The 57,671-nt window shown below is 43.2% G+C and carries 52 protein-coding genes, 3 tRNA genes and 1 riboswitch (2 of these 56 cut by a window edge); of the genes, 26 read left to right on the plus strand and 29 right to left on the minus strand.

The annotated features are described in order from the left end of the window. Both J6578_RS03360 and J6578_RS03365 read right to left on the minus strand, forming a co-directional pair. Positions 1–1,259, minus strand: partial view of a PilT/PilU family type 4a pilus ATPase gene (locus J6578_RS03360; RefSeq protein ID WP_287952245.1) — the 5' portion only. It extends 223 nt beyond the left edge of the window; only the first 1,259 of its 1,482 coding nucleotides appear in the window; its start codon is at positions 1,257–1,259; its stop codon lies beyond the left edge, outside the window. Between the two features lie 35 nt (positions 1,260–1,294). Further along, complete coding sequence (locus J6578_RS03365) at positions 1,295–2,338, minus strand: type IV pilus twitching motility protein PilT (protein ID WP_093092685.1); 1,044 nt, start codon at positions 2,336–2,338, stop codon at positions 1,295–1,297. A 158-nt stretch (positions 2,339–2,496) separates the two neighbouring features. On the opposite strand from J6578_RS03365, the gene J6578_RS03370 reads away from it, so the two are divergent. Continuing rightward, entirely contained in the window at positions 2,497–3,213 is a 717-nt protein-coding gene (locus J6578_RS03370) for a YggS family pyridoxal phosphate-dependent enzyme (RefSeq protein WP_287953897.1), read from the plus strand. A 94-nt stretch (positions 3,214–3,307) separates the two neighbouring features. Here J6578_RS03370 and pdxY read toward each other — a convergent pair whose 3' ends face one another. The 3 genes from pdxY to J6578_RS03385 all read right to left on the minus strand — a co-directional run bounded on the left by pdxY (position 3,308) and on the right by J6578_RS03385 (position 6,680). Then, positions 3,308–4,174, minus strand: coding sequence for a pyridoxal kinase PdxY (gene pdxY / locus J6578_RS03375; protein WP_239428138.1), 867 nt, complete (start codon positions 4,172–4,174; stop codon positions 3,308–3,310). A gap of 422 nt (positions 4,175–4,596) precedes the next feature. Then, positions 4,597–4,797, minus strand: a complete 201-nt coding sequence (locus J6578_RS03380) for a hypothetical protein (protein WP_093092681.1) — start codon at positions 4,795–4,797, stop codon at positions 4,597–4,599. A 188-nt stretch (positions 4,798–4,985) separates the two neighbouring features. After that, positions 4,986–6,680 (minus strand): vWA domain-containing protein, encoded by a 1,695-nt coding sequence (locus tag J6578_RS03385; RefSeq protein WP_287953898.1) that lies wholly within the window; start codon positions 6,678–6,680, stop codon positions 4,986–4,988. A 296-nt stretch (positions 6,681–6,976) separates the two neighbouring features. Between J6578_RS03385 and proC the strand changes: the two genes are divergently transcribed. The 4 genes from proC to J6578_RS03405 all read left to right on the plus strand — a co-directional run bounded on the left by proC (position 6,977) and on the right by J6578_RS03405 (position 9,779). Beyond that, positions 6,977–7,771, plus strand: coding sequence for a pyrroline-5-carboxylate reductase (proC, locus tag J6578_RS03390; protein ID WP_287953899.1), 795 nt, complete (start codon positions 6,977–6,979; stop codon positions 7,769–7,771). Between the two features lie 8 nt (positions 7,772–7,779). Beyond that, complete coding sequence (locus J6578_RS03395; protein WP_037406863.1) at positions 7,780–8,343, plus strand: YggT family protein; 564 nt, start codon at positions 7,780–7,782, stop codon at positions 8,341–8,343. Positions 8,344–8,505: 162 nt separating this feature from the next. Beyond that, positions 8,506–8,922: an RNA polymerase-binding protein DksA gene (gene dksA, locus J6578_RS03400; protein ID WP_037407116.1), complete on the plus strand. Its 417-nt coding sequence runs from the start codon at positions 8,506–8,508 to the stop codon at positions 8,920–8,922. Between the two features lie 563 nt (positions 8,923–9,485). Then, positions 9,486–9,779 carry a TM2 domain-containing protein gene (locus J6578_RS03405; protein ID WP_239363792.1) on the plus strand — a complete coding sequence of 98 codons (294 nt, stop codon included), beginning with the start codon at positions 9,486–9,488 and terminating at the stop codon, positions 9,777–9,779. Between the two features lie 99 nt (positions 9,780–9,878). On the opposite strand, the gene rnhB is transcribed toward J6578_RS03405, so the two are convergent. The 5 genes from rnhB to J6578_RS03430 all read right to left on the minus strand — a co-directional run bounded on the left by rnhB (position 9,879) and on the right by J6578_RS03430 (position 12,076). Continuing rightward, positions 9,879–10,478, minus strand: a complete 600-nt coding sequence (gene rnhB, locus J6578_RS03410; protein ID WP_239363790.1) for a ribonuclease HII — start codon at positions 10,476–10,478, stop codon at positions 9,879–9,881. Positions 10,479–10,480: 2 nt separating this feature from the next. Then, entirely contained in the window at positions 10,481–11,653 is a 1,173-nt protein-coding gene (gene lpxB, locus J6578_RS03415; protein ID WP_287953900.1) for a lipid-A-disaccharide synthase, read from the minus strand. A gap of 134 nt (positions 11,654–11,787) precedes the next feature. Then, a tRNA-His gene (locus J6578_RS03420) sits at positions 11,788–11,863 on the minus strand. Between the two features lie 20 nt (positions 11,864–11,883). Further along, positions 11,884–11,960: transfer RNA gene (locus tag J6578_RS03425), tRNA-Arg, on the minus strand. 38 nt (positions 11,961–11,998) lie between these two features. Then, positions 11,999–12,076, minus strand: a tRNA-Pro gene (locus J6578_RS03430). A 219-nt stretch (positions 12,077–12,295) separates the two neighbouring features. On the opposite strand from J6578_RS03430, the gene folD reads away from it, so the two are divergent. The 16 genes from folD to murA all read left to right on the plus strand — a co-directional run bounded on the left by folD (position 12,296) and on the right by murA (position 28,746). Then, positions 12,296–13,159 carry a bifunctional methylenetetrahydrofolate dehydrogenase/methenyltetrahydrofolate cyclohydrolase FolD gene (folD, locus tag J6578_RS03435; protein WP_100150851.1) on the plus strand — a complete coding sequence of 288 codons (864 nt, stop codon included), beginning with the start codon at positions 12,296–12,298 and terminating at the stop codon, positions 13,157–13,159. A 246-nt stretch (positions 13,160–13,405) separates the two neighbouring features. After that, positions 13,406–13,984: a hypothetical protein gene (locus J6578_RS03440; protein WP_100121060.1), complete on the plus strand. Its 579-nt coding sequence runs from the start codon at positions 13,406–13,408 to the stop codon at positions 13,982–13,984. Positions 13,985–14,109: 125 nt separating this feature from the next. After that, the gene (gene gap / locus J6578_RS03445) at positions 14,110–15,138 is read left to right on the plus strand and encodes a type I glyceraldehyde-3-phosphate dehydrogenase (protein WP_239352219.1); all 1,029 of its coding nucleotides are present in this window, start codon (positions 14,110–14,112) and stop codon (positions 15,136–15,138) included. A gap of 213 nt (positions 15,139–15,351) precedes the next feature. Beyond that, positions 15,352–17,118 carry a M61 family metallopeptidase gene (locus J6578_RS03450; protein ID WP_287953901.1) on the plus strand — a complete coding sequence of 589 codons (1,767 nt, stop codon included), beginning with the start codon at positions 15,352–15,354 and terminating at the stop codon, positions 17,116–17,118. A gap of 47 nt (positions 17,119–17,165) precedes the next feature. Next, a complete protein-coding gene (locus tag J6578_RS03455) occupies positions 17,166–18,137 on the plus strand; it encodes a hypothetical protein (RefSeq protein ID WP_287953902.1) in 972 nt (323 codons plus the stop codon). Next, on the plus strand, positions 18,134–19,831 hold the full coding sequence (recJ, locus tag J6578_RS03460) for a single-stranded-DNA-specific exonuclease RecJ (RefSeq protein ID WP_287953903.1): 1,698 nt from the start codon (positions 18,134–18,136) through the stop codon (positions 19,829–19,831). Before J6578_RS03455 ends, recJ begins: the two co-directional genes overlap by 4 nt. A gap of 206 nt (positions 19,832–20,037) precedes the next feature. Then, positions 20,038–21,717: a type IV-A pilus assembly ATPase PilB gene (pilB, locus tag J6578_RS03465; RefSeq protein WP_239363778.1), complete on the plus strand. Its 1,680-nt coding sequence runs from the start codon at positions 20,038–20,040 to the stop codon at positions 21,715–21,717. A gap of 48 nt (positions 21,718–21,765) precedes the next feature. Beyond that, complete coding sequence (locus tag J6578_RS03470; RefSeq protein ID WP_239363775.1) at positions 21,766–22,998, plus strand: type II secretion system F family protein; 1,233 nt, start codon at positions 21,766–21,768, stop codon at positions 22,996–22,998. A 6-nt stretch (positions 22,999–23,004) separates the two neighbouring features. Further along, entirely contained in the window at positions 23,005–23,856 is an 852-nt protein-coding gene (locus tag J6578_RS03475) for a prepilin peptidase (protein ID WP_037406839.1), read from the plus strand. Beyond that, positions 23,853–24,467, plus strand: coding sequence for a dephospho-CoA kinase (gene coaE, locus J6578_RS03480; RefSeq protein ID WP_239363772.1), 615 nt, complete (start codon positions 23,853–23,855; stop codon positions 24,465–24,467). The genes J6578_RS03475 and coaE overlap by 4 nt, the downstream gene beginning before the upstream one ends. After that, positions 24,464–25,225 (plus strand): cell division protein ZapD, encoded by a 762-nt coding sequence (gene zapD, locus J6578_RS03485; RefSeq protein WP_093092648.1) that lies wholly within the window; start codon positions 24,464–24,466, stop codon positions 25,223–25,225. Before coaE ends, zapD begins: the two co-directional genes overlap by 4 nt. Further along, positions 25,225–25,422 (plus strand): DNA gyrase inhibitor YacG, encoded by a 198-nt coding sequence (yacG, locus tag J6578_RS03490; protein WP_239352202.1) that lies wholly within the window; start codon positions 25,225–25,227, stop codon positions 25,420–25,422. Before zapD ends, yacG begins: the two co-directional genes overlap by 1 nt. 48 nt (positions 25,423–25,470) lie before the next feature. Beyond that, positions 25,471–26,388, plus strand: coding sequence for an ABC transporter ATP-binding protein (locus tag J6578_RS03495; RefSeq protein ID WP_287953904.1), 918 nt, complete (start codon positions 25,471–25,473; stop codon positions 26,386–26,388). Next, a complete protein-coding gene (locus J6578_RS03500) occupies positions 26,385–27,146 on the plus strand; it encodes an ABC transporter permease (protein WP_093092642.1) in 762 nt (253 codons plus the stop codon). The genes J6578_RS03495 and J6578_RS03500 overlap by 4 nt, the downstream gene beginning before the upstream one ends. Before the next feature lie 56 nt (positions 27,147–27,202). Next, positions 27,203–27,451 carry a BolA family protein gene (locus J6578_RS03505; protein WP_100150862.1) on the plus strand — a complete coding sequence of 83 codons (249 nt, stop codon included), beginning with the start codon at positions 27,203–27,205 and terminating at the stop codon, positions 27,449–27,451. 38 nt (positions 27,452–27,489) lie between these two features. Beyond that, positions 27,490–28,746, plus strand: coding sequence for a UDP-N-acetylglucosamine 1-carboxyvinyltransferase (gene murA, locus J6578_RS03510; protein ID WP_093092640.1), 1,257 nt, complete (start codon positions 27,490–27,492; stop codon positions 28,744–28,746). Between the two features lie 274 nt (positions 28,747–29,020). Here murA and J6578_RS03515 read toward each other — a convergent pair whose 3' ends face one another. From J6578_RS03515 to cysT, 3 genes are read right to left on the minus strand one after another with little or no spacing between them, the layout of a single operon-like run. Beyond that, the gene (locus J6578_RS03515; protein WP_287953905.1) at positions 29,021–30,103 is read right to left on the minus strand and encodes a sulfate/molybdate ABC transporter ATP-binding protein; all 1,083 of its coding nucleotides are present in this window, start codon (positions 30,101–30,103) and stop codon (positions 29,021–29,023) included. Between the two features lie 29 nt (positions 30,104–30,132). Next, entirely contained in the window at positions 30,133–31,005 is an 873-nt protein-coding gene (cysW, locus tag J6578_RS03520; RefSeq protein ID WP_100139513.1) for a sulfate ABC transporter permease subunit CysW, read from the minus strand. Continuing rightward, on the minus strand, positions 31,005–31,841 hold the full coding sequence (gene cysT, locus J6578_RS03525) for a sulfate ABC transporter permease subunit CysT (RefSeq protein ID WP_100121118.1): 837 nt from the start codon (positions 31,839–31,841) through the stop codon (positions 31,005–31,007). Before cysT ends, cysW begins: the two co-directional genes overlap by 1 nt. Before the next feature lie 327 nt (positions 31,842–32,168). Between cysT and ppc the strand changes: the two genes are divergently transcribed. Together ppc and grpE are read left to right on the plus strand one after the other, a co-directional pair. Next, on the plus strand, positions 32,169–34,871 hold the full coding sequence (ppc, locus tag J6578_RS03530; protein ID WP_287953906.1) for a phosphoenolpyruvate carboxylase: 2,703 nt from the start codon (positions 32,169–32,171) through the stop codon (positions 34,869–34,871). Positions 34,872–35,140: 269 nt separating this feature from the next. Next, on the plus strand, positions 35,141–35,689 hold the full coding sequence (grpE, locus tag J6578_RS03535) for a nucleotide exchange factor GrpE (RefSeq protein ID WP_093092632.1): 549 nt from the start codon (positions 35,141–35,143) through the stop codon (positions 35,687–35,689). A 148-nt stretch (positions 35,690–35,837) separates the two neighbouring features. Here grpE and J6578_RS03540 read toward each other — a convergent pair whose 3' ends face one another. The 3 genes from J6578_RS03540 to J6578_RS03550 form a co-directional block, all read right to left on the minus strand. After that, positions 35,838–36,227 (minus strand): cupin domain-containing protein, encoded by a 390-nt coding sequence (locus J6578_RS03540; RefSeq protein WP_239364035.1) that lies wholly within the window; start codon positions 36,225–36,227, stop codon positions 35,838–35,840. 26 nt (positions 36,228–36,253) lie between these two features. Then, a complete protein-coding gene (locus J6578_RS03545; protein WP_093092628.1) occupies positions 36,254–36,541 on the minus strand; it encodes a MafI family immunity protein in 288 nt (95 codons plus the stop codon). A 165-nt stretch (positions 36,542–36,706) separates the two neighbouring features. Continuing rightward, the gene (locus J6578_RS03550; RefSeq protein ID WP_287953907.1) at positions 36,707–37,252 is read right to left on the minus strand and encodes a hypothetical protein; all 546 of its coding nucleotides are present in this window, start codon (positions 37,250–37,252) and stop codon (positions 36,707–36,709) included. Positions 37,253–37,512: 260 nt separating this feature from the next. On the opposite strand from J6578_RS03550, the gene J6578_RS03555 reads away from it, so the two are divergent. Next, positions 37,513–38,409, plus strand: coding sequence for a pepsin/retropepsin-like aspartic protease family protein (locus tag J6578_RS03555; RefSeq protein WP_287953908.1), 897 nt, complete (start codon positions 37,513–37,515; stop codon positions 38,407–38,409). A gap of 115 nt (positions 38,410–38,524) precedes the next feature. Here the strand turns inward: J6578_RS03555 and J6578_RS03560 are convergent, their stop codons facing one another. From J6578_RS03560 to J6578_RS03605, 10 genes are all read right to left on the minus strand, one after another. Further along, positions 38,525–39,835: a type II restriction enzyme gene (locus J6578_RS03560; RefSeq protein WP_093092622.1), complete on the minus strand. Its 1,311-nt coding sequence runs from the start codon at positions 39,833–39,835 to the stop codon at positions 38,525–38,527. Continuing rightward, a complete protein-coding gene (locus J6578_RS03565; RefSeq protein WP_239423031.1) occupies positions 39,828–40,670 on the minus strand; it encodes a DNA adenine methylase in 843 nt (280 codons plus the stop codon). The genes J6578_RS03560 and J6578_RS03565 overlap by 8 nt, the downstream gene beginning before the upstream one ends. A gap of 237 nt (positions 40,671–40,907) precedes the next feature. Then, entirely contained in the window at positions 40,908–41,687 is a 780-nt protein-coding gene (locus J6578_RS03570; protein ID WP_287953909.1) for an amino acid ABC transporter ATP-binding protein, read from the minus strand. Next, on the minus strand, positions 41,668–42,312 hold the full coding sequence (locus tag J6578_RS03575; protein WP_037406818.1) for an amino acid ABC transporter permease: 645 nt from the start codon (positions 42,310–42,312) through the stop codon (positions 41,668–41,670). Before J6578_RS03575 ends, J6578_RS03570 begins: the two co-directional genes overlap by 20 nt. A gap of 79 nt (positions 42,313–42,391) precedes the next feature. Continuing rightward, on the minus strand, positions 42,392–43,183 hold the full coding sequence (locus J6578_RS03580) for an amino acid ABC transporter substrate-binding protein (protein WP_218966013.1): 792 nt from the start codon (positions 43,181–43,183) through the stop codon (positions 42,392–42,394). Between the two features lie 411 nt (positions 43,184–43,594). Next, positions 43,595–44,365, minus strand: coding sequence for an ABC transporter ATP-binding protein (locus tag J6578_RS03585; protein WP_239428157.1), 771 nt, complete (start codon positions 44,363–44,365; stop codon positions 43,595–43,597). A gap of 9 nt (positions 44,366–44,374) precedes the next feature. Beyond that, a complete protein-coding gene (locus J6578_RS03590) occupies positions 44,375–45,355 on the minus strand; it encodes a FecCD family ABC transporter permease (RefSeq protein ID WP_287953964.1) in 981 nt (326 codons plus the stop codon). Between the two features lie 23 nt (positions 45,356–45,378). Then, positions 45,379–46,167 (minus strand): heme/hemin ABC transporter substrate-binding protein, encoded by a 789-nt coding sequence (locus J6578_RS03595; RefSeq protein ID WP_287953910.1) that lies wholly within the window; start codon positions 46,165–46,167, stop codon positions 45,379–45,381. A gap of 101 nt (positions 46,168–46,268) precedes the next feature. Next, positions 46,269–47,309 (minus strand): ChuX/HutX family heme-like substrate-binding protein, encoded by a 1,041-nt coding sequence (locus J6578_RS03600; protein ID WP_287953911.1) that lies wholly within the window; start codon positions 47,307–47,309, stop codon positions 46,269–46,271. Positions 47,310–47,350: 41 nt separating this feature from the next. Next, positions 47,351–49,552: a TonB-dependent receptor domain-containing protein gene (locus J6578_RS03605; RefSeq protein ID WP_287953912.1), complete on the minus strand. Its 2,202-nt coding sequence runs from the start codon at positions 49,550–49,552 to the stop codon at positions 47,351–47,353. A gap of 914 nt (positions 49,553–50,466) precedes the next feature. Between J6578_RS03605 and J6578_RS03610 the strand changes: the two genes are divergently transcribed. Further along, positions 50,467–52,395: a M48 family metalloprotease gene (locus J6578_RS03610; protein ID WP_287953913.1), complete on the plus strand. Its 1,929-nt coding sequence runs from the start codon at positions 50,467–50,469 to the stop codon at positions 52,393–52,395. A gap of 351 nt (positions 52,396–52,746) precedes the next feature. Here J6578_RS03610 and J6578_RS03615 read toward each other — a convergent pair whose 3' ends face one another. Beyond that, positions 52,747–54,975 carry a S8 family peptidase gene (locus J6578_RS03615; RefSeq protein ID WP_287953914.1) on the minus strand — a complete coding sequence of 743 codons (2,229 nt, stop codon included), beginning with the start codon at positions 54,973–54,975 and terminating at the stop codon, positions 52,747–52,749. Then, a complete protein-coding gene (locus J6578_RS03620; RefSeq protein ID WP_287953915.1) occupies positions 54,975–56,030 on the minus strand; it encodes an ATP-binding protein in 1,056 nt (351 codons plus the stop codon). The genes J6578_RS03615 and J6578_RS03620 overlap by 1 nt, the downstream gene beginning before the upstream one ends. Positions 56,031–56,441: 411 nt before the next feature. Then, positions 56,442–56,531: riboswitch (TPP riboswitch) on the plus strand. A 59-nt stretch (positions 56,532–56,590) separates the two neighbouring features. Between J6578_RS03620 and tenA the strand changes: the two genes are divergently transcribed. Continuing rightward, positions 56,591–57,253, plus strand: a complete 663-nt coding sequence (tenA, locus tag J6578_RS03625; RefSeq protein ID WP_287950642.1) for a thiaminase II — start codon at positions 56,591–56,593, stop codon at positions 57,251–57,253. Between the two features lie 323 nt (positions 57,254–57,576). Here tenA and J6578_RS03630 read toward each other — a convergent pair whose 3' ends face one another. Further along, positions 57,577–57,671, minus strand: the 3' end of a protein-coding gene (locus J6578_RS03630; protein WP_037491028.1) for a SlyX family protein. The gene runs 133 nt beyond the window's last position; only the last 95 of its 228 coding nucleotides appear in the window; its start codon lies beyond the right edge, outside the window; its stop codon occupies positions 57,577–57,579.

Below are 57,671 nucleotides of genomic sequence, written 5' to 3' on the forward strand. Positions count from 1 at the left end.
TGGCCTTTGTAGATATAGTCCTGAACTGTGGCTGTATTAATTAACAGGTCAATCACGGCGCGACGGCCTTTTCCATCCTTTTTCACGGCCAGACGCTGGCCGATGATACATACCATATTTAGTGCCAGATCCATCAACACCTGTCTATGCTGGTCTTCGGGATAGAAATTCATAATTCGCTCAATGGCCTGATTGGCACTACTGGCATGCAGGGTAAAGAAACAGAGGTGACCGGTTTGCGCCAGTTTCAACGCGTACTCCATACTTTCATCACTGCGCACCTCTCCCACACATACAACATCAGGAGCCTCACGCAAGGCGCTTTGCATGGCATTGTCCCAACTCAGAGTATCCACACCTATTTCACGGTGAGTAATAATGCTTTTCTTGGGTTTGTGAACATATTCAATCGGATCTTCAATGGTCAGAATATGGCCGGCAGAATGAGCATTGCGATGGTTGAGCATGGCAGCCATAGTGGTAGATTTGCCGCTACCGGTAGGACCGGCCAGAATAATCAGACCACGTTTTCTCATTACCAGTTCATCCAGCACTGGTGGCAGAAAAAGGCTTTGGGTAGTTGGAATATCGGTGGTAATCCGGCGTAACACCAAGCCAACCCGACTTTGCTCATGATAGGCATTAACCCTGAAACGCACGCCATTTTTGGCAATTATGGAGTAGTTTAGGTCTAGTTCTGCCATAAATCGCTGACGTTGAGCCATTGTCATGGTTGACATGGCAATTTTAGCAGTTTCTTCGGCGGTTAAAGGCTTGGTTGGTGCCGGCGTAATTTTGCCATCAATTTTCCAAGATGGCGGAAAGCCGGGGCTGATAAAAATATCTGCTGCATTCAGACGCACAGCTTCAGCAGCCATTTTTTCCAAAACCGGATGAATATGGATGGTTTCCCGCTCATGAGCAATAGGAGACTGTGTACTGGCAGGAGCACCTGTTCTGATATCTGTCATATGAGATTCGGTCATCGTGTTTCTGTCTTTTTCTGGTTTATTGATTTCAGGGGTATACAAAGCAGGTTTCGATTTCTTTTCAGCAGCTGATACTGTTGTTGCGGTTTCTGATGTGGCCAGTGACACCGGTTGCTCCGCTGCAACAGTGGAAACAACTGGTGTCGTTTCTGCGCCGGAAGTCAAGGTAGCCGTCGCTGTGTCTGCGGCAGGATGTTGATAATGGTTAACCATATCCGCAAGTAAATCAGATAAACCGGACTCTTTGGTGGAGTCTTTCTGCATCCCCATAACAAAACACTTTCCTGAGTAAAAACGATAGATAATTATCCTACCAACTGGTCTGGATTCGAAGCCTTGGAACGAGCAACATCCAAACTGATGCGACCCTCACGCAATAGTTGCTGCAAACACTGATCCAGTGTCTGCATTCCGAATTTCTGCCCGGTCTGCAAAGTAGAATTAATCTGGGCGATTTTATTCTCACGGATCAGATTACGCACTGCCGGCGTACTAGTCATAATTTCATGGGCTGCCACACGACCATTGCCATCCTTGGTTTTCAGTAGAGTCTGAGAAATTACTGCCTGCAAGCTTTCTGACAACATGGAGCGAACCATTTCTTTTTCACCAGCCGGGAATACGTCCACAATACGGTCAATTGTTTTGGCCGCTCCGGTGGTATGCAAAGTACCAAATACAAGGTGGCCGGTTTCAGCAGCAGTTAAAGCCAAGCCAATGGTTTCCGGGTCACGCATTTCCCCTACTAGAATCACATCCGGGTCTTCACGCAGGGCTGAACGCAGGGCATTGGCAAAACTATGTGTATGCTGATGCAATTCGCGTTGATTAATCAATGATTTTTTACTTTGGTGTACAAACTCAATCGGGTCTTCAATTGTTAGAATATGGCCGGCATCATTATTGTTGATAAAATCAATCATTGCGGCCAGTGTGGTTGATTTACCGGAACCGGTAGGACCGGTTACCAGCACCAGTCCACGCGGCTTTTCTGCTATTTTCTGAAAAATCGCTGGCGCCTTGAGCTCCTCAAGGGTAAGAACTTTACTGGGAATGGTACGCATAACGGCTGCTGGGCCACGCTCGGTATTAAAAGCATTGACACGAAACCGCGACACATTGGGCAATTCGAATGAAAAGTCAGTCTCGAGATTTTGCTGATAGTCCTTGCGCTGGTAATCGTTCATAATAGAAGCAATCATTTTGCCTACTTCTTCTGCACTCTGTTCAGGCAGATTAATACGGCGAATATCCCCATTAACGCGTATCATGGGAGGCAGACCAGCACTCAGATGCAAGTCGGAAGCTTTATTTTTAACGCCAAAGGCCAATAAATCTGTTAGCTGCATATTTACTCCGTTATGCTTGCCCGCGTCATGCGGGCAGAAATATTATTCTTATTCTAATCAAGTTGGCGTCTCTTTAAAATGAAAATATTTGTCACTCTGATAAAATTTTTACAAAGACAGCCTGATTAAATCAAAAAAACTGAAAATTTTCACTCAATATGAACAATGCAGATTTTTTAATTAGACACTGGCAGCAGGTACTGGCAGACATTACCAGTGTGCGTCAGCAAATTGCGGCATCCCAACCTGTACAGCTAATCGCGGTCAGTAAAACCTTTCCGGTCAATGATATCGCTACTCTGTATCAGGCCGGCCAGCGTGATTTTGGTGAAAACTACATTCAGGAATTCAGCGAAAAAACCAGTTTCCTGGCCGATTTGGATATTGTCTGGCACATGATTGGTCATATCCAGTCAAATAAAAGCCGTATTGTGGCAGAACGGGCACAATGGGTACATACCATTGACCGTGAAAAAATTGCCCGACGCCTGCATGAACAGCGCCCAGAACATTTAACACCGTTAAATGTGTGCATCGAAGTTAATATTGCTGCAGAAGCCAATAAGCATGGTATCAGCACAGACAGCGCCGAGTTACTGGCACTGGCCACAACCATCAGTACTTTGCCGCGGCTGAAACTGCGTGGCTTGATGTGCGTGGCTAAAGCAAACAGCACAGACATTGAGCTAAGACAACAGTTTAATCAGATGCAAACTTTATTACAACAGCTACGTGAGGGCGGATTTGCGGTTGATGTGCTGTCTATGGGAATGAGTGCAGATTTAAATACTGCTATTGCCTGTGGCGCTACTCATGTACGGGTAGGAAGTGCCATTTTTGGCCAGCGCAATTATGCAGAAACAGGAAATAATTAATTAAAAACACTTAATGAGAAAAAATTATGCCGGTAAAAATTTCTTACCGGCAATACAATTGCAATAGCGAACATTGGTAAAGCGTACCAATAAATCAGGCTATTTTTTCAGCTTTAAACTGATGGGTAGGCTGAGCAATTTCATTCTGTGCAGCAACCACCTGCAACTCATACTGCTGGCGTTTTAAAGTTTCCAGCATTACACCATACACTGCTGCGGTAGTATGCTCAAACGCTTCAAGTAAGGATTTACCAGACAGATAATCGGCCAGAAAAATCCCGCTCGTCATATCTCCCACTCCCACAGGTTGGCGTTCGCCAAAATCGACCAGCGGCCGGTGAATATGCCAAGCTGATTCATGAGTAACCAGCAACATTTCAAAGCGATCAGACTGATAACCGGCGCGACTCAAATGTTTCACCAGCACCGCTTTCAGCCCTTTATTACATAAAGCGCGACAGGCAGCAACTGCCTCCTCTACATTATTAATGCGCTGTCTGTGGTTTAATTCTTCCAGCTCATACAGATTTGGAGCGATCATATCGCTCAGTGGCAATGCAGTGTCACACAAAAATTCAGCCACGCCTTCAGCAACAATACAACCTTTTTCAGGATGCCCCATAACCGGATCACAAAAATATATTGCTGAGGGATTAGCCTGTTTCACTTTTCTGACAATATCAATAATGGCATTGCCCTGCTCAGCAGAACCCATATAGCCACTCAGTACTGCATCACAATTCTTAAGCTCATCAATGGCAGCGATACCATCAACAATATCCAGCAGATGCGCAGCCGGCATAACTGTACCTTTCCATTGCCGGTATTGGGTATGATTGGAGAACTGTACCGTATTCAATGGCCAGACATTGACACCTAAACGGCGAATAGGAAACACAGTAGCACTGTTACCGGCATGACCAAAAACCACATGAGACTGAATTGATAGTATATTTTTCATAATAATGCCATTTTATAACCCAATAAATCAGGTTGTCATCTTTAAAAATAATTAGCTAACTAACCAAACATGCCAAATGAAACTGATTATACGCAGATTATACTGGCTGAGATAAATCATTACCTGTAAATAGTCTAAACCGGAATCTTGCTTTTCACACTAATGGCAACACAATTCGTCCATCTCTATCTCATACACTATGCAGATGGTACTTTATAAGTTATTTTTATAAGTACACCTGAGCAGCACTTATCCGGCAAATCATTGTATATATTATGGCTGTAAATCTAAATAAGGTTTCATGAGATAAGCTGTGCATGCATTTTCAGATCGGGGAATTCTTTTCAGTATTTAAATATACTGGTTACAGTACCATGTACCAATTCTGAGATACGTGTTTATTTTTTTCTGAGTGTACGCTGTCATGGCATATAATTAATCCATATCGCTTTATGGTCGGAGCCATACCAGTGATAGCTCCCCGTCACCACTATTTTATCTGGTTGCCGTACCAGTGCATGGTCAATCGACAGCAAAGCAGGTAGCCAGGTCGGCCGCGCTCGCGGGCTGGTCAGATGCACATCAGCTGCCTGAATAAAATCCCGAAAAACCTGAGAAGACAAAGGTTATTTAAAGGAAATTCAAAACAAAAAAGCCAACTTTAAAGATGGCTTTTGGTCTGATTTCAGCTAATCCAATGATTCCCGTTCACTTTTATAGGTAAATAAGCATAACCATTGCAAAATGATGTTATTGCTGTATGCAACCTGATGGTTGCAGTATAGTTTGGATATTTACTTTGAAATATACTCTATTTCTTCTTATCTTCCAGAGTCGCTGTTTTTTTGACTAATTGTACAAATTTACTGCGATAGCCTTGCGGATCTTTACCTTTGGCATGGTTCGCCCAGCTGATTATCTGCTGGTAAGATGTTTGAGACAATTCAGGGTTATGACGTAACTTTTGCCCATATGCAGCCACCGCAGCTATAAAACGCGTTTCTATTCCGGCTTGTTCAAAAGAGCTAACCAGCGCTTTCTTTTTTATAGGTAGAGAAACCAGTTTGCTTTTTTTATCCTGTGGTGCTTTCCAGCGTAATTTAAAGAAAGCGATTTCGTCACTCTTTGAGGTAATCGGTACAGTTGTTTTATTTACCTGATAACGCAATGGATCAATACTTGGTCTACCATTTGCTAGTGTTAGCTCATACAGGACAGTCACTTTTTTACCGGCACCAATATCGCCAGCATCTACCTTGTCGTTATTGAAGTCTTCCTGTTTTAACTGCCGTTTTTCATAGCCGATCTGACGATACTCCAGTACTTGCTGTGGATTGAATTCTATTTGCGCTTTGGCATCTTTAGCCACAGTTACTAAGGTGGCGCTCATTTCCTGCTGCAACACTTTTTGTGCTTCTTTCAGGGTATCAATATAGCTGTAATTTCCATTACCTGCATCAGCAATCTGTACCATCATGGCATCGTTTAAATTATCATCACCAAAACCTAATGTGGACAAGGTTATCCCTTTTTCTTTTTCTGCGGTCACAAATGCTTTTAACTCTTCAGTGCTATTAATACCAACATTAAAATCACCATCAGTAGCCAATAATATCCGATTAATCCCGCCATTTATTTGGCTACTTTCTGCCAGTTTATAAGCCAGTTTGAGTCCTTCTCCGCCAGCAGTGCTGCCTCTGGCCTCAAGTTTATCAATAACAGCCAGAATTTTGGCTTTATTGTGGCCTGATGTCGGTTCTAAAGCAACGCCGGCTTCGCCTGCATAGGTGACAATGGAAACTTTATCGACTGGGCGCAGTCTGTTTACCAATAATTTTAATGATTGTTTCAATAAATCCAATCTGTCTGGACCATACATAGAGCCAGATGTATCTATCAGAAACACCAGATTTGATGGTGGCAATTGATCCATCCTGACATCATTTGCTTTTATATTTAACCTTAATAAAACTTTATCTGTATTCCATGGGCTGGGTGCCAATTCATAAGTTGCAGCAAACGGGGAGTCGGATAGTGGTATTAATTTTTCATTGGAGGCTTCTGGAAAATAATTAATAAACTCTTCTACTCGTACTGCATCCGGATGCGGCATTCTTCCTGCAGATATAAATCGTCTGCTATTTGCATAGCTGGCAGTATCCATATCCAGACTGAAAGTACTAACCGGCTCAGCAACCACCTGTTTTATCGGATTATCTGAATAATTTTTGTATTGTGCAGTATCTGGCTGAATACTACTATATATATAATTAGTAGCCTCATACCCAGCCTTCATAGTCACTAATCCACCAAAACTCTTACCTCCTTTAAATCCTTTTCTGGAACCATAATCTGCGATTGAAGCTGGAGCTTGTGCATTTTCTATCGTTATGTTTTGCGGTTGACGCTCTGAGGGCAACGTATTGCAAGCATCTAATATACCTGCTATTAATATCATGAGAATACTGTGGCCAGTTATGCGGGCTATTGATTTTATGGTTAACATAAATATCCTTAATTATCTTTTATTTATTAAAATAAAACCTATTATTAACACAACATTTGTATTTATTCCAGTAAATTTAGTTATTTACAGTAGAGTTAAGATAATTGATTCAATCAACTTCAACTAATATCAATCGACGCTAGCAGCGACACTTGATGAGCTGGCGTCATGGTTTATTTCGTATGTCTGTCATCAACAAATAATAGTTATTGTAAAATTAATATTGATTCAGTTTATCTGACTGGTAGCGGTATGATTGATTGAACTGTTCAATTTTAATAAAAAAGGAAAATTATATGAGCGTTTATTTTCTGGGCGGAGGCAATATGACATCTGCCATTGTCGCCGGCATGAGCAAGCAAGGTGGCTATGATATAGTAGTCATTGACCGTAATCAGGAGAAGCGCGAGCATTTGAGTCGTTGTTATCAGGTACACAGCAGTGACAAACTACCTGAACTGTCTGCGACTGATGTCTTGGTGCTGGCGGTTAAGCCCCAGGATATGCAGCAAGCTACCACCGGTATTAAAATCAATGGGGCATTGGTACTAAGCATTGCCGCTGGATTAACTGTAGATATTCTGCGCCAGTTTCTGAATAATCATCAGCGTATTATCCGGATTATGCCCAATACTCCGTGCCAGATTGGTCTGGGTATTTCCGGTTTATTCGCACCGGCAAATATAGAGGCAGCAGACAAGGCTGTCGCTGAAAATATTATGCGCACTACGGGTGATGTGGTATGGCTGGAAGAAGAAAGTGGCATTAATCGGATTGCCGGTATCAGTGGCAGTGGCCCGGCCTATGTTTTCTATTTTCTTAATGCGCTCCAACAGGCTGCCATACAACAGGGTTTCAGCACAGATGAAGCATATCAGTTAAGTTTGGGCACATTCAAAGGTGCGGTATCGCTGGCAGAACAGTCTGGTACTGAGTTTGTACAGCTACAAAAAAATGTGACTTCTAAAGGTGGTACCACATTTGCAGCTACCTCAGTCTTTGATCAACAGCAGCTGACTCAGGTAGTGATTGATGGTGTGGCTGCCAGCGTGGCGCGGGCAGAAGAAATGCAAAAACAACTGGTTCCTTAAGGTATTGTGTGATTAGTAAAACATTATTTTTATTAGCCAGTGCTCTGGCCATCATATGCTGGGCACGGGTTTTATTACAATGGGGTAAATTACCTTTTCTGCATCCCTTAGCCCAGTTTTGTGTGCGCAGTACCAACTGGCTGATACGTCCTTTGCGTAGAATCATACCACCACTGGGACAATGGGATGTTGCCTGTATTCTGGCTACTATCATCATTTATTATCTGACTACTGTACTCAATCTGTTTATTGCCTTTACATGGATACAGCCGGATGCACGTGTTATTAGCGCCAGTTTGTTATTCTGTATCTTGTTCTCCCTGAAAGCACTGTGCTATGCACTGTTTATCGGGCTGGTAATACAGATGTTTTTAAGTCTGAGCAAACCTTATTCTGTATTACTGCTTACCTTGCAACGCATTTACAAGCCACTAACCCGCCCGTTTGCCTTTCTGCAAGTAGGTAAATATGATTTTTCTGCGACAGTTATTCTGCTCGTGTTATGGCTTTGTCTGCAATGGTGGTTACCACAGCTGAGTAGCAAAATCTCATACTGGCTGATTAGCGGATAATGTTGTCGAATGCAAAATTACGAATAGAATATAAAAACATGCTATCATGCCCGAACTTTTTTAACAGCATGACAGCAAGCATCTGTTGTGTTTAAAAACAGATTAAGCTGTCAATTCCTGAGCTAATTGCTTAATCGAGCTATGCAAAAGAAAGACTGTAAAATGGCTAAACTCACAGAACAAGATATCCAAGCCTGGAATGGCCCTGAAGAGGAGTATATGAATGAAGAACATCAAACTTTCTTCCGTGATTTGCTGTTGAAACTTCAGGATGAACTGATTCACAATGCAAACAACACCGCCGGTCATTTGCAGGAACAGGCAACTACACCAGACCCGGCAGACCGCGCTACACTGGAAGAAGAATATGCACTGGAGCTGCGTACCCGTGATCGGGAACGTAAGCTGTTGAGCAAGATTCAGGCTTCTTTGCGCCAGTTGGATGAAGGTGATTATGGCTTTTGTCAGGACACAGGCGAACCTATCGGTCTGAAACGGTTGCTGGCACGCCCTACTGCTACTCTGTCAGTTGAAGCACAAGAGCGGCGAGAACGGATTAAAAAGCAGTTTGTTGACTGATCTGAATAGATAACAGCCAAAACGCTTTCTGAATAGAAAGCGTTTTTTATTTTATAGTACTAAAATAGTGTCAATACTACTTGTATGTCTGTACGTTTTATATCATAAAAAATATTGCATGTATTAGTTATAAGTAATTTCCATTTCATCAATGATTATTAAAAACTTAATAATATATTTGTATGGTGAATTTTATTGAGCTTATCCACATAAATATAAATCATTAAGAAATTTACCTAGGTGAACACACAAAATATAATTTTAATTTCATTAATCGTTGATATACTAATTGGTTAATGCATTTAATATAACTTCAGTATCTTTTACCCTTGGCCATAAGTAATAATCCTGAGATTATTTGCTGTCTTTTGGCCTGATGATGAAATTTGCGTTATCAAAACACAAAAAATTATTTTGTTTCTTGATAATTTTAAAATTTCTGATAATATTTTCCGGCTTATATAAATGCCGCATACGCAAAAATATTAATAAATATTTGACTGTGCTCAACAATATGAGCTGGTACGTAAGTACGTTGCTTAAATAATTAAATGGGAGACGTAATGATTTATTGTCATGGTTGTGGTAAAGAAATACACGAAACAGCAAAAAGCTGTCCTCATTGCGGTGCAGTAGTAAAAAATAATGCTTGTACAAAAAGTCGTATTGTTGCCGCCTTACTTGCTTTTTTTCTTGGCGGTTTAGGGATACATAAATTTTACTTAAATCGAAATCTACAAGGCTTATTGTACCTAGTTTTCTGTTGGACATGTATTCCAAGTTTTATTGCATTTATTGAATTCATTGTTTATTTATGCACATCTGATGAGAAATTTGCAGAAAAATACAGTAGTTAGAACATAACTATCCAAATAGGAAATTATTTAGTAGCAAATAATTTTTACTGTCAGCTTGTGAATTTAGAAAAGCTGTTTTAAATTCACAGGTTGATAATATCAAATAAATTTTTTTCCCTGTGCAAGTAATGCTTTTACTGGTGCAAAATCCTGACGATGCTGCGGTAATACGCCAAATTGCTGTAGAGCAGCCAGATGTGCAGCTGTACCATAACCTTTATGCTGGGCGAAACCATACTGGGGATAGCGCTGATCCAGTGCATACATTTCCGCATCCCGTGCTGTTTTAGCCAGAATGGAAGCAGCAGAAATAGCAGCTATTTTAAGATCACCTTTGACTACGGCCTCTGCCGGCAAAGACAAATCAGCTGGTATACGATTACCATCTATCCAGACTTTAGTCGGCTTGATAGGCAAGCCCGCTACTGCCCGAGTCATGGCACGCATGGTTGCAAACAGAATATTATATTGATGAATTTCGGCTACATCCGCTGCCGCCACAGACCAGGCCGTTGCCTGCTGCTTAATCAATAACGCCAGTGCATCACGTTTCTTTTCAGATAGCTTTTTTGAATCAGTGAGACCGGGTAAATCATAATCTGCCGGCAAAATAACTGCTGCTGCATAGACACTGCCCACTAAAGGCCCGCGCCCAGCTTCGTCTACACCGGCATGACTGGATAATATAGCAAAATCCATGTTTATATCTGCCCTGTTGCATGTTGCAAGACCGCCTGTGCAGCCAGTTCATCCGTATTTAAACGTAACTGCTGATGCAATGTTGAAAAATCGGCCTGCAAGTTTTGTACTTCCTGTGGCGATTCATACCAGTGAATCACTGCTTGCGCCAATTTTTGCGCTGTAGCGTTACCCTGTAGCAATTCGGGCACCACACCTCTGTCTAATAGGATATTTGGCAGACCGACATGCGGAACCTTAATTTTATGTTTGACATAAATATAAGTTAAGGGCGAAATTTTATAACTGATTACCATCGGACACTGACATAAAGCCACTTCCAATGTCGCCGTACCACTGGTAACCAGAGCCACATCAGCTGCCTGACACGCCATTTCCGCATGGGCAGACATTAAGCGCACTGGCAATTTTTGCCAGACTGGCTGAGCCAGTATTGTCTGCATCCGCTGCCGTGTTGCTGCTGTTGCCAGTGGCAGCAAAAACTGTGCCTGCGGATAACGCTGATGAATAATTTCTGCGGCTTGTAGAAACAGCGGCGCCATAAAGTCGATTTCACTTACGCGGCTGCCGGGCATTAAAACAAATACCGGTACTCGTTCTGGCAATTTCAGTTGCCGCCGCTTCGCCTCTCGGTCGACAACCAATGGCAAAGTCTGGGCAAGGGGATGACCAACGAAGCGGGCACGACCACCAGCCTGCTGATATAGTTCAGGCTCCATCGGAAACAGACACAATACTTCGTCTACCTGTTTAACAATTTTTTTTACCCGCTTGCGTCGCCATGCCCATACAGATGGGCTAACATAATGTACGGTGGCAATACCGGCATGTTTTAAGCTTTCTGCAACACCTAGATTAAAATCCGGCGCATCAATGCCTACAAATACCTGTGGACGGATTTTTTTCAGCGCTTGAATCAAACCGCGACGAATGGCAACAATTTCCGGTAATTTTTTTACGACTTCAACAAAACCGCGTACTGCCAGTTTTTCCTGATCATACAGGCTCTGTATTCCCGCAGCCTGCATACGTGGTCCGCCAATACCAACAAACTGTACATGAGGATAATGCGCACGAATGGCATTCATCAGATGAGCACCCAGTAAATCGCCGGATGCTTCTCCGGCACACAAGGCTATGGTTAATAGGGGCAATTCAGTTGCAGTTTTATTCATAGCGGGATAGCAGTTTTATAAGCAACTATTATGATAAGGTGTAAAAGTTAGCAAGTGTAGCAAGCGATACCGGATTATAAAAGGATGATGCACAAAAACTAAAAGCCCAAGCATATGGCTCGGGCTTTTTATAGTGGGGTGGCTGATGGGGCTCGAACCCACGACAACTGGAATCACAATCCAGGGCTCTACCAACTGAGCTACAGCCACCATAAAAACTTTTACAAATTTGGTGCGCCCGACAGGAATCGAACCTGTAACCCCCGGCTTAGAAGGCCGGTGCTCTATCCGGTTGAGCTACGGGCGCGTACTCTCAAATCTATCCGGACAAGGATTCAGTCGATATGGTCGGGGTGGTGGGATTCGAACTCACGACCCTCTGCTCCCAAAGCAGATGCGCTAACCAGGCTGCGCTACACCCCGACGAGAGAGGCGAACTATACAGCTCTAAAACACCATCGTCAAGAGGTAAAGCAGATTTTTTTGCCATATTTTTGAATTATTGCCAATTTATGTTGGTGGCAGTAGATAAAAGCAGATGAAACAGCCGCAAAAAAATGCGACAATACTATTTTTCTGAATATTTAGTTACTGGCTGCTGGCTAGCAGCATAATTTTTCCTTTCTATTCTGGAATATTCTGATGACGGCACAACTCATTGATGGTAAAAAAATTTCCCAACAAATTCTACAAAATCTGGCTGTGCGCGTACAACAGCGGTTAGACAACCAGCTACGCCGTCCCTGCCTGGCCGTGGTGCTGGTAGGCGAAGATCCGGCTAGTGCAGTATATGTACGCAATAAAAAGCGCGCCTGTGAAACCATCGGATTTGAATCACGCAGCTACGAGCTGCCAGTGCAGACCAGTGAAGCTGAGTTACTGGCACTGATTGACGAGATGAATGCCGACAGCGGCGTTGACGGTATTCTGGTGCAATTACCTCTACCGGCACACATTGATGGACAGCAGGTACTGGAGCGGATTGTGCCACACAAAGATGTTGATGGTTTTCATCCGTATAATCTAGGCCGTTTGGCTGTCAAAATGCCGTTAATGCGCCCATGTACGCCTAAAGGGGTGATGACATTACTGGACGCTTATCAGGTTGAAATAACCGGAAAAAAAGCCGTCGTGGTTGGGGCTTCAAATATTGTCGGCCGGCCGCAGGCATTAGAATTGCTACTGGCTCGGGCAACGGTAACAGTTTGCCATAGTGCTACTCAGAATCTGGCGCAGGAAGTTGCTGCCGCCGATATTGTGGTAGTAGGTGTTGGTATTCCTGAATTTGTTAAAGGTGAATGGATTAAACCCGGTGCTGTGGTCATAGACGTGGGAATTAACCGGCTGGAAAACGGGCAGTTATGCGGTGATGTAGAGTTTGCCGTAGCCAAAGAGCGTGCGGCAATGATTACGCCGGTACCGGGCGGAGTTGGACCCATGACTATTGCTACCTTAATGGAAAATACACTGCAAGCCGCAGAAATTCACGATACACAGCAGCTCTGATACTATCTCAACACAAAATGAGACAATAATGCTGTGTATTGAACTGCAGGCAGAAACCCTATATCGGCGTTTAACCCGTATATTGTTATGTTGCAGTTGAATAAGGTAGCAATACTGAATCACAGATTACTCTGCAAGCACCGGCAAAACTCCGGAACGCTGTATCACCAAGCGTCACAGGAGAGCTGGCAGTATTAGTGAAGTAGCTGTCTTGGTTTTTTAACAATCTATTGTGGTATTAATTTAATGTATCAATTTTTTCTGGACGCATGGGCTGCCCTGCGCCTGCGCTTTTATCCAAAAACGCATTATCATTACTCTTTGTTGATCATAGTACCGGTTTTGCTGGCACTGGGTCTGATCAATATGGCTAATATGTCCCAGCTTTTGGGACAACAGACTGGCATAACTGTTTTTATTCTGGCATTAACGGTGTTGCGCTGGGGTATCCTGAGCAAGACAATGCAGGTCATTTTAGGCTACTACAACAAGCAGCCGGGGCAATGGTACGGTTATGTACTGGTTACTGAGGCATTGATACTGCCAACGATAGCGATGCTGTACTGGCCACAGGCATTAGCCATGCCGGGATCTTTGTGGCTGATATGGACAATGGTGGTGCAGGCGTTTGGCTTTGTACGCATCAGCCAGCAAAATATTTTCAAAGTAGCTTTGGCTTATATTATCTATTTTATCGTTACCAGTCTGGCAGGAGGTATGCTGCTGTTCATATTCAGCACTATGGGCTGGCTGGATATAAACAGCATGGCGCAGGCTTTTCAGCAGATGCTGACCATACCCGCTGCTGAAACCGGAATACGTTAAAGCAGATGTAGAACCAAGCTGATTCCGCTATAATAATACATGGTGTTTTTTGTGTAATTTAAAACATTTAGCGCTTTTACCCAAAATTCACCTGACCGGTTTTGTTGATTTGAAAAGGAATAAGCATGACGTTAAAAGTTGCCATTAATGGTTATGGCCGTATTGGCCGTCAGGTATTGCGTGCAATTTATGACTATAACCTGCGCAACCAGTTTGAAATTGTCGCGGTAAATGCCAGCGGTTCACTGGAAACCAGTGCTCATCTGACAAAGTTCGATACCGTTCATGGCCGTTTTGCCGCAGATGTTTCATGCGATGAAGATGCTTTAATCATTAACGGCGATCGTATCCGCTTTTTCGCTACCCGCAATCCGGCAGAACTGCCTTGGGGTGAATTAGGTGTTGATCTGGTACTGGAATGTACCGGTGCATTTACCAGCAAAGAAAAAGCCAGTGTTCATTTACACAGTGGTGCGAAAAAGGTTCTGATTTCTGCGCCTGGCGGCGCCGATGTGGATGCTACGGTGGTATATGGTGTGAATCATCAGGTATTGACACCGGAAATGACTGTGATATCTAACGGCTCCTGCACAACCAACTGTCTGGCACCAGTCGCAAAAGCAATTAATGATGGACTGGGTATGGTAAAAGGTCTGATGACTACCATTCATGCGTTTACCAATGATCAGGTGCTGACGGATGTGCGCCATAAAGATTTGCGCCGCGCCCGCAGTGCAGTGGAAAACCTGATTCCAACCAAAACCGGTGCAGCTAAGGCGGTGGGACTGGTATTGCCAGAATTACAGGGAAAATTTGATGGTTTTTCGGTACGCGTACCTACAATCAATGTTTCACTGGTTGATCTGACCTTTGAAGCAGCGCGCGATACAAGCGTAGAAGAAGTGAATGCAATTGTTAAAGCCGCCAGTGAAGGCAGTATGCAGCATATCCTAGGCTACAATACTTTGCCTCTGGTTTCTACCGATTTCAATCATATGCCTCAGGCATCGATTTTTGATAGTACTTTAACCAAAGTCACCAATGGCAATATGGTAAAAGTGCTGGCATGGTATGACAATGAGTGGGGCTTTAGCTGCCAGATGCTCAATACCGCCCGTGCCATGTTTGGTATGGAAGTTACGCCGTTAGCCTAAGCTTGCTGCCAGCATGTACAGGCTGTCTGAATCCATCGGGCTATTCAGGCAGCCTGTACACATTCCGGCTAACCGGAATAAGATAAAACTATTAAGCCTCAGCCAGCCAAACAAACGACAATCATCGCGGATCTGGCTATACAAGCCAATAACTTTAATGCTCTAACAGATAAAACGCTGATCCGTCCTGCCCGCTTCATTAAGGCACAAATTATGCTTAATTATCATTTGCAATCTCACTCTCTAACCCAGCATTTGTGGCACGTACGTCTTCGTTTTACACAGCTTGATAATCAGGATTTCAGCCTGAGTTTACCCAACTGGTTACCCGGCAGTTATATGATTCGTGATTTTGCCCGCCACATTGTTACGTTATCTGCCAGTTGCAACAATACACCAGTAGCAGCCGAACAAGTCAATAAAAATACTTGGGTTTGCAACGGACAGGCTGGTAATTGGGAAATCAGCTATCTGGTTTACGCTTTTGATACTTCGGTGCGTGGCGCATTTTTAAGTACTGAACGAGGCTTCTTTGATGGTGCCTGCCTGTTTTTACGCCATAACCAGCGCCAGCAGGAAGTGTGCCAGTTAAGTATTACCGGCTTGCCGGAAAACTGGGACATCGCCACCACCATGCCAGCAACATCAAAGACACAAGTTTATCAGGCCAGTAATTATCGTGCCCTGATTGATTATCCGGTAGAAATGGGCCATCTGCTGCGCCTGCCATTTACAGCCGGTGGTATTGAACACGAAATTATCATCAGCGGACACTTCTCGCCGTTTGACCAGCAACGTCTGATAGATGATGTGGCCAGAATATGTGCCTGTGAAATAGCCATGTTTGCCGCACCGGCACCATTTGAGCGATACAGCTTTTTATTATTTGTCGGAAACGGCATTTATGGCGGACTGGAGCACAGATCATCTTCGGCACTCATGGCAGACCGGCATGATCTGCCACAAACAGATGGCAAAAACAGCGATGCCTATATCACTTTATTGGGATTATTCAGTCATGAATATTTTCATGCATGGAATGTGAAATCTATTATTCCATCCGCCTTTGCCAGCAGTGAGCTGAATACCGAAGCATATACCCGTCTGCTATGGGCATTTGAGGGTATTACCTCTTATTATGATGACTGGTTTCTGGTACGCAGTGGCGTGATTACTCCGGTTCAATATCTGCAACTGCTAGCCAAAACCATAACTCGGGTACAACAAGGTGCAGGCCGGCTGAAACAAAGTCTGGCCGATTCCAGTTTCACTGCGTGGACCAAATACTATAAACAGAATGAAAACAGTGCCAATGCTATTGTCAGCTATTACCAGAAAGGTGCACTGGCAGCCATGTGTCTGGATCACTATATACGCCAGCAAACCGGACAACAGAAAAATCTGGACGATATTATGCGTGCTCTGTATCACGACTGGCGTGAGCGAGGCATGGGTCTGGCCGAAAATGAATGGCTAGAAATCGCTCAACAGGCCACTGGTATAGATTTAACCGAGGTTTATCAGCAATATATTATGACTACCGCTGATTTACCTCTGGCTGAACAGTTGCAACAAGCTGGGGTACAGTTACACTGGGCGGCCTTGCCACGCCAGCATGGTGGTGCTTATGTTGAACATATCCCCGCCAGCGAACAGGCTTGCGCAGATCTGGGTGCCCGTTTTCAATCGGCAGCATTCGGCATCAGCCTACAACAGGTATTTAATCAGGGCAGTGCCGAAAATGCCGGTATGTGTGCTGGTGATCAGTTTATTGCCCTAAATGATGAAATCATTACTGATTTTGATAAACAGTGGGCGCGTGTTCATGTTGGCGAAACAGTGCGAATACATTTTATCCGCGACGGTCTGTTGCGACAGACAACTTTGCTGGCACAGGCTGCAATAACTGATACCGCACTGTTAAGCATTGATAATCCATTGCTGTTACAGCAGTGGTTGCAACCGCAATCACAGATTTAAGCTGATATATTTACCGTTACTTTTCTATTTACAAATATTGTGTATTCATGCCTGCTGACCATTTACATCTGACTCTTGTTCTGCCTGGCTTATTATGGCCATATCAGAAAACCAGCGTACCAAAATTGTCGTTACCGGCGCTGGATATTCTGCGGCAGTGGAGCAAATACTCCTCACAAATAGCCAGCAGAAGTCTGCTTTACCAGCAGCATCTGTGGCAGGGTTCGTGGTTGCAACAGGCCAGCCAGCTAATAAACTCTGAATCAAATGGTTATGCCCTCATTGTTTCCCCAATCAGTCAGACAGCCGGCATGCATCAGCTTCAGTATCTGGATGGAAAGGCTCTGGGGCTGAGCTCAGAAGAGGCAAAGGCTTTCTGTGAAGTACTAAATACATGGCTACAGGCAGACGGCTGGCAGTTTTATCCAGCAAAACCGGATCTATGGCTGGTTACCGCCCCACAGATACTTGAATTTACCCTACCATCTTTACTGGATTTGTCTGGCAGCATTGATGGTACGACCAAACCAACAGGACCCGATGCAACCCTGATTCTGCAACAGCAAACCGAACTGCAAATGTTACTGCATCAGCACCCATTGAACCAACAACGTAGTGCTCGTGGTCTACCCATAATCAATGGTTTCTGGTTTGAACAAGACAGCACGGGTACAGCTAACAATGAAACAATACTTTATTCTGACAGCTCGTGGGCATTTCATGCACGTAGCTTGCCGGCAAATTATGCCGAATTAGCTAATTCTCTGTCCGGCGAACAGGAAATAGTACTGTTTAATGATGATTTGTGCTTGCCAGTTAATCAAGGCGATGTTTACACCTATACTCAGATACTGCAACAATGGGAGCAGGATTGGTGGCAACCGCTACTGACAGCTCTGCAAAACAGACAAATTCATCACCTGAATATCCGATGTGAAGCCGGTTTGCTTAACATTCGCAAATCTTGGTTACGCCCATTCTGGCGCAAAACGGAATCCTTTAACGGATTAAGCTTATGAAACCGGTTCGTATCCTTACTCGCCCGATTGATACCGTTGCACAGCAAACTTTACTTGCACAGGGAATTGATCCTTTGCTGGCAAAATTATATGCAACTCGGGCTGTTAAAAGCATAGGTGAAACTGAATATAGTCTGTCTGCCTTGCTGCCATTTCAAAGTCTGAAAAATATTCAGGCTGCCAGTGAACGGTTAGCACGGGCAATCGAACAGCAGGAAAAAATTCTGATTGTGGCTGATTATGATGCGGATGGTGCCACAGCCTGCGCACTGGGTATGCGCGGTTTACAGGCAATGGGTGCCAAAACCGATTTCCTCGTGCCAAACCGTTTCGACCACGGCTATGGTCTGACGCCACAGATTGCTGAACTGGCTGCTCAAGCCGGTACAGATTTACTACTTACTGTGGACAATGGTATTGCCAGTGTGGCAGGAGTACAGCATGCACAACAACTGGGTATGGATGTTCTGATTACCGACCATCATTTACCAGGTGAGCAACTGCCTGAATGCATTATTGTTAACCCCAATCAGCCCGGGGATACTTTCCCAAGTAAGGCTCTGGCAGGTGTAGGCGTGATGTTTTACGTATTAATGGCCTTACGCCACTATCTGCGCCAGCATAACGGGTTTAGCCATCACCCCGAACCGAATCTGGCTCAATGGCTTGATCTGGTGGCTTTGGGTACTATCGCTGATGTCGTTCCTCTCGATCAGAATAATCGCATTCTGGTAGCGCAGGGACTCAGGCGCATGCGCGCGGACAAAATGCAGGCCGGTATCCGCGCCTTATTTCATGTCGCAAAACGCAAAGCACAGCAGGCACATGCATTTGATCTTGGTTTTGCCATTGGCCCACGTCTGAATGCAGCAGGCCGGCTGGATGATATGAGTCTGGGTATTGCCTGTCTGCTAAGCGACAATATAGAAAGCGCAATGGATTTGGCTATGCAGCTGGATGACTTAAATCGTGAGCGCCGTCTGATTCAGCGCAATATGCAGGATGAAGCGAATCTGCAACTGGCCACTATTGACACAGAAAACAGCTACAGTATTGTTGCCTATCATGACAGCTGGCATCAAGGTGTAACCGGCATTGTTGCAGGCCGGCTACGCGAAACGTTTCATCGCCCCAGTATTGTTTTTGCCCGGGCAGAAGATGGAACGTTACGAGGTTCTGGTCGTTCAATCGCTGGTTTGCATCTGCGTGATGCACTGGATCTGGTTAGCAAGCGCCGGCCAGAAATCATTCAAAAATTTGGCGGTCATGCCATGGCGGCAGGGTTAAGTATAGTCGGAATACATCTGCCAGCTTTCCAGCGCGAATTTGAGGCTATCTGCCAGCAACTGCTTGAGCCAGCCGACCTTAATCATACCTATCAAACTGATGGTTCACTCAACAGTGAATATTTGAATTTAGACACTGCACAACAACTGGCAGCACTGGTATGGGGACAAAACTTTCCTGAACCATGCTTTTGTGACGAATTCAGGGTAATCCGGCAACGAAACGTTGGTAATGGTCATATCAAAGCAGTATTACACAAAAACAATTGTGAATGTGAGGCCATGTTTTTCCGCTGTAGCACTACCTTGCCAGAACGCATTCGCGCGGTTTACCGGCTGATCGCCAATGAGTGGCGTCAGCAAATGGAGCTACAATTATATGTAGATTACTGGGAAATTTGTGTCTAAACAAATATACAGGCTGTTTAAATACACAAATTCACTTATAATTAGCACAATTAAACATTAACATGAGTTTACTTTAATAGATAGATACATATCTGTACTGGGTACAAACAGCGTACAGGACACACCAGACTGTATGGCAAAGCCAGAACAGATACTTTATCCAGCAAGTGTAAACTCAAAAATTATTAAGACGGGAATTAGTTTGTATGAGTGTAGGATTGATTCGGGTTTTGTATAAGCACCAGATTATTGACGCAGAACAAGCAGAAAAACTGCGTCAGGAGCTGGAGCAGAAACGTCCGGTTATATCGGCACTGTTGCAATCTGGTACCATTAATGCCGATAAGCTGGCCAGCTTCCTGTCTGGAGTATTTAGTATTCCTTACCTGAATCTGGAACTGTATAGCCAAAATCTGGTACCGTTAGATTTAATCAATCTGAAAATTATGCAGCAACACATGTGCGTACCGATATTTAAGCGCGGTAACCGCCTTTTTCTTGCTGTATCTGACCCCACATCAATTCAACATTACCAGAAAATTGCTACCGATGCTGGCTGTATACTGAACTTAGTTATTGTTCGTGATGATCAGTTGCGTCAGTTACTGGAAAACCTTGATCAGGAGTCTAGCAGCCTGCTGGAAGGCATGGACTCAGTCGGTGACGGTGAAGCAACTGGCAGCAATGCCATGTCTGCCGATGATGAAGACGGTGAAAATGGGCCAGTTGCCAAATTTGTCTTCAAAATACTGGGGGATGCTCTGGCTAGCGGCGCATCGGATATTCATTTCGAATTTTATGAAGAAATAGCACGGGTACGTTTCCGTATTGATGGACAATTACGCGAAGTAGTGCGTATGCCCCTGAATATTCGCAGCCAGATCGCTTCTCGCATTAAAGTCATGTCCAAAATGGATATTTCAGAAAAGCGTGTTCCTCAGGATGGTCGTATTCAAGTTCAGTTCCGCAAAGGTGCCAAACCAATTGATTTTCGTGTCAGCACACTGCCCACGCTGTTTGGTGAAAAAATTGTAATGCGTATCCTGAATTCGGATGCAGCCACCCTCAATATCGAGCAGCTCGGTTTTGAACCATTCCAGAAAGAGTTACTGCTGGAAGCCATTCACCGCCCCTATGGCATGGTGCTGGTTACCGGCCCAACTGGTTCCGGTAAAACTGTATCACTTTATACCTGTCTGAATATACTTAATACCGACAGCGTTAATATTTCCACGGCCGAAGACCCTGCGGAAATTAACTTGCCCGGTATCAATCAGGTCAACGTCAATGACAAACAGGGACTGACATTTGCAGCAGCCCTGAAATCTTTCCTCCGTCAGGATCCGGATATTATCATGGTGGGGGAGATTCGAGATCTGGAAACCGCAGATATCGCCATCAAGGCTGCACAAACCGGCCATATGGTTTTCTCCACCCTGCATACTAATAACGCTCCGGCCACATTATCGCGTATGCTGAATATGGGTGTTGCTCCATTCAACATTGCTAGCTCTGTTAATCTGATTATGGCTCAGCGTCTGGTACGACGTTTATGTAGCTGCAAGGCACCAGCAGAACGTCCACCTGAATATGCTCTGAAAAAAGCCGGCTTCTCGGATGAAGATCTGGCCAAAGACTGGACATTTTACCGCCCAGTAGGCTGTGAACGTTGCAAGGGTAAGGGCTACAAGGGACGTGCCGGTGTTTATGAAGTGATGCCTGTCAGCGAAGAAATGCAACGTATCATTATGAACAACGGTAATGAAGTTGATATCAGCACACAGGCACTCAAAGAAGGACTGGTTGATTTACGTCATGCCGGTTTGCTTAAAGTTATGGAAGGTATCACGTCTCTGGACGAAATTCTGGCAACCACCAATGATTAAAGCTGATTGCCCATTTATTAAATTAAATCAATACTGTGGGAAATAACTATGAATAAACCAGTAGCAGTATCTAAAACCAAACCCGCCGGTATCACTTTCAGTTTTGAGGGTAAAAACCTTAAAACGGAACAGGTTGTGCGCGGGGAAGTAGTTGCAAAAAACGAAGCTGAAGCGCGTGCTAAACTGAACCGGCGTCAGATTCGCGTTATTCAGATTACCAAGCTTAAGAAACGGCGTCAGAAGAAAATCAGTCAGGCGGATATCACTATTTTTACACGACAGTTATCCACCATGATGAAGTCTGGCTTACCATTAATGCAAGCATTTGATATTGCTGCCAAAGGTCATGCCAATCCATCCATGACTCAGTTACTGACAGAAATTCGTACAGATGTTGAGCAAGGAACGTCTCTGGCAGATTCTTTTTCCAAACATCCAAAATATTTTGATGATTTCTACTGTAATCTGGTGCGCGCCGGTGAAGCTGGCGGTGTACTGGAAGGTCTATTAGACAAACTGGCAGTGTATAAAGAAAAAACCCAAAGTATCAAGAAAAAAGTTAAAAGTGCCCTAACTTACCCGGTTGTTGTCGTTATTGTTGCCATAGCACTGGTTTTTGTCATGATGATGTTTGTACTGCCCTCTTTTGCCAAGGTATATTCAGGCATGGGTGTACCGTTGCCTGGCTTAACTCAGATTATGATGAATATCTCTGACTTTTTCGTGCATTATGGCATCTTTATTCTTATAGCATTGATTATTGCGGGAGTTGGCTTTCATAAATGGTTTCAAAACTCGGCAGACCTGCGAAAACGCTTTGATCATATGTTGTTAAAATTACCTATCTTTGGACAAATTGTGCGTAAGGCAACCATAGCACGCTGGTCTCGTACTATGGCCACTCTGTTTGCTGCAGGTGTACCATTGGTAGAAGTATTGGACTCGGTAGCGGGAGCAGCAGGTAATATTGAGTATGAGGAAGCGACTCAGGAGATCCGTACCAAGGTAAATCAGGGTATTTCACTAACCTCAGCCATGCAGGCAACAGAGCTATTCCCTAATATGGTCATGCAAATGGCCTCTATCGGGGAAGAATCCGGTTCACTGGATTCCATGCTGAATAAGGCCGCTGAATTTTATGAAGACGATGTAGATACAGCAGTTTCACAATTATCTTCACTCATGGAACCTATCATCATGGTGGTACTGGGTCTGATTATCGGTGTCATTCTGGTAGCCATGTATTTACCAATGTTCAATATGGGCAATGCTATAGGTTAATGGCAGATGTTAACTGATACTCTGTTTTTTAGCGCAGTCGCATTAATATTGGGTTTTGCGGTTGGCAGTTTTCTGAATGTTGTCATCTATCGCTTACCCATCATGATGGAAAGAAATTGGCAGACTGAAGCACGGATGGCACTACAACTGCCAGTAGAAAATTCTACCCGCTTTAATCTGTGTGTACCCCCTTCAGCCTGCCCACACTGCCAGCATAAAATTCGCTGGTGGCAGAATATACCGCTGCTAAGCTATCTACTTTTACGCGGCCGCTGTGCCGCATGTGCTGTACCAATCAGTCCCCGCTACTTTTGTGTAGAGCTTTTGACTGGTCTGGCTTTTGCCGCAGTAGTCTGGCGTTATGACGTTACGCCTGTAGCAGCAGGTAGTATAATACTGACTGCCGCACTGATTGCACTCACCTTTATTGATGCTGACACCCAGCTCTTGCCTGACCAGATTACCTTGCCACTACTGTGGCTCGGCTTACTGTTTAACTGGTACTGTGAGTTTGTTCCCCTATCTGCTGCCGTCTGGGGTGCCGCACTGGGGTATCTGAGCTTATGGTCACTTTTCTGGTTATTCAAACTGTTAACCGGCAAAGATGGCATGGGCTATGGCGATTTTAAATTACTGGCTGCACTTGGTGCCTGGATGGGAGCCTCAGCATTGCCATTAATTGTGTTCATGGCCGCGATTGTCGGCATTATTGCCTCTGTTATCCTCAAGGTTGCCCGCAGCCAGCCAATGGCTTTCGGCCCGGCTCTGGCCATTGCCGGCTGGATTGTATGGATGGCAAACAGTCAGATTAACCAGCTGATTCACTGGTGGTTGCGTCTTTCTGGATTCGGTGCATGACATTTTGGGTAGGGCTATCCGGTGGAATAGGCAGTGGCAAATCCACAGCAGCAAGCTGCTTTGCAGCTGTGGGCGTACCCGTACTGAATGCAGATGATATTTCCCGTCAGCTCACCGCACCACAAGGTTTGGCCTTACCTGCAATCCGTAAACAGTGCGGGGAAAACCTGTTTCTGGCTGACGGCAGTCTGGATCGCCAGCAACTGCGTAATTGGGTATTTGCCGACTCATGCAATCGCATATTACTGGAAAATATTCTTCACCCACTAATCTGGCAAGGCCTGCAACAGGCCAAACGGCAAACCAGTTCAAACCAGCATTATGGCATTATAGAAATTCCTCTACTGGCTGAAAAACCAGAATTTCAACAACTGGTGCAACGTATACTCATTATCGATGCACCGGTTGATTTATGTATTCAGCGAGTTCAACAACGTAGTAGTCTGGACGAAACGACAATCCGTGCTATCATGGCACAACAGATTGACAGTAATAGCAGAAAAGCCATTGCTGATGATATTATTATCAACGATGGCAACTGGCAGGAACTTAACCAGAAAGTCATTCAGCAGCACGACTTCTATCAAGCTCTAACATCACCCAAGTTATGACAGATCTCATCCATTTCGAACACCCTTTGTCCGAGCGCGTGCGCAATTTTTTACGTATCGCACACTTGTTCAAGCACTTCCATGAAGTCGTGGTACGCAGTGAAATATGGGCACATCATTGTGCACTGTTTTCACTGTTTGAAATCATGGAAGCAGCCGCACGTGCCGAACTGAAACTGGATATTCTACAAGAACTGGAACGCCAAAAAGGTCTGGCACGGCAGCGTGGTGAAGAAGGTAATGCCGCGCTGGAAACTATCCAGACTGCCATTTCGAATCTGCAAAACGTCCAGCAAAAATTTGGACAACATTTGCGTGAAAATGAATGGCTGATGGCAATCAAACAACGCATGTATGTACCCGGAGGTACCAGTCCGTATGATTTGCCTTCATATTATTACTGGCAGCAGAAAGATCCGGCAGAGCGTGAAAATCAGTTACGCCAGTGGATCGAGAGCCTATTACCTACTTATGAGGCCATCAGTCTGCTACTGAAAATCCTACGCCATAACAGTCTCTCAGTAGAATGTCTGGCAACTGCCGGCAGTTACCAGCATAATAGTTTGGGACAGAATATCCACCTACTTGGCATCAATGTTGCCCAGAACGCTGCGGCATTACCAGAAGTATCTGCCAATAAATACTTCACCCACATTCGCTTTTTACAGACATCACAACAACAGGCACGTGGATCAGTTCTAACGACAGACATCCCATTCACTCTGGTTATGTGCAGCTTCGATCCGGTAATCAAATAATGACAGAGAAAATCACCATTGTTATTTGCCCCACCTGCGGACAAAACGTTGCGTGGATTCCAACCAACCGTTTCCGACCATTTTGTTCAGAACGTTGCAAAATGATTGATCTTGGCAACTGGGCCAGTGAAGACTATAACCTGCCAGCAGATGAAGACCAGCCCCTGAGCGAAGAAATAAAATCATCAGGATCCTAACCATCAGCAAAATATTATCACCAACCATTGCAGATATCCATTTAACCTATGACTTCCACTGCTCTTTGCATTAATCAGGCTGTTAAAACCTATGCCAATGGTTTTACTGCTTTAAAAGGCGTCAGCTTCAGCGTTGAACCGGGTGAGTTTTTTGGATTGCTCGGTCCCAATGGTGCCGGCAAAACCACACTTATTTCAGCAATGGCTGGTCTGAGCCGCTTAACTTCAGGCCAAATCAGCATTTGTGGCCATGATGTGCAACATGAAGCAAATATCACCCGCAAACTTTTAGGCGTGGTGCCTCAGGAACTGGTCTTTGATCCTTTTTTCAGTGTACGCGAAGCACTGCGATTTCAATCTGGTTATTTTGGATTACGCAAAAACGATGAATGGATAGATGAAATCATTGTCAGTCTGGGTCTGGCAGACAAAGCCAATACCAATACTCGCAACCTCTCCGGCGGCATGAAACGCCGTGTCATGGTGGCACTGGCACTGGTACATCGGCCACCGGTCATCATACTGGACGAACCCACTGCCGGCGTAGATGTCGAACTAAGACAAAACCTGTGGCAATTCATTACCAAACTGAATACAGCTGGACATACCATCATTCTAACAACGCATTATCTGGAAGAGGCACAGTCATTATGTAACCGCATTGCCATGCTTAAACATGGCGAAATTGTAGCACTGGACAGCACCCAGAACCTACTGGATACCGAGGCTGATTTACAACTGACATTAACATTAGATCAATCACTACCAGCTAACCTGCATCAGCATCTCATACAAGAAGATGGCAACAATTATCTACTGAAACTTGCTGATTACAGCCAGCTGGCCACCTTGTTACAAAACCTGCAAACCCAGAACATCAACGTCAGAAACCTGCACATCATGGAAAACGATCTGGAAAACGTCTTCCTGCGCCTGACCAGCGATCATGTGAAAGGCGAAAAATGAATACCATTGGCTGCTATACCCTGTTTAAAAAAGAAGTACTGCGTTTCTGGAAAGTAGGCTTTCAAACCCTATCCGCACCCATTCTGACTGCCTTACTGTACCAGCTGATTTTTGCTCACGTTATGCAAGGGCGTCCAGATATTTTACCGGGAGTTAGCTACAATGCATTTCTGATACCGGGGCTGGCGATGATGTCCATGCTGCAAAATGCCTTTGCCAATTCATCCTCAAGCCTGATTCAATCGCGTATTACCGGCAATCTGATATTTATCCTGTTACCACCATTAGGTACAGCAGCTTTCTTCTGCGCATATGTAGGGGCATCCATTCTGCGCGGATTAATGGTGGGAATTGGTGTGATAGCCGTTACCGCTGTTTTCGGCCTACCTCTGCCTTACCACCTCGGCTGGATAATCACATTCGCTCTACTGGGGTGTGCAATCATGGGGATGTTTGGCCTCATGGCTGGTATTATTGCAGAAAAATTTGACCAGCTGGCGGCATTTCAGAATTTCCTCATCATGCCCCTGACTTTCCTATCTGGCGTATTCTATTCTATTAACAGCCTACCAGCATTCTGGCGCTCCCTCAGTCATTTCAACCCGGTTTTTTACATCATTGACGGCTTTCGCTTCGGCTTTTTTGGCCAGAGTGACGCTTCCCCTTGGCTGGCCTTAACAGTAGTTGGCAGCTTTGCCATTGGCCTGTGTATTCTTGTCTGCGCCATACTGAAATCTGGCTGGAAATTACGCAATTAGACATACTAAAACGCTATAATAGCCGTCATTTATCAATAGCCATTCTGGAGCCCGTCATGTTAACACCTGAAGAGGTTAAAGCCATGATTGCCAGCCTTCTGTCTTGCGAATATCTCGAGGTTGAAGGTGATGGTCATCATTTTTTTGCTCAGATTGTATCCTCTGCTTTTACCGGAAAGAGTCGACTAGCCCGCCATCGCATGATTAAAGATGGTCTGGCACAACAGATTGCCAGCAATGAATTACATGCACTATCCATTACCACCGCAGCCACACCTGCTGAATGGGCAGCAAAACAGCATTAATCGGCAGATAGTTTTTACTGCCATCATTGAGAATTTATATGGAAAAATTAAAAATCCGTGCTAACGGTGCATTAAACGGTGAAATTATTATTTCCGGCGCCAAAAACGCAGCTCTGCCTTTATTGTGTGCATCACTACTGACACGAGATACCCTACATTTAACCAATGTCCCCATGCTGCGTGACGTTAAAACTACCCAAAAACTATTACAGGGAATGGGCGCACGTGTATTAACAGACAACGTACATGAATTCGAAATCAACTGTAGTGGCATCAACAATACCTGTGCACCATACGATCTGGTCAAAACCATGCGTGCTTCCATTCTGGTGTTGGGGCCAACACTGGCACACTTCGGCGAGGCTCAAGTCAGCCTGCCCGGCGGCTGTGCCATCGGTTCGCGTCCGGTAGACCAGCACCTGAAAGGACTTGAAGCCATGGGTGCTGAAATCAGTATTGAGCATGGTTACGTTAAAGCCCGTGCCCAACGTCTGCAAGGTGCACATATCGTCATGGATATGGTTACCGTAACTGGTACAGAAAACCTGTTAATGGCTGCAACACTGGCAGAAGGCACGACCATTCTGGAAAATGCTGCCATGGAACCAGAAGTCACCGACCTTGCCGACTGTCTGGTTAAAATGGGTGCCAACATTCAGGGCATAGGAACCCCAACCCTAACCATTACCGGCGTAGAAAAACTGCATGGCTGTACCCACCGCGTAGTTCCGGATCGCATTGAAGCTGGTACTTTCCTGTGTGCAGTAGCCATGACTGGCGGTAAAGTCGTTCTCAAGCATACCGCCCCTAAAACCATGCTGGCCATTCTGGAAAAACTGAGTGAAGCCGGTGCCATTATTGAAGCGGGTGACGACTGGATTAGCATTGACATGCAGCAGCGCCCCAAAGCCGTAGATATACGCACCCTGCCCTATCCGGCATTCCCAACCGATATGCAGGCACAATTTATGGTGATGAATACCATCGCCAATGGTAACAGTAAAGTAGTAGAAACCATCTTTGAAAACCGCTTTATGCACATACCAGAACTCAACCGCATGGGTGCCCGAATATCAGCCGAAGGCAATACCGCTATTATAGAAGGTGTAGAACAACTATCCGGTACCACCGTAATGGCCACCGATCTACGCGCGTCAGCCAGTCTCGTACTAGCCGGTCTGGTTGCCAGTGGAGAAACCACCGTTGAACGTATTTACCATCTCGATCGTGGTTACGAAAACATTGAACAGAAACTCAGTGGCGTAGGCGCCATTATTGAACGCGTTAGCAACTAGTAAGCATTACCATCACATAACAGGGCTATCGGAAAAATCCAGATAACCCTGTTTTTATATAATATACATATAAATTCAAATACCAAAGAAGTCATAATCTGGTTTCTGAACAGTCATTTTCTATATATCAATCAATTATATAAATTATTTAAAACATTAAACAAAAAATATTAATTAGTACGAAAAAACAGATAACTCAATATAAATTAATCACCAATACAGGGGATTTACGTATCAATTAACAGCAAGTCTGAAGCTTAATTCTCACATACCATTAAATTACATAATCCACTAGTTCCGGCAAACTGAACATAGTTAGGCGTTGTGGTTTGAACCACACCGTTTGTGATGGTTGCAGAGCCAGTGTGCGGAATTCTGCTGGTGACAGCCACACCTGTATACGCTGTTTATTATCCTGTCGCCGTAGCCACAACCTGATCTGTGCACCGATAACATGTATTTCTTCTACAATTGCAGCCGCAATCACATTATCCTGAATACGAGTTAATAGCTGTATTTCCTGCGGACGCACATAAACAGCCACATTCTGGCGCGCATATTCATTCGTGGCGACCGGTTCGCAATAGCTGCCCAGACACAGTTGTCCCCGTTCAATACAGGCATCTTCAAAAACATTCACTTCTCCCAGAAACTCGGTAACAAATACATTCCCCGGATTATCATACAAAGATGCAGCCGCACCACTTTGCTCAATTTTGCCCTGATTCATGACCACAATCTGATCTGCCATTTCCAGAGCTTCTTCCTGATCATGTGTAACCAGCACACTGGTAATGTCCAACTGATGGTGAATTTCTACCAGCCACCGGCGTAACTCCTTGCGTACCTTAGCATCCAGTGCACCAAACGGCTCATCCAGCAATAGTAGTTTTGGTTTAGTTGCCAGTGCCCGTGCCAGTGCAATACGCTGGCGCTGGCCACCGGATAATTGCTGAGGGTATACCTTTGCCAGCCACTCCAGTTGTACCAGCTGCAATAATTCCTCCACCCGTGCGACTATCTCTGCTTTACTAGGGCGCAAGCGGCGTGGCAATACCTGCAAACCAAAAGCAACATTATCAAACACTGTCATATGGCGAAACAGCGCATAGTGCTGAAACATAAACCCAACCTGCCGCTCACGCACATGCAGATTGCTGACGTCCTTATCCGCAAAAAACAGTTCGCCCGAATCGGCGTATTCCAACCCGGCAATAATGCGTAACAAAGTAGTTTTGCCACAGCCGGAAGGGCCAAGCAAAGCTGTCAACGAACCAGACGGCACCTGTAAATTAATATCCTGTAAAGCGTGATAATCACCATAATATTTGTTTAAATGTTTAATACGAATACTCATAATCGCCACTCAACACAGTACCTTACCGTTTAATCCGTAACTACTACCTGCCGACGTTGAGCATCCGTGTACAAACGTGCCTGATGCCAGTCGAGAAATTTCTGTAATATCAAAGTACATAACGCCAGCAAAGCCAGCAAACTGGACACAGCAAACGCACCTACCATGTTGTATTCGTTGTACATCATCTCTACCAGTAACGGCATAGTATTCGTTTCACCACGAATATGACCCGAAACCATACTAACCGCTCCAAACTCACCCATCGCACGCGCATTAGTCAGAATAATGCCGTACACCAGTGCCCATTTCAGATTGGGTAAAGTGATACGCCAGAACATTTGCCAGCCACTGGCACCCAGTATCATTGCCGCCTGCTCTTCACTGCTTCCCTGAGCCTGCATTAATGGAATTAATTCACGCGCTACAAATGGAAATGTTACAAACAGAGTAGCCAGCACCATGCCCGGAACGGCAAAAATAATCTGTATTCCATGCGCAGCCAGCCAGCTACCAAACCAGCTATTACTGCCAAACAACAATACAAACATCAGCCCAGCGACAACAGGCGATACCGCAAAGGGCAAATCCAGCAACGTTGTCCACAACTGTTTGCCACGAAAAGAAAAATGGGTTAACAACCATGCCAGTGACACCCCCAAAACCACATTAATCGGCACCACAATTAGAGTAATCAACAATGATAATCGAATAGCTGCCAGTGCTTCATCATCAGTCAAAGCAGCCAGATACAATTGCCAGCCTTTTGCCAGCGCAAAGCTGAATACCGACAACAATGGCAGCAGTAACAGCACACCCAGAAACAGCAGCGTTATGCTAATCAGCACATAGCGCAGCCAGCGCGGCTCAGTGAGCAATTCATTAGTTTTAACGGTACTCATCAATATCGCCCCTGCGTACGCCGGCTCAAACGCCACTGCCATAAATTCAGCGTAAATAAAATAGCAAAAGAAATAATCAGCATAAATAGTGCTACCGCTGCTGCGGCCGGCAAATCAAACAGTTCAAACTTACTGACAATAATCAGCGGCAGAATTTCCGATTTAAACGGCACATTCCCTGCTATAAAAATAACTGAACCATACTCACCAGTGGCACGCGCAAAAGCCATACCGGCACCCATTACCAGTGCCGGCAAAACTTCCGGTAACAGCACTCTGAATATAATTATCAATCTGGATGCACCCAATATCGCTGCCGCCTCCTCATATTCTCCCGACAACTCAGCCAACACCGGCTGCACGGCTCGCACCACAAATGGTAAGCTAACCAGTAGTAATGCCAGCCAGATGCCTGTCGGCGTAAATGCTATCTGCCAGCCAAACCGGGCAAATATTGCACCTATCCAGCCAGTAGGTGCATATAAAGTAGCCAGAGCCACCCCCGTTACCGCTGTCGGTAATGCAAATGGTAAATCCACCAGAGCATTGACCAAATCCTTGCCGCAGAAGTGATAGCGTACCAGCACCCATGCCACTAACGTCCCCAGCAGTACACTGGCCAGCATCGCCAGTAAAGACATTTTCAGCGTCAGCCATACCGCAGCAAGGGTTCGCGGTTCAGAGATTACCCGCACAAAACCCTGCCAGCCCAAATCAGTAACCGTCCACACCAGCATTGCAAATGGTAATAACACCAATAATGACAGCGATAGCACACTCACGCCCAGACTAAGCGTAAAACCGGGCAATACAGATGGCTGTTTCAATAACAGCATAACTTTTTCTCCCAGAGACCCGACAGAAACCAGCAATACAAGCAGCAGCACGATAAAAAATACCGGCACATATTGGCTTCTTCTACTCAAGCTACATACCAGTAGCAAAACACATCAAACCAAACAGCAACATCGCCCTGCTGTGCTACAGGCACCAACAATATAAAAGGCGGTTCGGACAATTGAGAAAGAATATATTTTTGTAACCTAAGAAGCAGTAGTTATAACCCATTACCAAATCAACAGTATTGCCGGCAGCATCACCACGTAATATCATAGAGAAAGCTATTCAACATAAACATAGCAATCTGCAAAAGCGAGAAAACCATGCCAACACCCCTTCTGGACAAACATAAAGATGCCCCTTTATCGGCAGACATCAACTTTCTGACTCAGGCATTATTTAACATCCTGCAACACGAAACTACCGCAGCCGTCCAAACCATATTACGCCAGCTACACAATGGCAACCAGCCACAAACCACCATCCAGCAGGCTCTCCCCACCCTCGACCTGCGCCAGCAGCAAGACCTGATTCGCGCGTGCAGCCTGTTTGCACAAGTATTAAACATCGCCGAAGATGCCCATCATGAACGGCGGCGACAAGCATACGACAACAACAGCCAGCACCCCGGGCGCACCAGCTTTATTCGCGTTATCAACCAGATTCAGCAGCAGCATATCAGCACCTCCGAGCTGGAACAAACCTTACAGCACACCAGCATCAGTGCCGTTCTTACTGCCCACCCTACCGAAGTACAACGCCAATGCATTCTTTGTTTCCATCGCCATATCCGTACCATCCTAAACGAACGAAACCGTACTGATAAACATCACAGCGAAGAATTACAACAACAGACTGAAGCAATCCTGCTGGCTTTATGGCAGACAGATGAAACACGTCATTTCAAAATCAGCGTGAGCGATGAAATCTACAACAGCGTAACCTATTTTCCATTAAGCTTTTTCAAAGCTGTACCCGCACTGTATCGCAAGCTGCAACAGAAACTTGCCAGCGTCTACCCGCAAGCCAGCCTGCCCAATGTACTCAGCATAGGTGGCTGGGTTGGAGGCGATCGTGACGGTAACCCCTTCGTCAATGCCGATACATTAAAGGAAGCCTTCACCTTTCAGGCTAATACCCTGTTTCAGCATTATCACCAGTGTCTGGATGAACTGCACCAGCTATTGCCCCTGTCATCTCGCTGTGTTCAGGTTGATCACACCATACTACAGATGGCCGAACAGTCACCAGATACGGCCACAGCACACAAAGAAGAACCCTATCGGCGTGCCCTCACCTATATACAGGCACGCCTCAGTGCCACAGCACAACAACTGCGCATCCACTCAGACAGCACACACCACAACCTGCCCCCCTATCAACAGCCGGCAGAATTACTGCATGAACTCAATAACATCTCCAGCTCACTGCAACAAAATGGCAGTGCCCTGCTTAGCCACGGCAAACTAGCCGATCTGATTCGTTCTGTTTCCCTGTTCGGCTTTCATCTCATGTCTATAGACTTACGCCAGCATGCAGCCAAACATGCCGAAGTTGTGGCCGAACTGTTCACCCATGCCGGTCTTGAAACCTTTCAGACCTTAAGCGAAGCAGCCAAACAGCGCGTACTGTTACGTGAACTGAGCACCCAGCGCCCCCTGTATAGCCCTTATATTCAGTATAGCCCCCATACCATGGGCGAACTGGCTATTTTCCAGACTGCAGCCTACATCAAACAACACTATGGCGAAACAGCCATCAACCAGTGCATCATCTCTAATACCGAAACCGTTAGCGACATACTAGTAGTCGCATTACTGCTTAAAGAAACCGGCCTGCTGAGTATCAGTAACGAGAAACCCACCAGCCGTATCAACATCGTGCCCCTGTTTGAGACTATTGATGCCCTGCACAATTGCCTCGACATCATGGATAACCTCTTTAACCTGCCTTGGTACCGTGCATTCCTACACAGCCGCGATAACCTGCAAGAAATCATGCTGGGTTACTCTGACAGCAATAAAGATGGCGGCTACGTCACCAGCCAGTGGGCACTGTATCGGGCTGAATCCAGACTGGTACAACTGTTTGACCGCCATCATATCCGCCTGCGCCTGTTCCATGGTCGCGGCGGCAGCGTTGGTCGCGGCGGAGGGCCGTCTTTTGATGCCATCATGGCACAGCCAGCCGGCAGCGTGGCCGGACAGATACGCATTACCGAACAAGGCGAAGTCATCACCGCCAAATACGCCGACCCCAGCAATGCCGAACGCAACCTCGAAGCACTGATTGCCGCCACCCTCGAAGCCACCGTATTACCACCACAAAATAGCGAACCCGACAGCAAACTAATGAACGCACTGTCTGCCAGCGCATTCAAATACTACCGCCAGCTGATTACCTTTCCCGGATTTATTGATTACTTCCTGCAAACCAGCCCAATTCAGGAAATTGCCAGCCTCAATATCGGCAGCCGCCCTGCCAGCCGTAAAACACTGAGTAAAATTCATGATTTACGCGCCATTCCGTGGGTATTTTCCTGGACTCAGAATCGCCTCATGCTACCAGCATGGTATGGTTTTGGCAGTGCCGTAGCCGACCTCATCGAACAGGACAGCAGCAATCTGCAACACTTACAACAACAGGCACAACACAGTCCTTTTTTCCAGACCATGCTTTCCAATATGGATCAGGTGATGGCAAAAGCCGATCTCACCATTGCCAAAGCCTATGTCAGCCTTGCCAGCGATCAGGAGGCCGCCCAAACTATTTACAGCATGCTGGCGAACGAATTCGAACGCAGCCGACAAGCCTTACTCAACATTCTGCAACGCCAACACTATCTGAGTGACAACCGTACACTGGCACGCTCACTGGCCTTACGCATCCCTTACCTGAACACCCTAAACTGGCTTCAGGTTCATTTGCTGCAACAACTGCGCCAGCAACCGGATAACAGCGAAATACTCCAGCTTATCCACCTAACCATTAACGGCATTGCTCAGGGATTACGTAATACCGGCTAAATATCATAGGCAGAGCAGCGGATAGCCCATCTGCATCTGGGTGTCTATCAATCCTCTGCTTACCAAACCATGCCCAATCCGGCATCTGCATTTCAGCCCTGAATAAAGTATTTAAATACCCAGATAAAAAACCACGTATAAATTGCGCAATAAGATCAAAATCGCAATTGCCCCAGCAAAATCCGCCATAACCCTACAACAGTCGCTTGAAATAGCGCCACAACGACCCAATTTAATTAAACAATTCACCTTTTTGCCGAGGAAAAAACATGCAACCGGAAAACAACACCGAAAACGAAACTCAGGTTAACGATAACACCGAAATTACAGAACCCACTGTTGCTCCCGAACCCACCATCGAAAACTTACAGGAACGCATTAACGAGCTTGAAGGACAACTCAAAGACGAACAACTACGTTCGCTCGCAACCGAACAGAACCTGCGTCGCCGTCATCAGGAAGAGCTCGAAAGCGCGCACAAATTTGCCGGCCAGAAATTTGCCAGTGCCATGCTGCCGGTTAAAGACTATCTGGAAATGGCACTGCAAGACCAGAGCGGCAACTTTGATGCCCTGAAAATGGGCGTACAAATGACCCTTACCGAATTACAAAAAGCTTTTGAGCAGTCCAATGTGAAAGAAATCGCCCCCAAAGCTGGTGACAAACTTGATCCGCACCGCCATCAGGCGTTACAAAGCGTAGACAGCGAACAGGAACCCAACACCGTGGTTTCCGTTATGAAAAAAGGCTATACCCTTGCCGACCGCGTATTGCGCCCAGCCATGGTAACCGTAGCCAAAGCAGCTGACGCAGAATAAACCTGCTTACACAAAAACCGTCAGACACACCCAAGGTCTGACGGTTTTTCATGTATACAGTTTCATCCCCATCCAATTAAATTACGATTCAAAGAGCAAAAACATGCCGTTCCGGCTATCCACCTGAGCAGTAAAACTGTACCTGAAATTATTGCTCAGCAATCACATCAATAAACACCAGCGGCTCCTTACCTATATTGGCCAAAGCATGTGATTGCCCCTTACGCGCAATCGTCACATCACCAGCCTTAACCTGATAAGATTTACCATCAGAATCAGTAAACAGACCTATCCCAGAAACAATAATATAAGTATCCTCATTATGCTCATGCCGATGAAAACCGATTGAAGCACCCGGTTGCAACGTCATCCAGCCAATCTCCTTGATCGCCTCATCCCTCTTTGCCGCATCTCGTCTGAAAGCAAACTGCCCATACAAAGTACCTTTACCACCAGCCGCCGCATCACGATTAAAATCAATCAATTCATCTTTTAAATAAACATCAGCCCATACCGTACTGGCCATAGCAGCCAGCATCAATGCAAGCAACCATCTGGCAAACATCATTCCACCCCCATATCAAAATTTATATATTTAATTAAGTCTTTAGTTATAACTTCCATATTTTGCTCCATGAGATTAGATAATTCTGCTATATATTGAAAAATACCATTATTTATTTCCTTATTTTCTTCCTTAATAATATCAATCAGAGTATCTAAAGCTAATCCATATTCACCATAATCAACAAAATCTTTTATTTCATCTATTTCTTTAGAGATAAAACTCTTATTTAGTAAAGAAATTAAATTACCAAAATTTTCTTCTACATCCTGATATTCAATATTCATTTAATGGCTGTCTTGAAACAAAAGTCACTTATAATCCGGCCATACCTTTTCAGAAGCAAGCCGAGTAACATTACACACCAGTATTACTTCACACGCTCCCGCTCCCCTGTCAGTGCGTGACAATGACGATAACACATACCTATTTCCCATATCGACCCTAACCAGCTAACCATCCACACGAACATTATCCCCAACCTTAATACCACTAATCTGAGTAGCTATTTTTTTATTTGCCGGAATCAAATGGACATTCGAAGCATTCAGGTACATATCATCATAAGAATATGGCATAGAGCCCCCATCTTTAGTGCCGGCAATACCACCAAAACGGGCTCTCTGCTCAAATTTCAGGCGCTTTACTACCTTTTCATTAGCCATAAATCCCCACCCCACAAACCAGTCAGTTGTAGAGATACTAGCGTGTTCATCATAAAGATAAGAAGCGCGATGTAGTACACGTGCGGGCATACTAAACCCAGCCAAAGGAGTAAGTTTCACTTTTGGCAACACAAATGGCTGCATTCCTGTAGGTACTTCTGTTTGCAATGGTTCATCACCCATAGCCATCGGCGGAAACTGCGAACAATCCACACCAGCATTTAAATATGCTGGCATAACCACCCGTGGTGAATAAGGTGAAAATCGCCACCAGCCAACACATAATAACAAAATACCTATCAATAACTTCCGATATTGATAAAAAAAATCCATGGCAAACCTAAGCAAGAATATTTAATCCAGATTTTAGTTTTATACCAAAAATAATATTTCCATCTTAAACAACTGACAAAAATTAATAGTCAATAAATATTAAAATAAACATTCTAAGTGTGTAGCGCCCGCCTAAAAAAAACAAAAATATAACCAATCTGTCTGATTATTAAATTTAATTGTTCTTGCCTATTACCAATTAACCAAGTATAAACGCATAGTACCAATATTACCCCATATTGTAAAAAAGGATAAAATCCATGCGTTTATCAAGCCTGTTTTTTATTTTTATCTGCATAGCCATAAAAATGGCCATGGCAAAAGAAGTAGTATTACCGGTAACCTTTACCAAAGATACCCATATTGCCAAAGTAGTCTTAAATATCAACGGTAAACCAAGCCAGTTTCAGCTTGATACAGGTTCACAGACAGCCTTGCATTTACCGCTAAATACACTGCAACAACTGCCAGATACGACCAAAAACCAAAATACCAATAAAAGTCTGGATTTAAGTGGAAAAATTAATGAAACACAAAAATTTCTGATAAAACATCTAGATATCAACGGACTTAACTTTGACAACATCAATGCAGAAGAACTGAAACCATGGGGCTGGAGTTATTCCAGCACTACGGAACAGGCACCTGCACCAGATGACAACCTGCCAGTTATCGGTTTGCCACTCTTTCAGAATCACATCTTTACCCTAGATTTTGCGCACAAAAAAATCATAATCGACGATGGTCAGGATTCTACCCAGATAAACCAGCAATGGATTGCTTTCCCCTACAACATTCATCCCAAAGAAGGCATTATCATCAACCTTACCGATCAGAAAAAAACATACAGCCTTGTTCTGGATACCGGAGCATCAATGTCCTTTATCAAAGGAAAATCACTGCCAGCAGCAATAAAACCACCCGCAGCCAAATCCGAAGAAGCCACACTACGCCTGAATAAAAAAGGCAATCCCCAGACAGTTAAAATCATTCTGACTAACCCATCCATCCGTAAAATCCCCATTCGGGCGGCTATTATGGACGGTATGCCAGAACAATTTGAATCAGACGGCTTACTCGGCGTAGATTTCCTGAAAAAATATAGCGTGAAAATAGACCAGAAAAACCAGCAATTATGGATTAAACCGGCTATCTGAAATGCGCATACAAGACTAAGACAACCAGTTATATTGATTTATAAAAAGCTATAGCTCCATTATAAACTTTACTTATATAAACTTTAATTATAAATTCAAAAATTAGAATGGAATGTTATTTTGTTAAATTAACAATCCATTCTATCCATTTTGTCACAGTAGAAGCACGTCGCCTAAAAGTATCTAATGAGCGTATATTATACAAATTTGATTTTTGCATGATTTCAATAATTCTACTCTTCGAAGGCATTGTTCTGTTATTTTCGATATATTCTTTTAATACAAGATTAAATACATTATGTTGCAAAATTAGCTTACAAAATGACAACTGACGGTCTTTATAACCTACTTCTAATATCGATCTGCCTTTTTCTGTTAAACAATAACTAATCTCATCAGGACTTTTATTAACTAAACCTAAATATATGGCTGCATTAGTATAATAACCAGTTTGACGTTTAGTAAATGCATAGTTTATTGTTATTTCACTATGGCTTAATTCTTTTGCCACCAGTAGCTCACAGATATTAATTACTCGTTCAAATGTATTTGCCTGAGGGAAAGGAACTTTCGGTTCATCATATAATACAGATGTTTCTCGCATTACTTTTTCAATATCAAGAAATCTTATTTTGGTATCTTCAATAGTATATTTTCTATGCTTAATCAATATTAAAGAATTATAATATTCAAAATTTTGAAATTCATACTCATAAAAATTATATATACCATTAGAGTATATAAAAAATATTGGACGTACTGGTTTCTGAATACGTTTTTTCCAAACCCGATATGGATAATATAATTGCCTGATTAAAAAGTCCTTAGATATATCTAGCTTTGCTTCTATCAAAGCTAGTGAATGATTACCTTCGTATCCAGCATCAATTTCAATCTGTGATTTATCCACATAAATTCGTTGGGTTGAATGACATACATTTTTACCCTGCTTATCCAAATTGATAAAAAAATCAAAAGCACCCGATCCAGCTCTACCTGACACAGTGGGTTTAATTTCATTTTCCTGCAAAAAATCAGCAATAATACCTGAGGTAAAAGCACAATTTAAAGCCATCGCCTCACTGGTTATATTGGATAAATCCAGACTTTGAATATAATCTGGTAAATACATTCTTGTAATGGGTGTATCAGCCTTCACCTGTTCCAAACTCTGATACGCCTGAAAATTACCTATAATATAGCTACCACGAGTAACCGGTAAAATAGCAAGATGATTTTCAGAAAAAATTTTAGGCAGATTGACGAAATGATCAAATTTTGCCATTAATCTCGGTTCTTTTATTTTTTTTATTTCTTTTGCATCAATCTTAAAAAAACCCTCTCCCTCTATCCTTTCGAGAATATTATGTTCTTCAAATAGGCTGCACCAAGCTTCACTAATACTTAAATTTTTAAATTTACTCATAATTTCTTACAATAATCTCCTGCATTTTACCTCTACTTGACAAATTTGCTCCTACTAAGCGTCTGGCAGAAACAATTTTTATATTATATTTGCCATATTGTTCACAAATAAAGTCTGTTGCCGAATTCGACAACATAAATTTAATTCCACGCTCATTCAGCTCATCACAATACCTACGTAACCTTATTTGCTCTTCTCGAGAAAAACCACCTTTGGTATAACTGGTAAAGCTAGCGGTAGCAGATACAGGATCATAAGGTGGATCAAGATATACAAAAGCATTATCAGGTAGGTTTCTTAAAATTTCGGCGTAATCACCGGTACTAATAGCTATCTCTGCACTATTCAAATAACCATTAATAGCCCTTAAAACAGGCTCATTAACAATATTAGGATTTGCATAACTGCCAAATGGCACATTAAATTCACCTGAAGCATTAACTCTGAACAGACCATTAAAACATGTTCTGTTTAGATAAATAATCCGAGCGGCTTTTTCAATATCGGAGAGCTGAGCATACGAATCCTTATTTCTATCCCAGCTGCGTACCTCATAAAAATGTTCTTTATCATTCTGAAATGTCTTTAGCCGCTCAATCAACGCATCAACATTATTCTTGATAACAGTATAAACCTGAATCAGTTCATGATTGATATCATTAATGCAGGCTAATTGTGGTTGCAATGCAAAAAACAATGCACCACCACCTACAAAAGGCTCACAGTAGACAGAATAGTCTTTTGGTAATAAAGGAATTAAAGTATCAAGCAATTGACGTTTACCACCTGCCCATTTTAAAACTGGGGATATCAATTGATTTTTACCATATCTCATATTTAGTAACTCTTTATTTCAATGCCGATTAATCTAATATCACAGTGATCGGAACAAGTAATCTACCGGTTCTGATATTTGTTTACACTTCAATTTACTATCACTTACCACTTATCCATATATGTAATTTAAATAATCAACATAAAACAAAAAGCATTATCATATACATCTTAATAAACACCCGATCTTAATCATTATTTACAATATAAACACTAAGATCAGACAGGGAATTTCTGCTTACTTCAACATCGAGCTCAAAAACGCCTGTGTCCGTGCATGCTGCGGATTAGCAAAAAAGCTTCTCGCTTCACCCGATTCAACAATCACACCTTTATCCATAAATAGCACCTTATTGGCCACTTCGCGCGCGAAGCCCATCTCATGGGTTACCACCACCATCGTCATCTTGTCTTCAGCCAACTGCTGCATCGTTTTTAATACATCACCAGTCAATTCCGGATCTAGTGCAGAAGTAGGCTCATCAAACAGCATAATCTGTGGCTGCATCGCCAGTGCCCGTGCGATGGCAACACGCTGTTTCTGTCCACCGGATAGCTGCGATGGATAACAATCCTGCTTGTTTTCCAAGCCCACTTTACGCAACAGCTCCTGCGCCAGTGGCACAATTTCATTACGCTGCATTCTTTTCACCGTGATCGGTGCTTCTATCACATTCTGCAACACAGTCATATGCGGAAACAAATTAAACTGCTGAAATACCATACCCATGCGCGCACAGATATTCCTAATCGTCTGTTCAGGCGCATAATGGGCACGATTATGGCTGTTATTCTGCACCAGAAAATCGTTTTCAATCGCAATGCTGCCGGCATCTACTTTTTCCAGATAATTCAGACAGCGCAGCAAAGTAGATTTACCGGAGCCGGAAGAACCGATAATGGCAACCACTTCCGAGCGTGCCACCTGAATATCCACACCTTTAAGCACTTCCACCTGACCAAAGGCCTTGTAAATACCGCGGGCATCTATCATTAAATCAGTCGTCGTAGCGTGCATAGCGTTTCTCCATTTTCTGGAAGCCCCAAGTCAGAATCAGGGTCATAATCAGGTAGAAGGCAGCCGCCACAGAAAACGGCATCAGATTGAATTCACGCTGTACCAGCTGATAGGTTACCCGCATCACATCCTGCAACGCCAGTACATACACCAGCGAAGTATCCTTAACCAACGTAATGGTTTCATTGCTCAATGGAGGCAGGATTTTCTTCCACATTTGTGGCAGAACAATGCGGCGCATAGTTTGACCATAGCTCATACCCAGCGTTTTTGCTGCCTCATACTGCCCCTTACCTACGCCCTGAATACCGGCACGGAAAATCTCAGCAAAATAGGCCGCATAATTGAGCACAAACGCCACCACCGCCGTAGTATAAGCAGGCAGCAGAATATTAACTGCCGGCAAAGCAAAATAAATAAAGAAAATCTGCAACATCAGTGGCGTGCCACGCATCACCCAGATGTAAAAATTAACAATGTAATCCAGCGCTTTAATGCCAGACAGACGCAAGAGTGCCAATACCAGACCCAACGGAATAGACAGCAGCAGGGTAATGGCAAACAGACTGAGGGTAATTTTTGCCCCCGTCCATAATTCTGGCAGCATATTTAACACATAATTCACGTGTAATCCTTAAAACAACAATAACGCTGCCTGAACAATTCACATTCAGGCAGCGTTGATTCCAGAGTAAAAACAGCATTTATTTGACGATGTCTTTACCGAACCATTTTGTAGCAATTTTAGCAGATGTACCATCAGCTTTCATACTATCCAGAGCAGCCTGAATTTTCTGCTCCAAAGCCTGATCATCCTTACGGAACGCCACAGCATACTGCTCAGTACCGAAATCATCACCTAATACTTTATATTCATTCGGTTTTTTCGAAACATAATAACGGCCAACCACCTCATCTACCACCAATGCATCCACACGTTTAGCCGACACATCCATCAAAGCAGTCACATTATCAGAATATTTCTTCAGTTCTTTAAAAGATTTCACCACATTTGGCTCAGCTTCTACCGCATCCACCGCACTGCTGCCATCCTGTACACCAACGACTTTCCCAGCCAATTGCGCTTTGGTATTAATACCACTATCAGGACGCACAACAATAATCTGATGATTATCCATATATGGTTTAGATAACAATAACTGCTGTTGCCGCTGTGGCGTAATAGTCAAACCATTCCAGAGCATATCCACACGCTTACTGTTAAGCTCAGATTCCTTGGCGCTCCAGTCAATAGGCTTAAGTTCTACAGCAAGACCGGCGCGCTTGGCTGCTTCACGCGCCATATCAATATCAAACCCAACCAATTCATTCTTTTCGTTGCGAAAACCCATGGGCGGAAAGCTGTCATCCAGCCCCATGACTACCGTCTTACCTTCACTGGAGCCCGTTGTACCGGAAGTAGACTCACCACCACAGGCAGCAAGCGCCACCGCAGCCACAGAGCCCAATAAAAATTTACGCATGGCGTTTTGCATATAAAATTCCTGATTCAAGGTAAATAGATAATTGTGTCATACACTATACCGGAATTTTTTTACACTTTCACCTGCCAATACTGAAAGCTTCAATTGCTGCCAAAATACTAATAGTCAAAACACAGCACCGGCAACTAAAGACATAATTAACTTATACAATGAGCAAATTAGATCAACCAGAAAACAGGCTAATCATGCCGAATAACTTTCCGCTGGTAAATAGTATCCCATATGCAAACCCATAATACACAGCCTGAAATAGTTATCTATAACAAACAGAACAACTTCAGAATCAAAGCCTTATTCATATTAATTTTTCAAATAGATTCATACCTTTAAAACTGAAATTAATTGCATCATTCTCCACCAGCCATTAAATATTCAGCCCAAACAATGCACATCAAAATTAACTTAAGCCACTGCTGAATGCACAGAGTGATGATCCATACGGAAAAACAGCCTGCCATCCTCTTCTATACGCCGGATTGGCCACTGATACACCTCACTGAGTAAATCAGACTGCATCACATCCTGCGGTGTGCCAGAAGCAACTATCTGCCCCTCATTCATCAATACAATAAAATCGGCATGATTGGCAGCCATAGTTAAATCATGTAACACCATAACAACCGAGAATTCAGCATGGTGCTCACGCAAATAATGCATCAAGCGATGCTGATGGCGAATATCCAGATGATTGCAAGGCTCATCCAGCAATAACACCGGTGCATTCTGTAACAGAGCACGCACCACATTAGCACGCTGCTGCTCACCACCAGACAAACGGCCAATACGTTGCTGTGCCAATGGACGCAAATCAAAAACATCCAGCAGATGCTGTAATTTTGTGGTCGGTGCCTGTGCTTTCTTAAACCAGCTACCATGCGGGCAACAGCCAAGCTGCACATATTCAGTCACCGTAAGCGGTAAATTATATTGTCCGTGCTGCCCTACCCAAGCAATCTGCCCACGCTTCAAATTACTGCCCACAGATTCCCCGCGTAACCGTACACCAGTACCATGCAAACCCAGCAGCGCACGCAATAAAGTAGATTTACCCGCACCATTCGGCCCAATAATACTGGTATGCTGACTGGCCGGAAAATCAAGCTGTGGAACGGATAAAATACAGCGGCCACGTGCTTGCACCTGCACATTACGAACAGCAAACAAACTCCCCATACCCCGCTCCTAACGCCGCAACGGCTGCAAAAACAGCCACAGGAAAAACGGCCCGCCAAGTAAAGCAATCACAATACCTACCGGCAAATCTACCGGATAGCTCAACCAGCGTGCCACACTGTCTACCAGCAATAAAAATACCGCTCCCAGCCAAGCAGATAACAATATAATCCGGCGTCGGCTGCCGCCCCAGCTACGGGCAATCACATTCGGCACCATCATACCCAGAAAACCAATAATACCCGCCAGTGACACCGCAGCACCTGTTAATAGCGCTGCGCCGATAACCGTCCACATCCGCGTACTGCCTACCGCTACCCCCATACTGATGGCCGTTTCTTCACCCAGCATCAGAATATCCAGCCGCCGTCCAACCACCAACAGTATACCCAGCCCCAGCAACATCACAGCCAATGCATACCAGGGCGAAGTAAAACCAGATTCAGCCAGACTACCAGCCAGCCAGTTGGTTGCACTGCGCAAAACCATATCATCCGACATAAATAAAATCAGACTCACCAGCGCACCACAAAAGGCACTGATTACAAAACCCATCACCAGCAGCCCCAATGTCCCCCCACCAAGCAAACGATGTACCGTCAGAATCAGCAAACACACCAGCAGTGCACCGAAAAAAGCGGCCAAAGGTACAGTTACCATCCCCCAGCCAAAAGCCAGAACAGCAATCACCCCCAATGCCGCACCACCAGACGTCCCAATCAGACTCGGGTCTGCCAGCGGATTATCAAACAACGCCTGCAATGCTGCACCGGCAGCAGCCAGTGCAGCACCGACAATAAGTGCCACCAGTACCCGTGGCAGCCGGATACCAAGCGTAATTTCATCCAGCGACTGTGGCCACTGCCATCCGCCCATGCCCAGCCCCAGACAGAACCAGCTCAACAACAGACTAAATAACACAGCAGCAATGCCCCAAACCAGTTTAGGCCAGAACGCACGTCTTACCACAGTCGAATCAGCTATACTCATCGTTTGCTGCACTTGTGTCATCATTATTGTGCCAGCTTATAAAGTTTAGAAATAACCTGCGGCGTATTCAGACCGTAACGAAATAAATCATTTGATGGCATAAAATAGATTTTATTCTGTTTCACTGCCGGTGAAGCAGCAATTTCCGGTCGCTTGGCTAAGCCTTGCATACCGCCAACCAGTTTTTGATTACGCTCAGCAATCAGAATAATATCCGGTTTTGCCGCCAACCAAGCCTCACGTGACATCGGCTTCATACCCTCAATGGCAGCAGCTGCATTGATGCCACCAGCACGTCTGATTAACTCATCTGCTGCGGTACCACGGCCGGAAACATAACGGCCATCATAACTAATCAGATAACGCTTACCGGTTTTCGGCATCTCCTTAATCTGACTTAGCCAGCGACTGGCCAATGCATTGGCTTCACTACTTTTACCAATAAGCTGACCAACCTTACGAATACCAGCAGCATAACCATTAATATCCTCTTTCGGCGCAACATTCACAGCCATAATACCCACCCGGTTCAGATTGGCATAAATACTGGCTGGCTGAGCCATCCACGACCCCAGAACAAGAGTCGGTTTTCTGGCTGCAATCGGTTCCACACTTAGCCCGTGAAACAGACCAATACTGGGCACATTCTTTAAGGCCGGATTGGTAGAAGCCATCTCACGGCCTACTACATCTTTAGTACCACCCAGCTCCACCACAACATCAGCCACATCTGGCGTCAATGTAACAATGCGGGCAGCAAATGCAAACGGAAAAGCAGCGCACATTGCCGCTGCCAAGAATAATCTTTTCATGCTTTACCCTTTTAATTACCAGCAATACAGCAGCAGACAGGCCTGCTTTAGCTTATGATTACTTAACATCATCGCAATAATACCTATCTGCCCTTGGTCATTTAGCCTGCTAACAAGCCATCCGTAAACTGGTGCCATGATTGCATTTCATCATTGCCCTCCTCGCGACGACCAAAAATCTGCACCACAGTCTGACGATTCTTGTCGAAACCCTCAATACAGGTAACATAGCCTTCACTAATCGGGCGACGTACAACCCATGTTTCCACAATATCACCATCGCGCAGGTGCAAATCAAAACCCTCTTCCGGCACCTTCGCATCCAGTACATTCAGATAGCCATGTGAACGCACCACATTATGCACCTTACCAGTCTGAATCTGCACCAGCCCGCGGTTACCAACAAAGACCATAATTTCCAGCTTATTTGCCTGTGCGTGTTCTAATACCTGCTCCCATACACCGCGATCCACCTGTTTAGTACTACCGGCAGGCGCATGACGGTAAGATTGCTGGCGGTCAATCTTAAATGTTTCCAGCAAACCACCAAAATGATGTACATCTTTCAGCTCATTCCAGCGCTCCTGAAAAGCCAGCTCACGCTCTGGAGACAATGGCTCCGGCACCGTAACACTAACCTCTGGCGCCGGTAAAAATTCCGGCTTACCCGTACTCGCAAACTCATCAATCAGAGCCTGCCATGCTCCCAGTTTAGCATCATCACGCATGAACACCTTTTCAATATTCACACCATATTCATCAAAAAACTGAATTGAACGCATAGTCTTATCGCCCATTACCAGCGTTATGGCTAGCGCATGATGCCAGTTATGCAGAAAAAAACGTAAATCCAACCCACCTACATTCAGAGCCAGCCCCGTACGCGCAGTCAGCGTAACATGCTCATAAACACCGATTTTCTCATGCACCGCTGCATCATTGCGCACCACACTCAACACCTCACCCAGCGTTTCCAGCTTCAGTACCAGCTCGCGGATCCGGCTACCCAGATAAACCGAATCAGGTGCATCTGCCATTAATGCCCCCTCACTCACGCCCAGATCAGCCGCAGCCTGACGCGGGAAATACATTCCCCCCTCTACCGCTGCTTTTTTATCCAGATATTGTTGCCATAAACTCATGTTTTATTCCTTTACAAAATTATTATTAGTAGCAGATTGATTTAAAACGTGTAGCGTAAACCAACATTAAATGTCCGTCCCGGCGCTGAATAGAAATCAGCATTATATTTATTTAGCTTAGTGGCATTACCATCACTCTGGCCGGAAGTCCCCGCCTGACTGTTCACATTCGGCATCATGTACGCGATATCTGCCCAGTTCCAGTATTTTTGATTGAATACATTATTAACACCGGCGCGAAAGCTCAAATGCTTAGTCGGCTTCCAGTAGCCCCCAAAATCAACTAAAGCATAATTCCTTGATGGATTGTAATATCCCGTATTCTGCAAATCACCGTCATCCTTCTTCGCTACATAAGTAAAATCCAGATTCGCGCCCCAGACATCCCCCTCATAAGCCAAACCCAACTTCACCTTAACCGGCATAACAGAATTCAATGGCTGATCAACACCATTCTGACGAATCGAACCACGCGAATAGGCAATCGACCCACTTGCTTTCCAGTCTTGGGCAAAATTCCAGCGCGTATAGACCTCACCGCCATAGATATGCGCTTTACTGAAATTCTGCGCCTGCAATACCAGCGTTTGATAGCGGCTCCATACCGCCGGCAATGACACCTGATCAGCAACATTCACATAATCAATGAAATTCTTATAATGATTATCGAATCCGGCTATACCATATTCAAATACACTATTTTTCCCGCGTATACCCAGTTCAAAATTATTAGCCGTTTCTGCCTTCAAATTCGGATTACCCCAAGAACTGTAATTACCCGGATTCCAAGAAGAGGCCAGTTGCTGTGAAGATGGTGCATTAAAGCCACGTGCATACTGGAAATAGGGCACCAGCAAAGGACTTATCTGATAGGAAATACCCAAGCGCGGCGTAATTGCACCTTGATGCTTCTTACGCAAATCCCCGATACTATTATCAGTTCCAGTAAAAAAACCACCATCATCAGGTTTCATATTATAGTAATGCGCCGACACACCCGGGCTTACCACCAGATTCCCCCACTGCAAATCACCATCAACATACATACTGGTGCGAATAGTCTTATTATCTGCATTCGGTTTTGATCTGGCATAATATCCCTGCCAGTCACTGCTTAATTCATGACGAGCAAAACTTAACCCATAACGCCAGTCCTGATTCAAACCACCGCCATCAAAATGAGCGCGCCAGTCAGTAGTCAACCCCCATACCTTATCCCGATTGCCAAATTCAAAAGCACAGCGATTTCTTACCCCCGGAATCATACTGCTACACCCGCGGACATACTGGCGGTGAGTTACCGAATCAGTTTTGGTTTGCTGCCAGTAAAGCTGCGTTTTACCCTCATAAATTAACCCTTCACCACTATAAAAATCATGCCCCAGCGAAAACCGCGTTTTCTTATTATCATCTGCGCCACCAATATCCGTATAAGAACGATTAACCTGTGACAGCGAATCAGTCCACTGATTACGGCTCAGATATTCAGCCGTAAAATTAATAGCATTTTTATCATTAATATCAAACTCATGCTTAGTCAGAAAATAGCGACCATTGCGGTCAACAGGATCTGCCTTGGTTCGCAATGCCCCTTTGCCACCAACATCACCACGATTATCTGACTCATTACCCTTACGATAAGTACCCAGCACCATACCGCGCCAGTAACCATTTTTCAAAGCGGCCGCACCAGTTATCGCTGTAGATCTATCCACACTATTGTATTGAGTATCAACATAGCCGCCCTGATTTTCTCCCTGCAAAATTTCATCCGCAGACAGCGTTTGCATAGCCACCACGCCACCCAAACCAAAGCCACGGGCATTTTTACTGATATCCACACTACTGAGTGCAGAAACATCCATAAAATTACCACGCCCAAAAATAGCATACTGTCCTGTATGCTTCATTTCATTCGCTTCCGGCAAATCAATACCATCAATACTCATCGCCACACGATTACCACTCAGACCACGAATATTTACACTGTCATTACCCTGTCGCGTCCCCTGAGTATCCAGCACTTCCACACCCGGAATATCCCTTAATGCAGTTTTCAAATCCACTGCACCTTTTTTCTGAATAGCCTCCGCCTTAACCTTAGTACCTTTAAAAACACTGGGGGCGACTGATTTTGCCTCAACATAAACTGTTGGCAAATGAACCACACCCTCAGCATATCCCATTGCCGGCAAGCCGATACAAACTATAGCCAGCGCAATAATCTTGGGTGAGCGACGCATAACGAATTAACCCCTTTTGACGAGATTTAATATAAAGACAGCGCATTGTAAACAATAATCATTATCTTATACAAGTAGTAATAGGAATTATTATTATTATCATTAAATCCCATTATCTAAACGTCGGCCTAAGACCAATTACACCAGTCTCATACACTAGCCAGCAAGTATCGATACACCGTAAACACAGATCATTTCATCATTGCGCCAAAACATCTTGCTTCAAATACCATAGTTTGCAAGTCAATAGCGCATTCATAACATACAACGCCATAACCAGCGCTGAAAATATTACCTATTCAAATCAAATAGAAAAGACTTAAAAACCACCACACCGTCTTCACAGCTAAAAATGCATATTCTGTATAATTACCTTATAGCTTGAACTTATTCATAGCAGCAACAGCAGAATAAATACTACTCATTAATATCCAATTCATACCTGCTCAGCAAAAAATTGCCGTCTATGAATAACATCAAAATACCAATACCATAACAGCTATAATAAAATCACCTGATATCCCAGATAACCATGCAGCTTGGCCGTGCTTTCCAGCATAAACCCCTTACCAAACCCAAAGCACAGACCTTTGATTTTCTGGTAAACGATGGTGGCTTATCCGCTATCCTGCCTAACGGAACAGCAAAACCGGATAATAAGACCAATACAAACCAAGCAAATAAATCAAATACGAAGAACATAACAGGCGCAATTCAATTGTTTTTATACTGAAAAATAATTAAAATAGATTTAATTTAGTAAATAATCGATTCTGAATTTAGTGGCTGGCTAACAATCCCGATTGCCACAGTAGTGCAGAAAAAAGTAAAGAGGTGATTATCTTGAATAAAAACACCGCAGCACATACATTCTCGCTGAAAGAGCGAATCTATCTTTTTTTTTCATCATTTTATTGCCACTTCTCAGCATTCGCCTAAGCTTTCACCTTTACCCCTCGCCACAACAGCTTGAGAGCATCAATCAGGAAATCATTCAGCTTTCATTACAACAGCAGGCATTGCTACAACAGCCTGAAACCCCTAATAATTACAGCCAGCGTTGTGAAATCACAAACAAGATTAAACAGCATAACTTCACACTGACGTATACCAAACCACTCGCCATAGGCGGCATACTTAGCGGTGGCATGTGTATCTTTACCGGTGTGATTGCTTTACTCCTCATTCAACGCTTAGGTCGAAAAGCTAGCAAATCAGGAAAACAGTTGCACACTAATTTTACCAGTGCTTCATACATTATGCGGGCTATTCTACTGATATTGCCCATCAGCCTTTTTCTGTCTTTTTCATCCAGTCTTTTTATACTCACCGATGGTTTAATACTGACTAAATTAGCCATTGGCCTGATTGCCGTGGCAGGATTATGTCTCTCCATTTGGGAAATTTATAACAAACCGGATGTCACAGAAGAAGCCAGCGTAAACGGCGTACTTATCACATCAGAAACCAATCCCAAACTATACAAACTGATTGAGAAAATCGTTCAGAAGCTTGAATTAAACGTTATGCCAGACAATATAGTATTTTGCATAGGACATGGCTTTAAAATAAGTAATCAAACAATTTATCTGTATCCGCGCCAAACCATATTGACTGGAAATACCTTATATCTTGATAGTACTTATATCAATTATTTAACCTTAGCCGAGTTAAGCAGCATAATAGCACATGAATTGAGCCATATTGCCAGCAATGACCCGAGCCTGCCTAAAAACTTTTATCGTCAGATTGACAGATTAACCGAAACCATTACTTCTTTTTCCCGATCCCGTTTATTCTATCCCGCATATCTGTTATCCAAACAATATTACTGCTCATTCAACCGAGCAATACGGCAATGGAATTGTTCCAGAGAATATAGAGCAGATTCAAATGCTTTAAAAATCATCCCCAAAGAGTACCTTGCCTTAGCGTTGAGTAAAATACATCTTCTGCAAGTGCCCATCAATCAGGCACTGGATAATTATTACCATAACGCACATACAACCCATCTGCCTTTAGATTATGTTACCCACTATGTAGCACAATCAGAAATACCTTCGCTTAGCAAACTGCTAAAAAAACAACCTTCTGTTTACAACACCCACCCAACTTTAGCTCAACGGCTATCTGCCATTAAATATCGCGAATTAAATCGGCTGTGTGGTTTGCTTATCAGCATCAGCCCCACCTCACTGCTAACAGAGCTGTTCAGTCATGAAGCAAACTCCCTGCAAGCAAATTACCAAAAAAATATACAGAAAATAGCTAAAACCAATATCAACTATCTTAAAAAACACATCAATAATCATCAGCAAACCATTACCATAAAACAAGGCGGGATTATCAGATTATTGCTGCGATCCTTACTGGCAAGCCTGTTTATCTTAATAACATACGCCTTTTTAATAGCTGATGAAAAACACGATTCTGAATGGCTAATAACCGTCATTATCCTTTCAATAATCAGTATTTTCTGTTTACGCAGATGCTACAAAATGTATCAATGTATTGGTTCGCCACTGCTTACCATCACACCGCAAGGATTAGTCCTCCCCTGCTTCGAAAAAGCCATCCCTTGGGAGCAGATAATTCATTATCAGATAAATGAAATTATGTATAAAAAATTAAACATTTATCTCAGTCCTGCATTTAACCCGGGCAAATTTAAAACCAGCGGAGCAAAAATAAAATATAACAGACAAAACAATCATATCCAGATAACTGCCTATGAAATCAAAGGCAAAATAAACTTACCAGACTGCGCCCCTTTAATATCAGACTATATAATAACAGCTACTGCCCGAGTAGAACTGCAACTGTTTACGCAGAACAAAGAATAATCAATACATCGCAACAGCAGCTAGCAGAAGATTTTGATAGCGTATTGAAACAAATCGTTCTTGTGAATATATTTTAAAATTAAAAATTTACAGCTTTAATCATGCAGTTAAATATTGAATTAACCATAAAGAAGCTGAAATGGCTACACTAATTTGCACAACTTTTTGGGCAATTAGTTAGAAATAACTGATTTGGTGCTACAACCAGCATTAGAAAATAGACAATGCCGATTCGGAACTGGAAAATGCAATCAGTCGATTTAACACAGCAGTTGGTGACAGAATTAACTGTCACCTGTTGTAGCAGCAAAATACAAAAAATTCAGTATAAGGTCGATTAAACACTAGCAACTAATCCCATTTAATATCCTCATTCATAATCTGACGAATTTCCACGCGAGCGTTAACATCAAGTTTATTAACAATCCAGCCTTTTAAATGACAATTTCTGATAAATTCATCAATTCTATTTTGGCCGTTCATTTCTTTTAATGTGACCACCACGCCAAAACGAATCTCCTCTCCATCTTTAGGATCTAGCCTGTTAGTCGTTTTAATTTCCATGCCCCAATTTTTATTTTTATATGAGCATTTTGGAATTAATCTTTTTTTATTAATTGATTCTGATATATATTTAACATTATCCCATTTTCGGAATTGACCTTGCGCGCCAGCTTCTGCTAAATAATGGTATTCACCCGTTTCAAGATTCTGCTTATCGCCATTAATATCTTTAATCTTACCCTTATTATCAAGTCGGCCAAAGTGCAGATTTAATTCAGTATTGGTATAGTCGACACCTTGATTTCTATTACATTTCGGAAAATAGCACATAGTTGCTCTGGCAAAAAAAGGATATTTATTATGAACTAAAGGAACAGGAAATTCGTAATTGTATGTATTCCATTTTTTACTTACATCTGTTACTACAAATTTTATTTCATCTTCTTTAGTTGTGATAATGTCGTTTATATGAATTGGCACGATACCATGCCCAAATTCAGCAATTTCTTGAGGATTTGGCTCGTTCCATTCTTTTGCTGCATCAATAATCATAGCCTTGGCTAACACTCTATTAAGACCTAAAACATCAATTAAATAAGATAATTTACGCGCTATCCACGGTGCTGCAAAAGATGTGCCAGCTACTTTGGCCTCACCTAAAGGCTCACAAACATGCAAAAATTGCTCACTACTGCCACCATAATAGCTTACATCAGGTTTAGCATAAAACGTTAAAGCGAACCCTTTTCTCGCATAATCAGGTACTAATTTGTTTTTAGTAACCGAATTTACGACTATGCTATTAATTGAATCAGCAGGAGCACCAATTTTCTTAATTTTTTCATTAAATTTATTGGTGCCAGCAACAACAAATATTACATCATTTTCATATTGAATCTGGTCTAAGACAGCTCCTTCAGCGGAAATAAAATTATCATTAATTTCCTGATTACTGCCCAATGACAGATTCCAAACCTTAATATCCGTATTTGCGGCAATAATCTCTTTAATCTGTTTGATAATCGTAAAAGGTGAAAAATGCGCACCAGCCGCCACTCCAAAATGGCGAACTCTAAACCGACCACAACCATCATCCAACCACGGATTCATTCTTGGTCCATCAACTATAATTGAGGATATAGCTGTACCATGCTTATAGTCTTTAAATTCTTTTGGGATATTGTTATCTACCATATCATGATATTCAACCCATTCATTAAAATATACTTTATCGTCAAATAAAGTATCAATAACTCCTATAATAGGTTCTAAATCAGGCTTTGGAATAGATAATATTTCTGTTTTTTTTTGCTGAAAATTATTTTGAGGAAATAATTTGGATAAATCCTCAGTAGCCATTGAGACTATATATGGTGCTTTTTTGAGTAAAATTTCTAATGGTACCTGTCTTAGAAGTACTGTCAGGTTATCCATAATACTGTCTGATGATACATTTATACCGTAATTATTGAGTAATTCTACAATATCGGAATTAGTATCATAAAGAGTAACAATGCTTTGTACTATTTGCTCTGGTATATTTTCTACATTAAAATCATCAATATATGAAGCATCAGCTATTACTTGCTTAAATACAAACTTACTTATATTAAATTCATCATAAGGAATATTATCTATTATTTCTTTATCATCAAGTTTCTTTTTATCTATCTGGCCATTGAAATAAACATTCAAAACATTGATGGAATTTTGTAGTAAGGAAATACTGTTAGTTAAATCGATAGCATCCAGATAATAAGTAATTATATGTTTAGTTTTGCTCTGATTAAACTTAGCACCTACAACAGCAGAATTTGAATTTTTCCCTTTAAATAAGCCAGTTATACGAATACTTTTTGCAGCAATTTTATTGTAGTACACACTTATTAAAACTCCCGTAAATGGTCTAGTTTCATTCCGCCAGTATTCAGCAATTTGCTCTAATTTTAATTTTAGCGAACTTAAATGCTCTGTAGAAACAGTTTTATTCCCATTTATACTAACGTTAAATGCCCCGTTTATCTTTGAGGCTTGAACAAATGCTTTTCCCTTTAACTCTAATACATTATTTGCCATTATTTATTTTCCCCTTTTAATTTTCTTGCTACCGTACTTTTCGCTTCGCCAGTAAGTTTTTCTATTTCTCTAACAGTAAAGCCCTGACTGTGTAATACCGTACCCGTTATTTCTTGAGTATTCATGGTATTTTTGTATAGCCTGCGCAAGTAATCAAAGCTATTGTCTACATCACTAAAGGCTAAAGATGTTTTTATCATGTTTTTTAATTCTCCCGGATTAGGTAACTGAGTTGCGGTATTTAATATTTTCCTTACCAGCCGAGTGTCTTTAGTGATATTTTTAAAGCTTTTAGCATAGGAAGAAAAATACAGTTCTGCGATTTCAACCAAATCTTCTTTACCATAACGATTGAAATTAATTACAGCATCAAAACGTCTTGATAGAGCTCTATCAAGATTTTTGTATAAATTGGTGGTGGCGATAATAACAATTTCATTATTCAAATCTGCCAAGCGATCAAATTCTCTCAAGATTGCTGAAGTTACCCGTCCCATTTCGCGCACATCGTTACTGTTGATACGATCCAGCGCAATCACGTCTATTTCATCAAACAAAATCACTGTTTTTTCCGGATAGGGTATAGTATTGATTTCGCTAAATACAGTAACAATATTTTTATTGGTTTGCCCCAGCTTGCTATCAACCAGATTATCAAAGTTGACATAAAATAAACTACGGTCGAGCAATCTGGCTACATGCTTAGCTGCTTCAGTTTTGCCTGTCCCCGGACTTCCCTCAAACAGAAATCGGTTAATACCAATATTATGCGTTACCGCATTAATTATCCCTTTAATATCATTGGTCACTTCTACAGGTAGATTTAATGATTCTAAATTCTTAACATCAATATTTTTTAAATAAATACTTTCAAAATCGCTTGCCTGTGGCACATAAAGATTAGCCGCCGCAATCTGCCCCATAATATATTCAGCCAACTGAGTATCGCCCATTCTGTCAAAATGATGGGCAATCTCTATTGCTTCATTTCTGAAAGCATTCTCATTTCGCTCAACATGATATTTAATCAAGTTTAAAATATTTCCTTTTTTCATGAGATATTAACCCTAACTACATTTCCAACATTAAAAGCAATTATAGCATTTTTTGGGACAAGTTTTAATAAAATGGGACAATTTTATAAATTTTTAGATTTTTCTCAACCAAATTGTCAATCTGGATATTTGGCAAGTATGCTGAATATTCAGATTCTCACAATTCATTAGCTTAGACATCCATCTATACTTCATCAATAAAACATGCATCAGAACTCATACTTAATATTAATAAAAGTACAAACTGAACAAGATTTGCAATGAACGCAGAAAAACTGAATAATTATTCTTTAAACAAAATACATATTCCAAGCTGATACCAGTGAAGAATAGATTGGATTGAGTAAAAGCTTAAATAGTTGTATATAATATTCTTCTCTTTTATCTCATCTATTTCTTAACCTTTACTGGTTAATTTATCCGGGGTGCCACTGGCTGAGATTACACCCGTTGAACCTGATGCGGTTAATACCGACGAAGGGAGTATAAAACAAGCTTTTGCGCTGATAAGTCTGTTTTGTTACTCCTTAATATATTGTTTATTAAAGGAGCGTTTATTTATGCCATCATTCCAATCACTTATTGAATTTTGTCAGGATGACTGGAATCGCTATATTCAGCATGATTTTGTGCAGCAACTGGGCAAGGGAACGTTAGATAAATCCTGCTTTCAGCATTATTTAAAACAGGATTATCTTTTTTTGATTCAGTTTTCGCGTGCATGGGGGCTTGCGGTTTATAAAAGCCATGATATTTTTGAAATACGGCAGGCTTTAGCTGGTCTTAAAGCTATCGTTGACGTTGAACTGGACTTGCATATTCAGTATTGCAAGCAATGGGGCATAAGCATACAGGAGCTTGATAATCTGCCGGAAGCTAAGGCCAATATCGCTTATACGCGTTATATGCTTGATGCGGGACAACAGGGTGATCTGCTGGATTTGCATATCGCACTGGCGCCCTGCCTGATTGGCTATGGAGTACTTGCGTGTTGGATTCAAGAACAATCATGGTATCAGGCGCACAACAATCCTTATCAGAGCTGGATTGAGATGTATACAGGTGATGAATTTCATGCAGCCATGCAAACAGAGATTAACTGGATTAATCAGCGTTTGGCCAATATTGATTCGCAGCGCTTTGAGCAGTTGGCAAAAATTTTTACTAATGCAACACGATTAGAGGCTGATTTCTGGCAAATGGGTCTGGATAAAAGCTATTAGCAGTATCGATTTTTCTGTCAACATGAATGCCGGCACAGTTAATCACTAGATACATGCGAAACAGGAGTAATTCTGTGGAATTGAATTAGCCTTTATATTTGCGCAATTAACGCCAGATGTTTTGCTTATAAATTATCTTAATGATCATTCAGTGTGGGTGATGAGTATTGGTTCTTGCTGATATTTTCAGATTGGAAAGCGCCATTGGCAGACTTTTAATCATTCGCTTTAAGCCTGAATTTTAATTCCGTATTGTGATTTCAATATTTATCAAGCAAGGTAATCGATACTTGCACCTGCTACTATTTGTCTGTTTCAATAGTTTAATAATGTGGCGGAATTTCACTTGCCGGATTAAATGGTTCGCCACCGCTATCTGCTCTGTCTGGCAGGCGCTGGTAAAGCAGACGCAGTTGTG

Source organism: Snodgrassella sp. (assembly GCF_024103505.1).
In the GTDB taxonomy this organism is placed as follows: domain Bacteria; phylum Pseudomonadota; class Gammaproteobacteria; order Burkholderiales; family Neisseriaceae; genus Snodgrassella; species Snodgrassella communis.

Bases quoted from the DNA above. Each gene is read 5' to 3' on its own strand.
- J6578_RS03365 (WP_093092685.1), bottom strand. From the start codon at position 2,338: ATGCAGCTAACAGATTTATTGGCCTTTGGCGTTAAAAATAAAGCTTCC.
- J6578_RS03370 (WP_287953897.1), top strand. From the start codon at position 2,497: ATGAACAATGCAGATTTTTTAATTAGACACTGGCAGCAGGTACTGGCA.
- pdxY (WP_239428138.1), bottom strand. From the start codon at position 4,174: ATGAAAAATATACTATCAATTCAGTCTCATGTGGTTTTTGGTCATGCC.
- J6578_RS03385 (WP_287953898.1), bottom strand. From the start codon at position 6,680: ATGTTAACCATAAAATCAATAGCCCGCATAACTGGCCACAGTATTCTC.
- proC (WP_287953899.1), top strand. From the start codon at position 6,977: ATGAGCGTTTATTTTCTGGGCGGAGGCAATATGACATCTGCCATTGTC.
- dksA (WP_037407116.1), top strand. From the start codon at position 8,506: ATGGCTAAACTCACAGAACAAGATATCCAAGCCTGGAATGGCCCTGAA.
- J6578_RS03405 (WP_239363792.1), top strand. From the start codon at position 9,486: ATGATTTATTGTCATGGTTGTGGTAAAGAAATACACGAAACAGCAAAA.
- rnhB (WP_239363790.1), bottom strand. From the start codon at position 10,478: ATGGATTTTGCTATATTATCCAGTCATGCCGGTGTAGACGAAGCTGGG.
- lpxB (WP_287953900.1), bottom strand. From the start codon at position 11,653: ATGAATAAAACTGCAACTGAATTGCCCCTATTAACCATAGCCTTGTGT.
- folD (WP_100150851.1), top strand. From the start codon at position 12,296: ATGACGGCACAACTCATTGATGGTAAAAAAATTTCCCAACAAATTCTA.
- J6578_RS03440 (WP_100121060.1), top strand. From the start codon at position 13,406: ATGTATCAATTTTTTCTGGACGCATGGGCTGCCCTGCGCCTGCGCTTT.
- gap (WP_239352219.1), top strand. From the start codon at position 14,110: ATGACGTTAAAAGTTGCCATTAATGGTTATGGCCGTATTGGCCGTCAG.
- J6578_RS03450 (WP_287953901.1), top strand. From the start codon at position 15,352: ATGCTTAATTATCATTTGCAATCTCACTCTCTAACCCAGCATTTGTGG.
- J6578_RS03455 (WP_287953902.1), top strand. From the start codon at position 17,166: ATGCCTGCTGACCATTTACATCTGACTCTTGTTCTGCCTGGCTTATTA.
- recJ (WP_287953903.1), top strand. From the start codon at position 18,134: ATGAAACCGGTTCGTATCCTTACTCGCCCGATTGATACCGTTGCACAG.
- pilB (WP_239363778.1), top strand. From the start codon at position 20,038: ATGAGTGTAGGATTGATTCGGGTTTTGTATAAGCACCAGATTATTGAC.
- J6578_RS03470 (WP_239363775.1), top strand. From the start codon at position 21,766: ATGAATAAACCAGTAGCAGTATCTAAAACCAAACCCGCCGGTATCACT.
- J6578_RS03475 (WP_037406839.1), top strand. From the start codon at position 23,005: ATGTTAACTGATACTCTGTTTTTTAGCGCAGTCGCATTAATATTGGGT.
- coaE (WP_239363772.1), top strand. From the start codon at position 23,853: ATGACATTTTGGGTAGGGCTATCCGGTGGAATAGGCAGTGGCAAATCC.
- zapD (WP_093092648.1), top strand. From the start codon at position 24,464: ATGACAGATCTCATCCATTTCGAACACCCTTTGTCCGAGCGCGTGCGC.
- yacG (WP_239352202.1), top strand. From the start codon at position 25,225: ATGACAGAGAAAATCACCATTGTTATTTGCCCCACCTGCGGACAAAAC.
- J6578_RS03495 (WP_287953904.1), top strand. From the start codon at position 25,471: ATGACTTCCACTGCTCTTTGCATTAATCAGGCTGTTAAAACCTATGCC.
- J6578_RS03500 (WP_093092642.1), top strand. From the start codon at position 26,385: ATGAATACCATTGGCTGCTATACCCTGTTTAAAAAAGAAGTACTGCGT.
- J6578_RS03505 (WP_100150862.1), top strand. From the start codon at position 27,203: ATGTTAACACCTGAAGAGGTTAAAGCCATGATTGCCAGCCTTCTGTCT.
- murA (WP_093092640.1), top strand. From the start codon at position 27,490: ATGGAAAAATTAAAAATCCGTGCTAACGGTGCATTAAACGGTGAAATT.
- J6578_RS03515 (WP_287953905.1), bottom strand. From the start codon at position 30,103: ATGAGTATTCGTATTAAACATTTAAACAAATATTATGGTGATTATCAC.
- cysW (WP_100139513.1), bottom strand. From the start codon at position 31,005: ATGAGTACCGTTAAAACTAATGAATTGCTCACTGAGCCGCGCTGGCTG.
- cysT (WP_100121118.1), bottom strand. From the start codon at position 31,841: ATGCTGTTATTGAAACAGCCATCTGTATTGCCCGGTTTTACGCTTAGT.
- ppc (WP_287953906.1), top strand. From the start codon at position 32,169: ATGCCAACACCCCTTCTGGACAAACATAAAGATGCCCCTTTATCGGCA.
- grpE (WP_093092632.1), top strand. From the start codon at position 35,141: ATGCAACCGGAAAACAACACCGAAAACGAAACTCAGGTTAACGATAAC.
- J6578_RS03540 (WP_239364035.1), bottom strand. From the start codon at position 36,227: ATGCTGGCTGCTATGGCCAGTACGGTATGGGCTGATGTTTATTTAAAA.
- J6578_RS03545 (WP_093092628.1), bottom strand. From the start codon at position 36,541: ATGAATATTGAATATCAGGATGTAGAAGAAAATTTTGGTAATTTAATT.
- J6578_RS03550 (WP_287953907.1), bottom strand. From the start codon at position 37,252: ATGGATTTTTTTTATCAATATCGGAAGTTATTGATAGGTATTTTGTTA.
- J6578_RS03555 (WP_287953908.1), top strand. From the start codon at position 37,513: ATGCGTTTATCAAGCCTGTTTTTTATTTTTATCTGCATAGCCATAAAA.
- J6578_RS03560 (WP_093092622.1), bottom strand. From the start codon at position 39,835: ATGAGTAAATTTAAAAATTTAAGTATTAGTGAAGCTTGGTGCAGCCTA.
- J6578_RS03565 (WP_239423031.1), bottom strand. From the start codon at position 40,670: ATGAGATATGGTAAAAATCAATTGATATCCCCAGTTTTAAAATGGGCA.
- J6578_RS03570 (WP_287953909.1), bottom strand. From the start codon at position 41,687: ATGCACGCTACGACGACTGATTTAATGATAGATGCCCGCGGTATTTAC.
- J6578_RS03580 (WP_218966013.1), bottom strand. From the start codon at position 43,183: ATGCAAAACGCCATGCGTAAATTTTTATTGGGCTCTGTGGCTGCGGTG.
- J6578_RS03585 (WP_239428157.1), bottom strand. From the start codon at position 44,365: ATGGGGAGTTTGTTTGCTGTTCGTAATGTGCAGGTGCAAGCACGTGGC.
- J6578_RS03590 (WP_287953964.1), bottom strand. From the start codon at position 45,355: ATGAGTATAGCTGATTCGACTGTGGTAAGACGTGCGTTCTGGCCTAAA.
- J6578_RS03595 (WP_287953910.1), bottom strand. From the start codon at position 46,167: ATGAAAAGATTATTCTTGGCAGCGGCAATGTGCGCTGCTTTTCCGTTT.
- J6578_RS03600 (WP_287953911.1), bottom strand. From the start codon at position 47,309: ATGAGTTTATGGCAACAATATCTGGATAAAAAAGCAGCGGTAGAGGGG.
- J6578_RS03605 (WP_287953912.1), bottom strand. From the start codon at position 49,552: ATGCGTCGCTCACCCAAGATTATTGCGCTGGCTATAGTTTGTATCGGC.
- J6578_RS03615 (WP_287953914.1), bottom strand. From the start codon at position 54,975: ATGGCAAATAATGTATTAGAGTTAAAGGGAAAAGCATTTGTTCAAGCC.
- J6578_RS03620 (WP_287953915.1), bottom strand. From the start codon at position 56,030: ATGAAAAAAGGAAATATTTTAAACTTGATTAAATATCATGTTGAGCGA.
- tenA (WP_287950642.1), top strand. From the start codon at position 56,591: ATGCCATCATTCCAATCACTTATTGAATTTTGTCAGGATGACTGGAAT.